Annotated in this window: 59 protein-coding genes (2 of these 59 only partly in view); 23 read left to right on the top strand and 36 right to left on the bottom strand. The window is 45.5% G+C overall.

What is annotated here, in order from left to right:
* The 6 genes from NE473_RS11770 to ispE all read right to left on the bottom strand — a co-directional run.
* Positions 1 to 292, bottom strand: partial view of an efflux RND transporter permease subunit gene (locus tag NE473_RS11770; RefSeq protein ID WP_055650423.1) — the start only. 2,747 nt of this gene lie to the left of the window's left edge; the window shows 292 of its 3,039 coding nt (coding positions 1-292); its start codon is at positions 290 to 292; its stop codon lies off the left edge, out of view.
* Positions 293 to 304: 12 nt separating this feature from the next.
* Positions 305 to 1,447, bottom strand: a complete 1,143-nt coding sequence (locus tag NE473_RS11775; protein WP_006771719.1) for an efflux RND transporter periplasmic adaptor subunit — start codon at positions 1,445 to 1,447, stop codon at positions 305 to 307.
* A gap of 36 nt (positions 1,448 to 1,483) precedes the next feature.
* Positions 1,484 to 2,107 (bottom strand): TetR/AcrR family transcriptional regulator, encoded by a 624-nt coding sequence (locus NE473_RS11780; RefSeq protein WP_055650422.1) that lies wholly within the window; start codon positions 2,105 to 2,107, stop codon positions 1,484 to 1,486.
* A gap of 146 nt (positions 2,108 to 2,253) precedes the next feature.
* Positions 2,254 to 2,448: a hypothetical protein gene (locus NE473_RS11785; RefSeq protein WP_006771717.1), complete on the bottom strand. Its 195-nt coding sequence runs from the start codon at positions 2,446 to 2,448 to the stop codon at positions 2,254 to 2,256.
* A gap of 6 nt (positions 2,449 to 2,454) precedes the next feature.
* A complete protein-coding gene (locus tag NE473_RS11790; protein ID WP_006771716.1) occupies positions 2,455 to 3,132 on the bottom strand; it encodes a GntR family transcriptional regulator in 678 nt (225 codons plus the stop codon).
* On the bottom strand, positions 3,122 to 4,027 hold the full coding sequence (ispE, locus tag NE473_RS11795) for a 4-(cytidine 5'-diphospho)-2-C-methyl-D-erythritol kinase (protein WP_039890803.1): 906 nt from the start codon (positions 4,025 to 4,027) through the stop codon (positions 3,122 to 3,124). The genes NE473_RS11790 and ispE overlap by 11 nt, the downstream gene beginning before the upstream one ends.
* A gap of 285 nt (positions 4,028 to 4,312) precedes the next feature.
* On the opposite strand from ispE, the gene NE473_RS11800 reads away from it, so the two are divergent.
* Positions 4,313 to 4,651, top strand: coding sequence for a P-II family nitrogen regulator (locus NE473_RS11800; RefSeq protein WP_006771714.1), 339 nt, complete (start codon positions 4,313 to 4,315; stop codon positions 4,649 to 4,651).
* A gap of 182 nt (positions 4,652 to 4,833) precedes the next feature.
* Complete coding sequence (locus tag NE473_RS11805; RefSeq protein WP_022033302.1) at positions 4,834 to 6,045, top strand: ammonium transporter; 1,212 nt, start codon at positions 4,834 to 4,836, stop codon at positions 6,043 to 6,045.
* A gap of 98 nt (positions 6,046 to 6,143) precedes the next feature.
* On the opposite strand, the gene NE473_RS11810 is transcribed toward NE473_RS11805, so the two are convergent.
* Both NE473_RS11810 and NE473_RS11815 read right to left on the bottom strand, forming a co-directional pair.
* On the bottom strand, positions 6,144 to 6,728 hold the full coding sequence (locus NE473_RS11810) for a GTP pyrophosphokinase (protein ID WP_022033301.1): 585 nt from the start codon (positions 6,726 to 6,728) through the stop codon (positions 6,144 to 6,146).
* A gap of 169 nt (positions 6,729 to 6,897) precedes the next feature.
* The gene (locus NE473_RS11815; RefSeq protein WP_055650421.1) at positions 6,898 to 7,641 is read right to left on the bottom strand and encodes a YesL family protein; all 744 of its coding nucleotides are present in this window, start codon (positions 7,639 to 7,641) and stop codon (positions 6,898 to 6,900) included.
* A 226-nt stretch (positions 7,642 to 7,867) separates the two neighbouring features.
* Between NE473_RS11815 and NE473_RS11820 the strand changes: the two genes are divergently transcribed.
* Complete coding sequence (locus NE473_RS11820) at positions 7,868 to 8,569, top strand: hypothetical protein (protein WP_055650420.1); 702 nt, start codon at positions 7,868 to 7,870, stop codon at positions 8,567 to 8,569.
* Here NE473_RS11820 and NE473_RS11825 read toward each other — a convergent pair.
* The 4 genes from NE473_RS11825 to NE473_RS11840 all read right to left on the bottom strand — a co-directional run bounded on the left by NE473_RS11825 (position 8,505) and on the right by NE473_RS11840 (position 12,328).
* On the bottom strand, positions 8,505 to 9,284 hold the full coding sequence (locus tag NE473_RS11825; RefSeq protein WP_055650419.1) for a GNAT family N-acetyltransferase: 780 nt from the start codon (positions 9,282 to 9,284) through the stop codon (positions 8,505 to 8,507). The two genes, NE473_RS11820 and NE473_RS11825, sit on opposite strands and share 65 nt — an antisense overlap.
* 39 nt (positions 9,285 to 9,323) lie before the next feature.
* Positions 9,324 to 9,842 carry a peptidylprolyl isomerase gene (locus NE473_RS11830; RefSeq protein WP_006771708.1) on the bottom strand — a complete coding sequence of 173 codons (519 nt, stop codon included), beginning with the start codon at positions 9,840 to 9,842 and terminating at the stop codon, positions 9,324 to 9,326.
* Between the two features lie 344 nt (positions 9,843 to 10,186).
* Positions 10,187 to 11,569, bottom strand: a complete 1,383-nt coding sequence (locus NE473_RS11835) for an alanine/glycine:cation symporter family protein (protein ID WP_055650418.1) — start codon at positions 11,567 to 11,569, stop codon at positions 10,187 to 10,189.
* A gap of 51 nt (positions 11,570 to 11,620) precedes the next feature.
* Positions 11,621 to 12,328 carry a polysaccharide deacetylase family protein gene (locus tag NE473_RS11840; RefSeq protein ID WP_055650417.1) on the bottom strand — a complete coding sequence of 236 codons (708 nt, stop codon included), beginning with the start codon at positions 12,326 to 12,328 and terminating at the stop codon, positions 11,621 to 11,623.
* Between the two features lie 385 nt (positions 12,329 to 12,713).
* On the opposite strand from NE473_RS11840, the gene NE473_RS11845 reads away from it, so the two are divergent.
* Positions 12,714 to 13,691 (top strand): zinc dependent phospholipase C family protein, encoded by a 978-nt coding sequence (locus NE473_RS11845; RefSeq protein WP_006771703.1) that lies wholly within the window; start codon positions 12,714 to 12,716, stop codon positions 13,689 to 13,691.
* A 118-nt stretch (positions 13,692 to 13,809) separates the two neighbouring features.
* Here the strand turns inward: NE473_RS11845 and NE473_RS11850 are convergent, their stop codons facing one another.
* A complete protein-coding gene (locus NE473_RS11850) occupies positions 13,810 to 14,406 on the bottom strand; it encodes a hypothetical protein (RefSeq protein WP_006771702.1) in 597 nt (198 codons plus the stop codon).
* A 186-nt stretch (positions 14,407 to 14,592) separates the two neighbouring features.
* On the opposite strand from NE473_RS11850, the gene NE473_RS11855 reads away from it, so the two are divergent.
* Entirely contained in the window at positions 14,593 to 16,170 is a 1,578-nt protein-coding gene (locus NE473_RS11855) for a BCCT family transporter (protein WP_006771701.1), read from the top strand.
* Here NE473_RS11855 and NE473_RS11860 read toward each other — a convergent pair.
* From NE473_RS11860 to NE473_RS11890, 7 genes are all read right to left on the bottom strand, one after another.
* On the bottom strand, positions 16,167 to 16,406 hold the full coding sequence (locus NE473_RS11860) for a helix-turn-helix domain-containing protein (RefSeq protein WP_006771700.1): 240 nt from the start codon (positions 16,404 to 16,406) through the stop codon (positions 16,167 to 16,169). The genes NE473_RS11855 and NE473_RS11860 overlap by 4 nt on opposite strands.
* 116 nt (positions 16,407 to 16,522) lie before the next feature.
* Entirely contained in the window at positions 16,523 to 17,362 is an 840-nt protein-coding gene (locus NE473_RS11865) for a LicD family protein (protein ID WP_055650416.1), read from the bottom strand.
* 64 nt (positions 17,363 to 17,426) lie between these two features.
* Positions 17,427 to 18,773: a lipopolysaccharide biosynthesis protein RfbH gene (gene rfbH, locus NE473_RS11870; protein WP_055650415.1), complete on the bottom strand. Its 1,347-nt coding sequence runs from the start codon at positions 18,771 to 18,773 to the stop codon at positions 17,427 to 17,429.
* 74 nt (positions 18,774 to 18,847) lie between these two features.
* On the bottom strand, positions 18,848 to 19,924 hold the full coding sequence (gene rfbG / locus NE473_RS11875; RefSeq protein ID WP_006771697.1) for a CDP-glucose 4,6-dehydratase: 1,077 nt from the start codon (positions 19,922 to 19,924) through the stop codon (positions 18,848 to 18,850).
* Between the two features lie 42 nt (positions 19,925 to 19,966).
* Positions 19,967 to 20,743 carry a glucose-1-phosphate cytidylyltransferase gene (rfbF, locus tag NE473_RS11880; RefSeq protein ID WP_006771696.1) on the bottom strand — a complete coding sequence of 259 codons (777 nt, stop codon included), beginning with the start codon at positions 20,741 to 20,743 and terminating at the stop codon, positions 19,967 to 19,969.
* An 83-nt stretch (positions 20,744 to 20,826) separates the two neighbouring features.
* Positions 20,827 to 21,612: a glycosyltransferase gene (locus NE473_RS11885; RefSeq protein ID WP_432762479.1), complete on the bottom strand. Its 786-nt coding sequence runs from the start codon at positions 21,610 to 21,612 to the stop codon at positions 20,827 to 20,829.
* A gap of 78 nt (positions 21,613 to 21,690) precedes the next feature.
* Positions 21,691 to 21,891 carry a dTDP-4-dehydrorhamnose 3,5-epimerase family protein gene (locus NE473_RS11890; protein ID WP_055650413.1) on the bottom strand — a complete coding sequence of 67 codons (201 nt, stop codon included), beginning with the start codon at positions 21,889 to 21,891 and terminating at the stop codon, positions 21,691 to 21,693.
* Between the two features lie 186 nt (positions 21,892 to 22,077).
* Here NE473_RS11890 and NE473_RS11895 point away from each other — a divergent pair, with 186 nt between their 5' ends.
* Positions 22,078 to 22,959 carry a Cof-type HAD-IIB family hydrolase gene (locus NE473_RS11895; protein ID WP_256265262.1) on the top strand — a complete coding sequence of 294 codons (882 nt, stop codon included), beginning with the start codon at positions 22,078 to 22,080 and terminating at the stop codon, positions 22,957 to 22,959.
* Positions 22,960 to 23,036: 77 nt separating this feature from the next.
* On the opposite strand, the gene NE473_RS11900 is transcribed toward NE473_RS11895, so the two are convergent.
* Together NE473_RS11900 and NE473_RS11905 are read right to left on the bottom strand one after the other, a co-directional pair.
* Positions 23,037 to 23,789: a LytR/AlgR family response regulator transcription factor gene (locus NE473_RS11900; RefSeq protein WP_055650411.1), complete on the bottom strand. Its 753-nt coding sequence runs from the start codon at positions 23,787 to 23,789 to the stop codon at positions 23,037 to 23,039.
* A 12-nt stretch (positions 23,790 to 23,801) separates the two neighbouring features.
* The gene (locus NE473_RS11905) at positions 23,802 to 25,109 is read right to left on the bottom strand and encodes a sensor histidine kinase (RefSeq protein ID WP_242866150.1); all 1,308 of its coding nucleotides are present in this window, start codon (positions 25,107 to 25,109) and stop codon (positions 23,802 to 23,804) included.
* Between the two features lie 204 nt (positions 25,110 to 25,313).
* Here NE473_RS11905 and NE473_RS11910 point away from each other — a divergent pair, with 204 nt between their 5' ends.
* The 10 genes from NE473_RS11910 (at position 25,314) to NE473_RS11955 (ending at position 34,095) form a co-directional block, all read left to right on the top strand.
* On the top strand, positions 25,314 to 25,895 hold the full coding sequence (locus NE473_RS11910; protein ID WP_055650409.1) for an accessory gene regulator B family protein: 582 nt from the start codon (positions 25,314 to 25,316) through the stop codon (positions 25,893 to 25,895).
* Complete coding sequence (locus NE473_RS11915) at positions 25,873 to 26,028, top strand: exodeoxyribonuclease V subunit alpha (protein WP_242866148.1); 156 nt, start codon at positions 25,873 to 25,875, stop codon at positions 26,026 to 26,028. Before NE473_RS11910 ends, NE473_RS11915 begins: the two co-directional genes overlap by 23 nt.
* 61 nt (positions 26,029 to 26,089) lie before the next feature.
* On the top strand, positions 26,090 to 27,133 hold the full coding sequence (locus NE473_RS11920; protein WP_070102799.1) for an S-adenosylmethionine:tRNA ribosyltransferase-isomerase: 1,044 nt from the start codon (positions 26,090 to 26,092) through the stop codon (positions 27,131 to 27,133).
* Between the two features lie 15 nt (positions 27,134 to 27,148).
* The gene (locus NE473_RS11925) at positions 27,149 to 27,415 is read left to right on the top strand and encodes a PqqD family protein (RefSeq protein ID WP_055650407.1); all 267 of its coding nucleotides are present in this window, start codon (positions 27,149 to 27,151) and stop codon (positions 27,413 to 27,415) included.
* Between the two features lie 236 nt (positions 27,416 to 27,651).
* Complete coding sequence (queA, locus tag NE473_RS11930) at positions 27,652 to 28,677, top strand: tRNA preQ1(34) S-adenosylmethionine ribosyltransferase-isomerase QueA (RefSeq protein ID WP_055650406.1); 1,026 nt, start codon at positions 27,652 to 27,654, stop codon at positions 28,675 to 28,677.
* A gap of 42 nt (positions 28,678 to 28,719) precedes the next feature.
* Complete coding sequence (locus NE473_RS11935; protein ID WP_055650405.1) at positions 28,720 to 29,142, top strand: RpiB/LacA/LacB family sugar-phosphate isomerase; 423 nt, start codon at positions 28,720 to 28,722, stop codon at positions 29,140 to 29,142.
* Positions 29,114 to 30,358: an MFS transporter gene (locus NE473_RS11940; RefSeq protein WP_055650404.1), complete on the top strand. Its 1,245-nt coding sequence runs from the start codon at positions 29,114 to 29,116 to the stop codon at positions 30,356 to 30,358. The genes NE473_RS11935 and NE473_RS11940 overlap by 29 nt, the downstream gene beginning before the upstream one ends.
* Positions 30,348 to 31,664, top strand: a complete 1,317-nt coding sequence (locus NE473_RS11945; RefSeq protein WP_055650403.1) for an aminotransferase family protein — start codon at positions 30,348 to 30,350, stop codon at positions 31,662 to 31,664. The genes NE473_RS11940 and NE473_RS11945 overlap by 11 nt, the downstream gene beginning before the upstream one ends.
* Positions 31,665 to 31,671: 7 nt before the next feature.
* Complete coding sequence (locus NE473_RS11950) at positions 31,672 to 32,895, top strand: tetratricopeptide repeat protein (protein ID WP_055650402.1); 1,224 nt, start codon at positions 31,672 to 31,674, stop codon at positions 32,893 to 32,895.
* 6 nt (positions 32,896 to 32,901) lie between these two features.
* Positions 32,902 to 34,095: a winged helix-turn-helix domain-containing protein gene (locus NE473_RS11955; protein ID WP_055650401.1), complete on the top strand. Its 1,194-nt coding sequence runs from the start codon at positions 32,902 to 32,904 to the stop codon at positions 34,093 to 34,095.
* 375 nt (positions 34,096 to 34,470) lie between these two features.
* Here the strand turns inward: NE473_RS11955 and NE473_RS11960 are convergent, their stop codons facing one another.
* From NE473_RS11960 to NE473_RS11975, 4 genes are all read right to left on the bottom strand, one after another.
* On the bottom strand, positions 34,471 to 34,761 hold the full coding sequence (locus NE473_RS11960; RefSeq protein WP_055650400.1) for a hypothetical protein: 291 nt from the start codon (positions 34,759 to 34,761) through the stop codon (positions 34,471 to 34,473).
* 347 nt (positions 34,762 to 35,108) lie between these two features.
* Entirely contained in the window at positions 35,109 to 35,372 is a 264-nt protein-coding gene (locus tag NE473_RS11965) for a DNA glycosylase AlkZ-like family protein (RefSeq protein WP_256265265.1), read from the bottom strand.
* 5 nt (positions 35,373 to 35,377) lie between these two features.
* Positions 35,378 to 36,280 (bottom strand): DNA glycosylase AlkZ-like family protein, encoded by a 903-nt coding sequence (locus tag NE473_RS11970; RefSeq protein WP_256265263.1) that lies wholly within the window; start codon positions 36,278 to 36,280, stop codon positions 35,378 to 35,380.
* A 67-nt stretch (positions 36,281 to 36,347) separates the two neighbouring features.
* Entirely contained in the window at positions 36,348 to 37,391 is a 1,044-nt protein-coding gene (locus NE473_RS11975; RefSeq protein WP_055650467.1) for a M42 family metallopeptidase, read from the bottom strand.
* A gap of 403 nt (positions 37,392 to 37,794) precedes the next feature.
* Here NE473_RS11975 and NE473_RS11980 point away from each other — a divergent pair, with 403 nt between their 5' ends.
* Complete coding sequence (locus NE473_RS11980; RefSeq protein ID WP_070102798.1) at positions 37,795 to 38,940, top strand: hypothetical protein; 1,146 nt, start codon at positions 37,795 to 37,797, stop codon at positions 38,938 to 38,940.
* Positions 38,941 to 39,032: 92 nt separating this feature from the next.
* On the opposite strand, the gene NE473_RS11985 is transcribed toward NE473_RS11980, so the two are convergent.
* The 10 genes from NE473_RS11985 to NE473_RS12030 all read right to left on the bottom strand — a co-directional run bounded on the left by NE473_RS11985 (position 39,033) and on the right by NE473_RS12030 (position 51,353).
* Complete coding sequence (locus NE473_RS11985; RefSeq protein WP_055650399.1) at positions 39,033 to 39,977, bottom strand: glycosyltransferase family 2 protein; 945 nt, start codon at positions 39,975 to 39,977, stop codon at positions 39,033 to 39,035.
* Positions 39,978 to 39,995: 18 nt separating this feature from the next.
* The gene (locus NE473_RS11990; protein ID WP_055650398.1) at positions 39,996 to 41,576 is read right to left on the bottom strand and encodes a DUF6056 family protein; all 1,581 of its coding nucleotides are present in this window, start codon (positions 41,574 to 41,576) and stop codon (positions 39,996 to 39,998) included.
* A gap of 21 nt (positions 41,577 to 41,597) precedes the next feature.
* Positions 41,598 to 43,952 carry a glycosyltransferase family protein gene (locus NE473_RS11995; protein ID WP_055650397.1) on the bottom strand — a complete coding sequence of 785 codons (2,355 nt, stop codon included), beginning with the start codon at positions 43,950 to 43,952 and terminating at the stop codon, positions 41,598 to 41,600.
* A 25-nt stretch (positions 43,953 to 43,977) separates the two neighbouring features.
* Positions 43,978 to 45,378, bottom strand: coding sequence for a hypothetical protein (locus NE473_RS12000; protein ID WP_055650396.1), 1,401 nt, complete (start codon positions 45,376 to 45,378; stop codon positions 43,978 to 43,980).
* Positions 45,379 to 45,396: 18 nt separating this feature from the next.
* Positions 45,397 to 47,277, bottom strand: coding sequence for a putative glycosyltransferase family protein (locus tag NE473_RS12005; protein ID WP_022031741.1), 1,881 nt, complete (start codon positions 47,275 to 47,277; stop codon positions 45,397 to 45,399).
* 24 nt (positions 47,278 to 47,301) lie between these two features.
* The gene (locus NE473_RS12010) at positions 47,302 to 47,937 is read right to left on the bottom strand and encodes a D-sedoheptulose-7-phosphate isomerase (RefSeq protein WP_022031742.1); all 636 of its coding nucleotides are present in this window, start codon (positions 47,935 to 47,937) and stop codon (positions 47,302 to 47,304) included.
* 14 nt (positions 47,938 to 47,951) lie between these two features.
* Complete coding sequence (gene gmhB, locus NE473_RS12015; RefSeq protein WP_055650395.1) at positions 47,952 to 48,536, bottom strand: D-glycero-beta-D-manno-heptose 1,7-bisphosphate 7-phosphatase; 585 nt, start codon at positions 48,534 to 48,536, stop codon at positions 47,952 to 47,954.
* A gap of 23 nt (positions 48,537 to 48,559) precedes the next feature.
* On the bottom strand, positions 48,560 to 49,630 hold the full coding sequence (locus NE473_RS12020) for a GHMP family kinase ATP-binding protein (RefSeq protein WP_006771679.1): 1,071 nt from the start codon (positions 49,628 to 49,630) through the stop codon (positions 48,560 to 48,562).
* A complete protein-coding gene (locus tag NE473_RS12025; protein WP_022031744.1) occupies positions 49,627 to 50,337 on the bottom strand; it encodes a nucleotidyltransferase family protein in 711 nt (236 codons plus the stop codon). Before NE473_RS12025 ends, NE473_RS12020 begins: the two co-directional genes overlap by 4 nt.
* A gap of 158 nt (positions 50,338 to 50,495) precedes the next feature.
* Positions 50,496 to 51,353: a helix-turn-helix domain-containing protein gene (locus NE473_RS12030; RefSeq protein WP_055650394.1), complete on the bottom strand. Its 858-nt coding sequence runs from the start codon at positions 51,351 to 51,353 to the stop codon at positions 50,496 to 50,498.
* A gap of 241 nt (positions 51,354 to 51,594) precedes the next feature.
* Between NE473_RS12030 and NE473_RS12035 the strand changes: the two genes are divergently transcribed.
* The 6 genes from NE473_RS12035 to NE473_RS12060 all read left to right on the top strand — a co-directional run.
* Complete coding sequence (locus NE473_RS12035; RefSeq protein ID WP_050797749.1) at positions 51,595 to 52,047, top strand: VOC family protein; 453 nt, start codon at positions 51,595 to 51,597, stop codon at positions 52,045 to 52,047.
* Positions 52,048 to 52,064: 17 nt separating this feature from the next.
* A complete protein-coding gene (locus NE473_RS12040; RefSeq protein ID WP_055650393.1) occupies positions 52,065 to 53,510 on the top strand; it encodes an extracellular solute-binding protein in 1,446 nt (481 codons plus the stop codon).
* 84 nt (positions 53,511 to 53,594) lie between these two features.
* The gene (locus NE473_RS12045; RefSeq protein WP_006771673.1) at positions 53,595 to 54,479 is read left to right on the top strand and encodes a carbohydrate ABC transporter permease; all 885 of its coding nucleotides are present in this window, start codon (positions 53,595 to 53,597) and stop codon (positions 54,477 to 54,479) included.
* Positions 54,480 to 54,489: 10 nt separating this feature from the next.
* Positions 54,490 to 55,362: a carbohydrate ABC transporter permease gene (locus NE473_RS12050; RefSeq protein WP_006771672.1), complete on the top strand. Its 873-nt coding sequence runs from the start codon at positions 54,490 to 54,492 to the stop codon at positions 55,360 to 55,362.
* Between the two features lie 13 nt (positions 55,363 to 55,375).
* Entirely contained in the window at positions 55,376 to 56,098 is a 723-nt protein-coding gene (locus NE473_RS12055; protein ID WP_055650392.1) for an SDR family NAD(P)-dependent oxidoreductase, read from the top strand.
* A gap of 18 nt (positions 56,099 to 56,116) precedes the next feature.
* A protein-coding gene (locus NE473_RS12060; protein ID WP_055650391.1) for a Gfo/Idh/MocA family protein crosses the window boundary here: on the top strand, positions 56,117 to 57,258 show its 5' portion. Its footprint extends 10 nt past the window's final position; the window shows 1,142 of its 1,152 coding nt (coding positions 1-1,142); it begins with the start codon at positions 56,117 to 56,119; its stop codon lies beyond the right edge, outside the window.

Raw genomic sequence — 57,258 nt, forward strand, 5'->3', positions numbered from 1 at the left:
CGTACTCATATTCCATCATGACAATCGAGATATTTTCCTGGGACATGGACTGGATATTCTTAACACCTGACAGGGTTCCAACCGATTCCTCGATCGGCTTCGTGACCAGTTCATTGACGTCATCCGGGCTGGCACCCGCGTACACGGCTGTGATCATCATCATCGGGAAATTCATCTCCGGCGTCAGCTCCATTTTGGAGGAAAACACGGAGGATAGACCGAATACCAGCAGGCAGAGGACTGCCAGGACGGTGGTGATGGGTCTTTTCAGAACACTTTTTGTAATTCCCATTCTTCCGCCCCCTTACTGATTCGCATCAGCCGGCTCTGTCTGACCTTCTGTTTCAGTCTGAGCGTCTGGTGTCACGTCTTCTGATGTCTGATTCTCACTTAAGGTGACTTTGGAACCGTCGTAGAATTCTGTTGTCCATGTGGTTACAACCTGGTCTCCGGCATTGATGCCCTCTTTTACTTCTATGTAGCTGTTATCCGCAATCCCGACTGTAACTGCATTCTTATGGAGAACACCGTCCCCGTACGTATAGATATAAGGAGCTCCGCCTTCGTAGTAAACCGCGTCAACCGGTACGGTGAGAACGTTATCGGCCCTCTGGGATACCACCTGCAGCTTTACTGAGGTTCCCGTCGCCAGGGCGGCTCCGTCCGGAACAGATGCCTTTACCTTAAACAGCCCGCTCTGCGGATCAACCATGGAACTGACTTCTGTAATCGATGCCGCGTGATCCACACCGTTTTTCACAACGGTAAGGGCGTCGCCCACCTTTAAGCCTTCTACAATTCGCTCTGAGGCATAGAAGGTAACTGCCTTTCCGTCTCCTGCGCCTGCGATCACGCAGATCTGGCTCTGCTGGGAAACCATGTCGTGAACCTTGACGTTATAGCTCTCCACCCGGCCGGAAATCGGAGCGGTAACCCGGCTGCTCTCCAGCTGAAGATTATATCCCAGTTTCGCGCTCTCATACTGAAGCCTTGCCAGTTCTACGTTGTCAGCCAGCTTCTGAAAATCCGCTTCCGCCATATCTCCTGCCGCGTGAAGAACTGAATACCGGTCCAGATTGCTCTTCGCATCCTCATACGATACTCGGGCGGTCTCCATCGTCAGCCTTGCGGCCTCCACCTGCTTTGTATCAATCTCGCATAAGAGCTGGCCGGCCGTCACCTGGTCACCGGTCTGGGCATTGACGCTGATAATCTCTCCGGCCCCTTTGGGGGTCACATATACAATACTGTCGGGCTCAATGGTACCGATCAGCTCTGTATTCACCACGATCGACCGGAGCTCCGGATGTTCTGCGGATACCACCGGCGGCACCTCCGCTACAGTCTCCTCTTTCTTTCCTCCGGCAACATTGGATACGATTAAAGCTGCCGCAGCAGCCACCAGAACCACGCTGACCGCAATTGTTATTACCTTCTTCTTACTCATGCTGAACTCCTCACTTCATCACACAGATTATTCTAGTTACTGTTTACAAATTCCATGTTGCAGTATTTCTAATTTTTCCCGGAAAATTTTCTTAATATTTTCCTCACTTTCCATATGCCGGTTATACCAGCCTATGCTTTCCATGACGCATGCCATGATCATGGAGACGAGAAGAGCAAATGATTTCATATCCGTTTTCTGGAAATTCGCTCTATCCGTCACCTCGTAAAGCGCTGCCAGTATCTCATTCCCCTTTTTTTCTCCCATATGATTGCCGCCGTGGACCTCAGAAAATATTTTATCGAAGTCCTGGTAGAGCACAAAGCTCTGCAGCATCTGGAATGTCTTCCCTTTTTGGGCAAATGTAATGGCCTGATCCAGAAGCTCCTCTGAAGCGGACCATAAGTCGCCTCCGTTGCTGACCACCGATGTCGTCCAGAAATCCTTCAGCTTATCCGCGGTATCACTGAATATGTACCTCACCACATCACGCTTATCTTCAAAATAAGTATAGAAGCTTCCCCTGGATATTCCCGCATTCTGGATAATCTTGTTAATGGAAACCTTTTCAAAAGGAACCCGGATACACTCTTCCATGGCCGCATCACGTATCGCTTTTTTCTTCTCTTCCGGCAATTTGTTAAATCGTTCTGTCGGCATATTTTCACCCCTTACTGTTTGTTCTCACTTTTCCTTCCGGCCAGCCTTCTCAGAAATGCAAAAAGTGACAACCTGTCACTTATTATAATGACATGTTGTCACCTTGTCAATAAAGGTTATACTTTTTTTATAAATTTTATTCCCATTTATTTTTTACTGTCGAGAAGGGCCTGAAGTGCTTCATCACTTTCCTCAATCCAGACGTCTTCCTCTTCTTCATTCAGTCCTAAAAACTGGGCCAGTGTCCTCGGATCGTCACTGCCGTTCCACTCTTCCACGTAATCGTCGATCGCCTCAAATTCGACTTCACCTGCTAAATACCGGTCCTTAAACGTCATCATGCCTCTTTAGCCCTCCTGCTCTTTGATATTTCTGGAAACGGTAATTTCCTGATTATCGATATGTTCCCTCATGGCTTCCTTTGCCTCTTCCACATGGCGCATCTTCACGGCCTTTAAGATCTTGTCATGTTCGAGAAGGAGAATCTGACGCTTGTCTTCGTCCTTGATGTATTCCAGACGGTAACGGTACATCTGCTCCCTCAAATTATTGAGAATCTGTACCAGCCGGTCATTGCCGGTGCCTTTATAGATGACATCGTGATACGTCTCATCGGTCTCCGCGATCTTCATGGCATCTCCCCTGGCCACCGCTTTCTTAAATTCCTCCTGGGTCTGTTCCAGACTGTTGATCTCTTCTTCCGTCATTCTCTGACAGGCCAGCTCAATAGCCAGTTCCTCCAGAGAACGTCTAACCTCCAGGACATCCCGCAGGCTCTTCTCGGAGATTTTCGCAACCTCGGCTCCCTTTCTCGGTATCATCAGAACCAGCCCTTCCAGCTCCAGCTTTCGGATGGCCTCGCGGATCGGTGTTCTGGAAACCCCCAGCCGTTCCGCCAGCTGTATCTCCATTAAGCGCTCACCCGGAGCCAGTTCTCCCTTTAAGATAGCCTGACGCAGCGTATTAAAGACCACGTCGCGCAGCGGCAGATATTCATTCATGTTCACCTTCAGATCATTTCCCATGGGAAACCTCCTTTGTATTATAAAAATTAGTCAGATATACAGATTTTGCCAGATTGGCGGACCTGCCGTAACGCATCTCCTCGTAAGCCTCCTCCGCCGCCTTCGGGCTGGTAAAAATTCCAAAAACAGTGGGGCCGCTTCCGCTCATCAGCGCATTGACAGCTCCCAGTGATTTTAAACGTTCCTTGATCTCCGCGATAACGGGATATTCCGGGATTGTAACCGTCTCCAGCACATTGCCCAGAAGGGAAGCCGTGCCATAGATATCGCGGTCCTTAATGGCCGCGATCATGCCGTCAATATCCGGATGATCCGCCGGGCGCAGAGATGCGGCATCCAGATGCTCATACACAAATTTAGTGGACACGCTGATCCCCGGTTTGGCAATCAGCACCTGACACTGGGGAACCGGCGGAAGGGGAGTTAAAATCTCTCCAATCCCCTCTGAGAGCGCAGTTCCGCGCATCACACAGTACGGAACATCCGCTCCGATCTTCACACCGCGCTTCATCAAATCTTCCATGGAAAGCCCTAAATTAAACATCTTATTCACTCCGAACAGCACGGCCGCGGCATCGCTGCTGCCCCCCGCCATCCCGGCGGATACCGGAATAAACTTCTTTAAATGAATGGTAACTCCGTGGTTGATATGGAACTCGTCCATGAGAAGCTTCGCCGCCTTGTACACCAGGTTATTCTCATTCACCGGAAGATAGTATAAATTCGTCTCTACGGTAATCCCCGGCGTCTCTTTTAAGTAAAGATCAATCTTATCATAAAGTCCCACCGTCTGCATAATCATGCGGACTTCATGGTATCCATCCTCTCTCTTCCCAAGAACGTCGAGCCCCAGATTAATCTTCCCGTAGGCCTTAAGTCCAAGATGTCTTATCATAGGCATAAATACCTCGCATTTTCTTAATCTCTTCAGATTGTACTTTTTCGTTATTTTGTATACAGTATTAAGTATAGTACGAAAGAGGAAAAAGCACAAGTCTTTTCTAAGTTTTGTGACCGCATAATGTTGTCAATATTTCACAAACTTTTCTAATTATTCCGTTTTAAAATGTATTTGACATTTATGTTCAGAAATGTATAATGTTTAATATCGAACGAGGGCGTTCCATTTGCGGAACTGCCCTCGTTTTTGTTGTCAACACGATAAAGGAGGATATGCTGTATGAAAAAACTGGAAATCATCATCAGGCCGGAAAAGCTGGAGAATTTAAAGGCGATTCTGGAAGGCTGCAAGGTCAACGGCATCATGATCAGCAATGTCATGGGCTACGGCAACCAGAAGGGGTATACACAGATGTACCGCGGTACCAAGTACAATGTAAACCTGCTTCCAAAGGTTAAGGTGGAAACCGTGATTCCAAAGGAACTGGCAGATCCCATCATCGATGCGGTCGTCGATGAGATCAATACGGGAAACTACGGCGACGGCAAGATCTTCGTCTACGATGTGCAGGATGCCATCCGGATCCGCACCGGAGAGCACGGACGAGGGGCACTGTAACGGCGCGTTCTGCGCAGACGGCACGATACGGCTGACCGTATCCATTCAAACTCCATACAGAATCCATTCTATCAATTATCAAAGGGGATAATTGCTTGCCGGCAGGTAAGCGGTTATCCCCTTTTCTCATCCATTCAGGATTCTGGCGGCGTTTACCAAAACAGTTCAGGAGGAGCAACATTATGGAAAACACGACCTTATTAATGAATATTATATGGACCATGCTCGGCGCATTTCTGGTTTATTTCATGCAGGCGGGATTTGCAATGGTCGAAACGGGCTTCACCCGGGCGAAAAATGCGGGAAATATCTGTATGAAGAATATGATGGATTTCGTTCTCGGTTCCCTCTTTTTCTTCATTCTGGGATTCCCTCTCATGTTTGGAAAAAATATCGCGGGCATCATCGGCGGATCCGGTTTCTTCAATCCTTATTCCCTGGCGGATGCGGATGGTATGCTGAACGGACTCCCCATCGGCGTATTCATGATCTTTCACACCGTATTCTGCGCCACCTCCGCCACCATCGTCTCCGGCGCCATGGCGGAACGGACGAAATTCTCTTCTTACCTCATCTACTCGGCAGCCATCAGCATCTTTATCTATCCCGTTACCGGCCACTGGATCTGGGGCGGCGGCTGGCTGTCCGAACTGGGCTTCCATGACTTTGCCGGTTCAACGGCCGTCCATATGGTCGGCGGCGTGTGCGCCTTCGTCGGAGCGAAGATCGTCGGACCGCGTCTCGGAAAATACAACAGCGACGGGACGCCTAACGCCATCCCCGGGCACAATATTCCGCTCGGCGCCCTCGGGGTATTCATCCTGTGGTTCTGCTGGTTTGGATTCAACTGCGGCTCCACTACGGCGGCATCGCTGAATCTCGGCGACATCGCCATAACAACGAATCTGGCGGCTGCAGCTTCCACATTTGTCACGCTTCTTTTCACCTGGGCCCGCTACGGAAAACCGGACGTATCCATGACTCTAAACGGTGCTCTGGCCGGTCTCGTCGCCATCACCGCCGGCTGCGACGTCGTAACCCCGTACGAAGCGGTCATAATCGGTGTGATCGCCGGCTTTATCGTTGTATTTGCCATCGAATTCATTGACAAGGTGGTCCGCGTTGATGACCCGGTCGGTGCGGTCGGCGTCCATGGCTGCTGCGGTCTCGTCGGCACGCTCCTTACCGGCGTATTTGGCGAGGGCTGTACGTTTATCGCACAGCTCATCGGAGTCGCATCCGTTCTTGTATACACGGCGGTACTGGCCTTTATCATCTTCACCGCAATCAAACTCACCATCGGTTTGCGGGTAACCGATCAGGAACAGCTGGATGGACTGGATATGCATGAACACGGCATGACCGCATACTCCGGCTTCCGGATTGATAAGTAAACACACGCTTTCCCTCATATTATCCTATTCATCATACCCCCGCCGGCAGAATACTGCTGACGGGGGTATGACTGTTCATCGGAAGACTGGGATACTCCTTATAAATACCCCTCCATCTCCTCTTCCATATTCTTTAAATATTCTGCATATTCCCGGAATTCCCGGGCCGCCTTCGCTTCCGTATTCCGGCTTCCCTTATAACAGATGCGGTGCTCCATACTCGCCCACAAGTCCATGGACATGGTTCGAAGCTGAATCTCCACAGGATAATACTCCATGCCGTCCGTGTGATAGACGGGGACGCCAAACACGATGTGATAGCTTCTGTAGCCGTTGGGCTTGGGATGGCTGATATAGTCACACTCCTTGATCACAACGATATCGGTCTGTTTCTTGAGCAGAGACACCACTGCATAAATATCACGTACAAAGTAGCAGATCACGCGTATTCCTGAAATATCGGTCAGACAGTCCCTGGCTGACTCTACATCGCATTCGCAGCCTCTGCGCGCCAGCTTCTGTTCAATGCTTTCCTTCTTTTTAATTCTGTCCTGCACATGGTGAATGGGATAATTCTGGTATTTGCGCCGGTAATCGTCATTTAATACTTCGACGCGGACGCGTATGTTCTTCAGCGCATCCTCATAAGGCTGGATAAACACAACATACTCCTCTTCCGTCATATGCCACCTCCCGGATTTTTTAAAACCAACCATACTGATGTTCAGTATACCTCTTTTTTGTGTCCATCCCATGTCCAAATTCTAAAAAAAGCGTTGTGGTTTCTGAACTTTTTCTGATCAGAATCACAACGCTTTCTTCTATAATAAATAAAACCGTTCCTGTCATCAATTACTGCTCTGCCGTCTCTTCCGTTTTGGCATCTTCCTCTTTTACCAGCCCTGCAGTCTTCGAATTCTCTTCCTCGTCAGCAAAAATCGGTCTCATCTCACCGTCTTCCCGTTCTTCCTTCGGCATGTACTTCTGAAGGATCGGAGATAATATATAGGAGTTAATAAACGCCAGAAGCGGAAATCCAAAGAGAACGCCGAACATCATAATCTGCGGAATCATCATCATCGCCACTACCACGGCCACATCAATTGCGATGATGGCGATCGTCTGGAATAAATGACGGATGGACATGAAAAACGCATTGAAAAAGGTTCTCTTAATGGTGTTATAAAATCTGGACTGAAGCGGGAATATATAAGTCATAATCGCCAGATATATAATGGACATCGCAAGAAAAATCGTCACCATGACAGTCTTAAACTGCTGCGACAGGTTGAAGCCGCCTCTTGTAAAGAACAGCATGTCAAACCCCAGAATAAGACCTACGGCCAGCAGGATCAGCCAGATAATGGTCGCCTGCTTAAAGTTCTCCTTAAAGGATTTGAAAAAGGACCGGATCGTATACCCGTCATCATTCCTTGCAAGCTTTAACGTTACGTAATAGACCGCGGTCGTCGACGCTCCGATTGTAAATATGGGAATACTGCATACAAACCACAGAACATTCAGTATGATCAGATCTCCAAACTTCCCGATAAAACGCCAGACGGGATTATCATAATTAAAAAAACCAGACAGCATAAGTCGTACCCCTTCTCTTTCCTTAGTAGCATTACAGAGTATTATAACGAATCCTGTCCCAAAAAGCAAATGTTCTTCTTTATTTCATGAAAATTTCACAATTATTATGCCGGTGTTGTGGTATAATGTGGTATACAATGAGCTTTGGTCCGGATCTTTTGCCGGCTGCTCAACCGGTACCGGTGGTATCCGGACTGACTAATTCACGAAAGAGGTTTGACTATCCATGACACCTTATGAAAATGTTACCTTTAAAGAACGGCTGCATGAGGAAGCCGCCAAGCTGAAAGAGATGTCTTTCAAAGACAAATTCTGGTATATCTGGGAATATTACAAATTTCCTATCATCGGGGTTATCATCGCTGTATTTCTGGTGGGTTCCATCGGAAGCGCCATGTATAACAACCGGTTTGACACCGCACTGAGCTGCGCAGTCTTAAACAGCCGCTACGACAGCGATGCGCTGACTGTTGACCAGTATTTCAATGAAGGCTTCCGCGCCTTTATCGGTCTTGATGAAAATACGAAGATTGATGTGGATTACTCCATGTCACCTGCCTTTGATGAATCAGCCATGAACGAATACTCTTATGCCGAACTGGCTAAGCTCACCGCCATGATCTCCAGCAAGGGGTTAGACGTAATGATCGGCCGACCGGATGTCATTGATCATTACGGAGAGATGGATGGATTTCTCAATCTGGAAGAAGCCCTTCCTCCGGATTTATACGAACAGGTAAAGGATTACCTCTATCCGGTCACCAATGCAGAGACCGGCCAGGAATCGTTCTGCGGCCTCCGGCTGGAAGATACCTCCTTTGGAGAAAAGACAGGCCTGATTCTGGATAATCCGGTTCTCACCGTTATGAGTAATTCGCCTCATACAGATACAGCAATCCAGCTGATCCGTTATATCTTTGAGCAGTAAGACGAAAACCAAGCGATTCGGCCAGACGGATGGACGCCGTATTCTCTTCCTCTATGACCGCACAGATACAGCTGGCCAGACGGCCGGTACCGTAATTTAATATTTCCCTGCAGGCCTCTTTGGCATAACCGGACCGCCTCCAGGGTGAAAAGATGTGATACCCCAGTTCCAGCGGGGTATCTTCTTTTTTTAGCGCCGGCAGAATTTCTGCCTGGAAACCCCCCGGTCCGAACGCCTTTGCATCATCAAATTTCCAGTCCGGCTGAAAGAGCCCGGCCTTTCCGATCACGGCTTTACTCTTTTTTTCTTCCAGTGCCCAGATTCCGTATTCAAAGAACCGGTACTGGCTGTCGATATATGCGGCCAGTTTCTCACTGCTGAAAAAAATATCATCACCGGGTCCCGCTTCCCCCGCCGCCATGTGCGCGGCGTCTTCCACCGTAAACTCCCGGATGATAAGCCGCTTTGTCTCTGCGATCAGCCATGGAAGATGAAAACGTCTTCTCACTACCCGCTCCAGGAACTCTTCATCGACGTCTTCCATACATTCCACGACATAGTCCGCCGGAGAAAGGCTCTGACCGCTTCTGTTTTTGTCCCATAAACCAAGGATGGCCCCGCCTGCCGCATACGCGGCCGACAGGACCTCCTGTTCGCTGGATATGGTGACTGGATACGGAGTACCGCCGATCAACACGGTTCGTCTCTCTGTCATACAATTATCCTCTGTCTCTTTCTATTACACACTCTGTAATCAGCACTTCTCCGGTTCCGGATACTCTGTGCCGAAAGTCTCCACCGTCATGGATTTGATTTTCTGCTCTTTCATCGGGCGGTCGTTATAATCGGTGCGCACATCGGCGATCTTATTCACGACATCCATTCCCTCAATAATCTTGCCAAAGGCCGCATAGGCGCCATCCAGATGCGGGGAAACCTTATGCATGATAAAGAACTGGGAACCTGCGGAGTTGGGGCTCATCGCTCTGGCCATGGACAATACACCCTCTGTATGCTTAAACGCGTTGGAAAATCCGTTCTGGCTGAATTCCCCCTTAATGGAGTATCCCGGGCCTCCCATTCCGTTTCCGTCCGGACAGCCACCCTGAATCATAAAGCCGTTAATGACTCTGTGGAAAATCAGTCCGTCATAAAAACCTTTTTTTACCAGACTGATAAAATTATTTACCGTGTTCGGAGCAATTTCAGGATAAAGTTCGGCTTTCATGACATCGTCGTTTTCCATGGTTATTGTTACAACCGGATTCTTCATATGATTAATTCTTCCTTTCTCTGTACCTTTCACTCTGTATTCTGTACAATCTGAAAGTATTTTACCAAATCTGTCCTGACATTTCAAGACGGAAGACAGTAAATCGGAGTTTTTCGGCTTTCGTTCATATTTTGTTTAAATTTCATTCAAAAACCTTTTACATAAATAACATGGTTTCTTCATGATTCATGGATATACTTTAATTGTAAACAAATAAATAGCTTATAAGATTTTTTTCATAATACTCGAGCTGATAATTTATTATCAGCTCTCCTCCCTTTTTCAAACAAATATATAAAAAGAGCCTCTCCGCAGCGGAGAGGTTCTTTTCGGCTTCCAGCCTGTCAGGTTTTTTCAGTCCGTATCTCTTCTCCTTTTCCCCTCGGAAAAGTCACTTCCTTCATTAAAAAGATCAGAGCCGCAATATTAGGCAGCGCCATGAGACCGTTCCAGATATCGGACAGCTCCCATACCGTTTCCAGCCTGGCCACACAGCCTAAAAATACTGCCCCCAGATAGAGGAACGTATACGCCCTGCCCCGCAGAATCCGGGACAGAAGCAGGCAGCGGTTGTGCTCCTTCAGCCGTTCGGCCAGATAGGCCGATGCCTGCCGTCCCAGATAATACCAGGCGATAATCGTTGCAAATGCGAACAGCATCATCGCCGCTGACACGAGATACTCCCCCACACCGCCAAGCCGTTTGGAAAAACAGTAGGCTGTGAGTGCCGCTCCGTCATATCCGGAGCCCGCCGCATCGCCGCCGGTCATACAGAGGATCACCAGGGCAGTCATCGTACAGATCAGAATGGTGTCGAAAAACACCTCAAACATGGCCCACATGCCCTGCTGCTCCGGCGTCGTCTCCTCAGCCGCCCCATGCAGAACCGCCATGCTGCCCAGTCCCGCCTCGTTGGAAAATACGCCTCTGGACATCCCGTACTGAAGGCTTCTTGAGATTCCGTATCCCGCAGCGCCGGAAACAGCCGCCCCCGGCTTCAGCGCATCGCGGAAAATCGCGACAAAAACGGCGGGGATCTGATCGTAGCATGACATGATAACCACCATGGAAAAAAGCATGTAAATCCCTGCAGATATGGGAACCAGCCGTTCGGATACCATGGCAATCCGCCCGATTCCGCCAAAAATAACGAGAAATACAGTTCCCGTCAGAATCACCCCCACCACCTCCGGCCGGCTATCAAACGTATAACGGAAGGTTTCCGCAATGGAATTGGACTGCACCATGCTGCCCATTCCCAGAGACACCATGACACAGAGGAAGCTGTACACCATCCCCAGCCACGGCATATGCATTCCGCGTTCCAGGTACACCATGGGACCGCAGACCCATTTTCCCTTCTTATCCCGATAGCGGTAGCGGATTCCGAGCATGGTTTCCGCATAGCCTGTCATCATTCCGATGGCGGCGGACACCCACATCCAGAAGATCGCTCCCGGACCTCCGGCAGTGAGCGCCGTCGCCACTCCTACGATGTTTCCTGTCCCGATGGTAGCGGCCAGAGCCGTACAGGCCGTCTGGAATTTTGTCACGGCGCCGTCCTCTTCCAGCTCCTCCTCCCGTATGCTTCCGATGGTCATTTTCCACCAGTACGGCAGCCTCCGGATCTGGAAGAACCCGGACTTCACCGTGTAAATAATGCCAATCCCCAGAAACAGGACCAGCAGCCATGGCCCCCAGACAAGCTCATGAATTCTATGTATCATCGATGCCGCTCCAAATTGCTTTTATTAAGACTTATTCGGAGAGACAACGTTCTATGCATGGTACAGGCTGTTGAGTACCTCATGGTTGGTCCCGTAAAAAATATCATCCCGGCCGCTCATCATCTGACAGAATTTTTCAAATTCCCCCCAGGTATCGTGGTAATCAAATTCGTAGCTGTGCCCCCAGATATAGTAAATCTGCGGTTTATCCGGCTGCAGCTTTAAAAATGCTTCTCCCATCTCAGCCATCCGGTCAAACTCGATGTGATAAACAGACGGCTGGAACCGGAGAAGGTCCTGCTGCAGATCGAAATGATAGCAGGATGTGATAGTCCTGGCATACTTCATGGCCGTGTGCTTCCGTATGACTTCTGCCACCCGCTCATCGTTGTTGATACCGCCTCCGGGATAGGCCATGCCCACAACCGGCCTGCCAGTGAGGCGCTCCAGATTGATCCGGTCCTCCTCCACCTGGCGGATAATCTCCGGTTCTTCCAGTTCCGTCAAATGAGGATGGGTCAGCGTATGCACGGCAACCTCGTGATTCCGATAGAGCTCCGCAGCCTCCTCCGGCCGGATCTTATTGTGATCCACCCACATATTCTCCCTCCACAGGGTTCCCGGCTTTCCGAGCAGTTCTGAATTGATGTTAAATGTCGCCTTTAGTCCATAACGGTCAAACAGTTCCACCAGCCGCCGGTCCTGTGTCACCCCGTCGTCGTAGCTGAAGGTCAGCGCCTTCATTTTTCCATGAAACATGGATTCTCTCCCCCTTTTCTTCTTTCAGTTCTGCAGCTTCCTGCCCTGTTCGCAAACAGAACGGCTGCGTTCAAAGGTTATATTACCACAATCCTGCAGAGCGGGCATCTGTTTTCCGTGATTTCTTCCGCTGCCCGGCATCTCCATACCTCAGGACCGTATGGATCCGCAGGCTATTCCTTAAATAAATAAGGAATAAAATTTCCATTAAAAATCACACTATATATTACACCATGAGAGGCGGGATGTGGTATAATGTGCGTATAGGGCCGTCGGCCGGCGCATCTGCATTCCGGCGGCACTGCCCGGGATTGTCAGTTTAGCCGGATTTATTCATCCATGCTCTCTGACTGTTCCCCAAAATACTCCATCAAGAGGTGATTACATGCCCGGATTTACCACCCATTATCTTCTAGGCGTCAAAGCATACAATGATCTTCCAAATAACCAGCTAAGACGGATTATCTCCAAATACCGCTGGCTCTATCAGTTAGGCCTGCAGGGCCCCGATATGTTTTTCTACAACATTCCGATCCTGCGCCACCGCGATTATCGAAACGTAGGCTCCTATATGCATGAGAACCATGTCAGCACCTTCTTTTCCGTATGTTTAAACCACATGGCCACCATCGAGTCGAAACAGCAGCGGGAGCAGGCTATCTCCTACTTAAGCGGTTATTTCTGCCATTATATTGCCGATTCCATCTGCCATCCTTACGTGTACGGCCGGATTGAGTACGACATCAAGAATTCAGGAAACTACTACCACGGTCTTCATGCCACGCTGGAGAATGACATAGACGCTCTTCTTCTTATGAAATATAAAAAGAAGAAGCCGTCCCAGTTTAACCAGGCGGCGACCATCTGCTTAAACGGGCTGGAGACGCAGTTTATCTCCGGTTTTCTCGCCTCCTGCATCAACGAAGCCTACTATCCGATCAACTACCGGAATAATTTTCGCGTGACGCCCCGGATGGTGTCCCGCTCCATTCTTGCCATGCGCATCGGCTGCCGTACCCTGGCCGATCCCAGAAGCCGCAAGAGGAACAGCATTGCGGTGGTGGAAAATCTCTTTCTCAAGAATCCCATCGCCTCTAAGAAGCTGGTCACGGACATACCGCCGGATCCGGTAAAAGCCATGAATCTGGATCATGAGACCTGGTGTAATCCATGGGATAAGCGTCTGGCTTCCCAGGCATCGTTTCCGGACCTTTTCCACCAGTCCATGCGCAAATGCAGCGATGTATTTTACTTATTTAATGAAGAGCTGATATCAGCCACTCCGCTCTCTCATCAGGACCATGGAACGCTGTTGAAGGAACTGGGCAACTACTCTTACCACAGCGGCCTGGCAGTATCCTAGGATGGGAAAAGGTGCAGACGCGAATGAAAATTTCGCTGCTGCACCTTTTTGCTGCATGATATCTACATGATAAATTGACTGATTCCCGGTTCTGATTCACACCACACGGTATCAGGAATTATTCCTGGCCTTCCTCCGCGCCGTCGTCTTCCATATCACCGTCCATGTCTTCCCCCATCTCATCTTCCGCTGATGTCGGTTCCATGACCTTCGCGCCCTCTGCCGGCACAATGGCCTCATTAGACCCTGCCGGAATCGTCATATTCACCAGCCATACAGACTTGTCTGTCATCATGCCGTCAGGCATTACGATGAGATTCAGCGTATAGTCCTGAAAGAATCCGCCATAGGAATCTTCTGTGGATGTCTCGATGGAAAAGTCCTGAACAGCCGCCTCGTCATTGATCGTTCTCACAACGGCGTTTGCAAAGTCCACCGCTTCCTCCGTGGTCGCTCCCGCGTTCATCATCAGCGTTAAATCGATCGTCTTCTTATCCGGGTCCACGCTGTAATTGATGCTAACCGCCTTCGGATAATCCTCATTATTCAGATACTGTTCATCCAGATCGTCTCCGATCTGTCCCCAGTCCAGTACAATCCCCTCCTGGGTTTCAAATACCGGCTCCGCTGGTCCTCCTGTAACAATATTGCTCTTGGTACAGCCAGCCAGCAGCATCGCCGCAATTCCGCATATAATTAACACTTTTTTCTTCATGGTCAAATTCCGTCCTCCTTTTTTCTGCACGAGGCTATTATATCGGATGGCGCTTCATTTTTGTAGTGGTTTTGGAAAAAAGTCAGAAAATCTTCACAATTAATTCTTGCATTTTCTGGATAACCATGGTATCATGTTCAATATCATTTTTATTTTTACTTTTTTGAACATTTAGGAGGTACTATCATGGACCAGGACGAGAAAAAATACCTGATTAAGAAATTAGACTGGGTTACGACCATAATCCCATTTGTCTGTATTATCATACTATGCCTTTTATTTATGGTGTTCCCTCAGAAATCAACCGACATGCTGTCACAGGTCCGTTTCTTCCTTGGCAATGAGTTCGGAAGCTACTATCTGCTGATTGGCCTCGGCGTCTTTCTCTGTTCCCTCTATATGGCATTTTCCAGATACGGAAAGATCCGGCTGGGAAATTTAGAAAAACCGCAGTATTCCAATTTTAAATGGGGAACCATGATGTTTACAGCGGGACTTGCGGCTGACATTCTCTTCTACTCCCTCTGCGAGTGGGTGCTTTATGCCAACGAACCTCACATCGCGGACATGGGGGCCTTTCAGGATTGGGCTTCCACCTATCCCCTCTTCCACTGGGGACCGATTCCCTGGAGTTTTTACATGGTGCTGGCCGTGGCCTTCGGTTTTATGCTCCATGTAAAGAAGCGCACGAAACAGAAGTATTCCGAAGCCTGCCGCCCGGTTCTTGGTAAACACGTGGACGGAATCGGAGGAAAAATCATCGATCTGATCGCCGTATTTGCACTTCTGGCAGGAACGGCTACTACATTTTCCCTGGCTACTCCGCTGCTCTCCATGGCGATCAGCCGTGTGACCGGTATCCCGGAGTCCAATATGCTGACAATCGCCATTCTTGTCATCATCTGCGTCATCTACACCATCACCGTGTATTTCGGTATGAAGGGTATTGCCAAGCTGGCCGCCTCCTGTACCTGGCTCTTCTTCGGCCTGCTGCTCTACGTGCTGATCGGCGGCGGAGAGGCCCGTTATACCATCGAGACCGGAATCACGGCTGTCGGCAATATGGTGCAGAATTTTATCGGCATGTCCACATGGACCGATGCGCTGCGCACCTCCTCGTTCCCGCAGAACTGGACCATCTTCTACTGGGCCTACTGGATGGTGTGGTGTGTGGCCACGCCATTCTTCATCGGAACCATCAGCAAGGGACGCACCATCCGGCAGACCGTTCTCGGAGGCTACTTCTTTGGACTGTCCGGAACCTTTACTTCCTTTATCATCCTCGGCAATTACAGCCTGGCGCTGCAGACCAAGGGACATCTGGACGTCATGGGGATCTATGCCTCAACCGGAGATTTGTATCAGACCATTATGGCTGTCTTCGAGACACTTCCACTGGCAAAACTTGGCCTTATCCTTCTGGCTGTAACCATGATCGCCTTTTACGCGACGTCCTTCGATGCACTGACCATGGTGGCTTCTTCCTATTCCTATAAGGAACTGCCGCCCGACGCCCAGCCTGACAAGCACGTGAAGCTGTTCTGGGCCATCCTGCTGATGCTCTTTCCCATCGCGCTCATTTTCTCGGAGAACTCGATGGCGAATCTGCAGACCGTATCCATCATTGCGGCATTCCCCATCGGGATCATCATACTGCTGATACTCTTCAGTTTCTTTAAAGATGCAAAAGAATATCTGGACCACAGCGAAGGCGGTGAACCTGACGAAAATAAAAAGAAACCTGAAAAGACCAGGGCGAATTAATCGTCCTGGTCCAGATCGTTGAACAAATCGGAATCAAAGAACTCGCGGATGGTCATTCCAAAGCCATCGGCGATTTTTTTGATATTGCAGATTCCGGGGTTCTTGCTCTTTCCATTCATAATACTCTTAAAGGTTGATGGCGGCATCCCTGCCTGAAAGGTCAGAGAATATCCCGTCAGACGCTTCTGTCTGCATAACTGTTCAATCCTTTTACTGGTTGCTTCGCATATCGTCATGACCGAATCCCTCCTTTTTTCTTTAGTGTATCTAAAAAAATTGTAGAATTCGGTCGATATAATGTCCGATTGGAAATATTTTCCAGCGCAGTATACGCTCAGTAGACATTAAGTAATCAGTCCATGATTTTTATTTTCATACTGGAGTGAGAGGGCACCTGCTTCTCTTCCGGCGGCAGGGTCATGTAATCGCCGTAAATCCAGGTCAGAACCTCATGCCAGCCCTTTGGCGCCATGAGCTTTGTATCCTCAAACGGCAGATCTACCGTTTCCTCACACCACACCTTCTGAAGCGTCACATATAAGTAATCCGGCTGGTAATTGCTGTAGTAGCGCAGAGGGCTCTTACCTTTTCTGTCCTTCACCGCCGCCATATGCTGAAGCTTTCGAATAACGCTCATGGGAATCAGCCTGCCAACAGTGGAAAGGAGCCACACGCAGATTCTTCCCATCGCACCATACTTTCCAAAGTCCAGCTTATAGCGGTGACCCATAGCCAGTCCGTAAAGCACTGTGTGCAGAAACAGCGTCCAGGTGGAAGCAATCTTGTTGTCCGGAAGCTCGTCAATCGTAAATAAATCCACCCAAAGGTGATTCAGCCTGCCTCCGTAATACTGCATCTCTTCCGTATCCTCATGCATCTGGCTCTTCTCATAGATAATCCTGGCCGTGAAATCGAAAAATGCCTTCCCGCCCCGTAGGTCCTTTGGCTCCACCAGCGTCATGCCTTCAGGCAGTTCTCTTTTTACCACCTTTAAAAATGCATCGTAGTTCGGCCTCGTGAATGCCACATCCGCATCGTCATCCCACGGGATAAAGCCCTTGTGGCGCACGGCCCCCAGAAGGGTTCCCGCATCCAGAACATACTTTATCCTGTATTTCCGGCAAATCCGGTCAATTTCCTTTAAAATAGCCAGGTTCGCCTCATGGACCTTTGTAAGATCGTAATTCTCCATTTGGTTTCCTTCTCCCCATGCCAGGAACGTCTTAAGCGAATCCCCACGTCCGGGCTTCTTTCGTCTAGCTGTTTTTCTTTACTGCTTCTATAATCGCTGCGGCCATATAATCAGTCATTTCATCTGTCATGCCCGGGTATACTCCGATCCAGAACGTATCCGCCATGATCCGGTCGGTGTTCTTTAACTCTCCTACAATCCGGTATCCGGACTTTGCCGCACGCATTTCATCAAAACACGGATGCTTAGTTAAATTGCCTGCAAACAGCATTCTGGTCTGCACGCCCCGTGATTCCACGTACTGCACAATTCCGTTCCTGTCTACGCCCTCCCGGCAGGTAATCAGGAAACCGAACCAGCTTGGTTTTGAATTCGGACACGGCTCCGGCAGGATCAGCTGTCCCTCCACCTCTGAAAGCGCGTCGCGAAGCCTGTCAAAGTTATGGCGGCGGCGTTCCACGAAGGACGGGAACTTCTTAAGCTGTGCACAGCCGATGGCCGCCTGCATGTCGGTTGCCTTTAAGTTATATCCAAAATGGGAATACACGTATTTGTGATCGTATCCCAGCGGAAGCTCACCAAACTGTCTGTCAAAGCGGTGACCGCACATGTTGTCCCTTCCCGATGGGCAGACGCAGTCCCTGCCCCAGTCGCGGAAGGACCGGATAATCTTGTTCAGCATCGGATTATTCGTATAAACAGCCCCGCCCTCTCCCATCGTCATATGGTGAGGCGGATAGAAGCTGGAGGTACCGATATCGCCGATGGTACCGGACAGCCGCTCCTCGCCGTCAATGGTATATCTGGTTCCCAAAGCGTCGCAGTTGTCCTCCACCAGCCACAGATTATGGCGGTCACAGAATGCTTTTACGGCCGCCAGATCGAAGGGGTTGCCCAGCGTATGAGCGATCATCACGGCTTTTGTCTTCTCCGAATACGCCTCCTCCAGCATCGTCACATCGATATTGTACTGCGGTATCGTCACGTCCACGAATACCGGCACCGCGCCGTACTGGATAAGCGGTGTCACTGTGGTAGGAAAACCGGCAGCTACGGTGATCACCTCATCGCCACGTTTCACCCGCCGTTCGCCGAGAAGCGGGGACGTCAGCGTCATAAAGGCAACGAGATTCGCGGAGGAACCCGAATTTACCAGGGAACAGTATTTCACGCCCAGATATCCGGCCAGTTCCTTTTCAAATTCATCCGTATACCGGCCGGAAGTCAGCCAGAATTCCAGGGAACTGTCTACCAGATTCACCATCTCACTGCTGTCATATACACGGGACGCATAGGGGATCCTGTCTCCCTCTTTGAACGGCTTCTTTTGATTGTGATAGGTATCGCAGTAAGCTTCTACCATATCCAGGATCTGCTTTTTCGCTTCCTGCTCTGTCTTATTTTCAAACATTGTATCATTCCTCTCTGTCTAGAATCAAGAGTCCGTTAAGCCGGACTCCCGCGCCGGAGCGCGTCTCTTTCCTGTTATGAAAAAAATTCTTTTATCTGTCTGTCCATCACAGCCAGCATGTCTTCGCCGGCCAGATAAGCCTTTGTCCATTCCACCGTTTTTTCCACGGCCTCCTTCACGCTATAGCGAGGTCTCCAGCCAAAGGTTTTCTTAATTTTGGAACAGTCCAGCTTCAGGAAATTTGCCTCATGAGGGCCTCCGTCATACCGGTTCACCCAGGTGATGCCGCCGCCCCAGAAATCGGTGAAGAGATCCGCCAGTTCACCTGTCGTCACACAGTCCCTGTCGTCCGGGCCCACATTATAGTATCCCTGATAGTTCAAATCTTCATACTGTTTCATGGCGATGGCCATATAAATCGCCAGCGGTTCCAGCACCAGCTGGTATGGCCGTGTAGAATAAGGATTTCTGACTACGATCTCTCTGCCGGCCGTCGCCGCCCGGATGCAGTCGGGAATAATCCTGTCATTGGCAAAATCACCGCCGCCGATTACATTGCCCGCTCTGGATGTGGATACAGCCGTATGGCCGTCCGCAAAAAAGGACTTCGCATAGCTGTGCGTCACCAGTTCGGAACACGATTTGCTGTTGGAGTAAGGATCAAATCCGTCTAAGGGATCGCACTCCCGGTAGCCGTATTCCCACTCCCTGTTTTCATATACCTTGTCTGTAGTCACATTTAAAAATGACTTCACACACGGATTCCTCCGGATACACTCCAGCACGTGGACCGTACCCATCACGTTCGTCTCATACGTATAGACCGGGTCTTTATAGGAATCCCGCACGATGGGCTGTGCCGCCAAATGAAATACCAGTTCCGGCTGTGTACGTTCAAACACCTCCATCAGATGAGGCAGGTCCCGGATATCTCCGATCACCGATTCCATCGTATCCTCAATTCCGGCGACGCAAAACAGGCTGGGGTCTGTCGGCGGCTCTAAAGAGTATCCCGTTACAACAGCACCGGCGTTCGTAAGCATACGCGTGAGCCAGGCTCCTTTAAATCCGGTATGGCCCGTTACCAGTACTTTTTTTCCTTTATAAAATGCGCAGAATTCCTGCTGCATTTCCTTTGTCCATTCTTTCATATCAATTCTCCTGCCTCAGTATTCCTTCTTCCTTTTCCGGCATCAGTTTTCCCAGATCTTCCACGGTGCCGCTCCTGTCTGCCATAAGGCCTCCAGTTTCTGCATCTCGCGCTGCGTATCCATACACTGCCAGAATCCGGTGTGATGGAAGCTCATCAGCTGCCCCTCTGCGGCCAGCCGCTGCAGCGGTTCTTTCTCAAATACGGTGGTATCATCCTCCAGATACGAGAAGATCTCCGGATTCAGAACCATAAAACCGCCGTTGATGAGGCTGGCATCCTTCTCATCCTTCTCACGGAAGGAACGGACCGCGTTGTCGTCGCTGATGTCCAGAACCCCCTTCATCTGTGCGATGTTCACCGTCGTCATGGTGGCTGTCTTTCCATGCTCCTTGTGGAACTTCACAAGAGCATTCAAATCCACGGTACACACGCCGTCGCCGTACGTCATCATAAACGGCTCATCGCCGATATACGGCTGAATCCGTTTGATTCTTCCGCCAGTCATCGTATTCAGGCCTGTATCTACCAGTGTCACCTTCCATGGCTCAGAATAGTTATTATGAACTTCCATCTTATTATTGGCAAGATCAAAGGTCACATCCGATGTGTGAAGGAAATAGTCCGCAAAAAATTCCTTCACCACATACTGTTTATATCCGAGGCATATCACAAAATCATGAAAACCGAATTCGGAATAATATTTCATAATATGCCATAAAATCGGCCTGCCTCCGATCTCGATCATGGGCTTCGGCTTTAAATGACTCTCTTCACTGATTCTGGTTCCTAATCCACCGGCCAGCAGTACAACTTTCATCTGTCTATCCTCCAATTTCTTTTTATCATGACTGTTTCGAACCTTTTCTGCAGCTGACAGCCGTACGGCTGTGCAGCTGCAATTTATTCATATTCCTCATATGCTTTTCGGTAAAAATGCATGAGAAACTTCACAACGGGCTTCGGCCATATCTTCGCAAACATCTCCGCTTCCTCCCGCGCCCGGCTGTTGTCTCTGATGCAGGCCTTTGTCGTGGCCTCCTCGTGGACCCGGTAATACATGACCGGCCGTTCGATGCAGATGAAGCGGCCGTCTCTTCCTGCCAGTTTCCACAGCGTGTCCCAGTCCAGTGCAAAGTGATACGGCGAGTCAAAAAGCGGCTCCCCCAAAAGTTCCTTGTTGTACGTACACGCCGGACAGCAGATGGAATTTCCGAACAGCAGCGCGCTTCTCTTGACGGCCCGCAAGTGGCTGAGTGAGCGCGGCCGCAGCGGCAGCCGCAGGAATCGTTTGACAAATTCTACTTTCTCAAATTTAACAAGCGTATCCCCCTTCACCACCGTATACCCGCCTGTAAACAGCGTCATATCGGGATATCGTTTCCAGGACTCCAGAAGCAGCTTCCCATAATCCTTCTGGTACAGATCGTCCTGATGCGCAATCGTCACGAGACTGGAATCTGCCATATGGTAGGCAAAGTTCCAGTCATCCATAATACTGCTCTTTCCTTCGCGCACATGAACGGGAATGCCGTACTTGTCCGCCATATCCATAATATAGGGGCTGGGTGTGGAAGTACAGAGAATAATATCCGACGGCACGCTCTGCCCCTTCAGGGAACGGATGCACGCCTCTAAATATGGAGAATCGCGGTATGCGCAGACTGCAAATGTATGTGGCTTCATGATATTTTACTCTTTCTATGCGTGGTTTCTTACCTCACTAAGTGTTCCTAGTATACCATAAACCGCCTCAAACAATCTACCCTATTCATTATTTTGAAAGAATTTCTGGTGTTCCATCCGGCCGGAGCCTGTTTCGTCCATCACATTCTCATGGGCCGCCTCCCGGAAGCTGCCGGCATGGTATGCCTCAAAGTTATATCCTCTCTCATCTGCAAACACCTGCGGCTCAACGAGATAAAGTCCTTCTATATTCCCGCACTGCTCAAACCTAAAACCACCCATTCCTTTTCCTCCTGATTTTTTACTTAGCCGGGCTTATACTCAGCTAACCATTTACTCTGCTAACCGGAGTATACAGGGTGACGTCGGGTCACAGTCAAGTTTATTCATTGACGAATATCTCTTTTTAGTATAAGCTATGAAAAGGAATCTTATTATCAGAATTTACCAATAAAGGAGCATGTACCAATGAGCATTCGACTGATTGCCTCCGACATGGATGGCACCCTTCTTGACCCATATACAAATATTTCTCAGGCCAATATCGACGCGATTCACCGCCTGTCCGACTATGGCGTGGAATTTTTAATCTGCAGCGGACGCGACCTTCACGATGCTAAGGGAATGATAGAGAGCTGCGGCATTTCCTGCGGTTATATCTGTTTGAGCGGAGCCGTCATTTATGACCAGAATGGGACGCAGATGGCTAATCTTCCTTTGAACAGCCAGAATTTAAAGGATATCAGCCACGTTTTCGGAGAGTTTGGCGCCCCCATGGATATTTTGACTTCCCGGGGCCGCTACTCCACTGCCGATCCTGAAAAAAAGCTTATGGAGTTTTACGGTTTTTTAAATGACCGCGCCCCATTTCAGGGAGAAATCCCCGATGAGATCCAGGCTGCTGCCAGGGAGCGTATGGACAGCATGACCTTCATCCGGGATTTGAGCGAAATTCCTGCCGCCACAGACATCTACAAAATCTGTGGAAATGACCTGGACTGTGATCTGGTAATTCACATGAAACAAGCGTTTGGGGACTATCCGGACTTAGCGGCGGCTTCCTCATTTCCCAATAATATCGAACTGACCAACACTGCTGCTCAGAAAGGCTGCGCATTGAAGACCTACGCTGCCGCGAAAGGCATTTCCCTGGAGGACGTCATGGTACTCGGTGACAGCGACAACGACATCTCCATGTTTACACCGGAATTCGGCTGGACCGTGGCCATGGCTAATTCCATGGACTGTATCCGTGAACGGGCAAAATACATTACGAAGTCCAATGCGGAGGACGGCGTGGCATGGGCGATCCGAAAGTATGTGTTTGGGGAAAAGGATATAAATTTGTGACAGATAAACTTTTTTAATTCTAAAAGTAACTATGACACCAATGCCAAAACTAACCGTTTTGGCAATTTTTATGGTTTTTATACGTTTTTGTCCTGTTCTTCTAAAATTCGTAAAATACTTTTTACCATTCGATATGAAACTTGAATGTTTTCACCGTTCTTCATAGTAACTGTCCTGTTCAATGCACAATACTCTTTCATATTTCTTATATTTATCAGTGTAGAGCGGTTACAAAAGCAGAAGCTTTCGTTTAAATGAGAAGCTACCGTTTTCAGTGTACCTGACATTCTCCTGACACCATACCATGTATATATTTCAATCGAATGAGAATTTTCTCCGCTCGTTATATAAAGGATATCATCCTGGTCCATTTGAACAGAACTATGATCCGCCTTTATAATCAGCCTTCTGTTTTTCGTCACTAAATATCTATGATAATTGTTACTGGCTGCCTCCATACAAGACGTCATTCTTTCTTCCAGATTTCCTGGTTCATCTTTTAATATAAAATCCATGGCTTCCACATTCAACTTGAATGTCATAGAGGCCATTTCATCATGAGTAGTAATAAATACAAGATAACCACGGGGATCATAGACGCGTATCTTTCGAGCAAGCTTCAGTCCGTCCATCTCTGCTTTCAAATCAATATCAAGGAAATAAAGGCCCACAGAATCAGCCATTTCTAAATGTCTCAGAAGCTCTTCAGGTTGTGTTGTCCAACAATACAATTCCATATCCATATCATGCATCATCAAATACTTTTTAATAATATCCTTCCAACGCTTCAGTTGTACATCATCATCCTCACACAAGTAAATATTTATCATAGTTTTCCCTCATCAACCAGGATTCTCTATTGTCAGGCACTGTGTAAAAAATGGTTCTTTAAAATTGGTATCCCAGATAACATTTGAATACTTTTCCAAAAGCTCTGTAGCATTAGCTAACCCGATTCCCCGGTTTTCGCCCTTACCAGAAATCCCCGGCTGATTAATTTCCGAAATGCTTACAGGCAAAGGGATAGATGTATTTTGAACCAGAATCACTAAACTATTTTTCTTATAGGTCATACAAAATTTCAAGAGTTTCTCATCGGTTTCTAACGCAGCTTCAATAGCATTATCCAAAAAAATTCCAAGAACCCTTGCCAGATCCAGGGAATCCATAAAAAGTTCTATAATTTGCTCTTTTACCTCGATTTCCGTGTAGACTCCAAGCCCAATGCTATAAATCAGTTTTGAAGAAACCAGACTCTTTAATTCCATATTTTCGATTCTGCTCAAAGAATCAAGTTTAGTATCCTTCCCCTCCAGTCCATGTCCCGTCGGCATGATTTTATTGTAAAAATATGTGCTCAGAGCAGGCATATCGTTGTCACTGATAAAACATTCCAACGTGATCAGAATATTCAAATAGTCATGTTTAAATCTACGCATATCGCTATAGGATTCTTCCAGTTTTTTTGTATAACGCTGCGAATTCTCATACTGAGCCTCTCTGCTCTTCATTTGCTGGTAAGATAATGTCTTCCTGTATATAGTAAAAATCAATAAACCTGTCATCATAAATAGCATAAGAAATATGATCCCTGATAAAGCAATCATTCCGTAACTATATCCCAGATAATCACCGTATGAAATATTAAAAATAAATAAAAATGTAATTAATACCATATAAAGAAATACTTCAACCATCAGCTCCCTGTCAGACCGGAATACGCTTTTAATTTCTTTCAGCTTTGGGCGTATAAAATTTCCTAAACGTTTTATTGTTACACCACAATATATACAGTAAGAAACAGCGAAACTTATAGCAAGAACTTCATCGTTAAACATTGTTTCTATATTCAAATTAAAAATAACACTTATTAACCATTGAAACAAATAATTAAAAGTAACTGAATACAAATACCCCCATAAAGAACAAATAGTGCTAAGTATCTCTCCTTTAGTAAATGCCAGAATCAACAGCACGGCACCTCCAACAGCCAGAAAAGTGACCGTCTGCCCGATTATCCGATAAAAAAAAGTGTTAATTAAACAAATATATGTAAAAACTATTAATCGTTGTTTCATCTGCAACTGGTATGGCAGCAAAAATACGCAAGAAAAATAACTGCACATGCTGCCGCTGATTAAATATATCATATATTCCACTATGTAACTCACCCCTTTTCCTTTTTTATTCTATTCTTTTCCTCTTAAAATGTAAACGAATAACTTTTTATTTTTCTTGCAAAATTATCTTTTTCATTGACACAATTTACGCTCAGGCAGAAAAATTTAACATTTGCTGAGAAAATATTATCATATATTTTTTTCTGCTATAGTGATAATAAAGAGGTGATACAGATGAATATTTCAACCATATCTTCCAAACTCATTCTGTGGCTGAATCATATAAGTCCAAAATCAGCGGAAGAAACGGCCGTATTAAAATATGGTATGGAACTTTTCTTAGAAAACTCAATCAAGCTCCTTATCATTTCTTTTGCGGGCCTATTGATCGGGAAAGGAAAAGAAACTCTTATAATCTTGTTTACATTTTGTATGTTCCGTTTACAGGCTGGAGGCCGACATGTTAAGAGTAATATCGGCTGTACTCTGTGTATGACCGGAATATGGGGCATTTCTCTGGCTGCCAATGATTACTTTACTTTTTCTCTTCCAATAATTGAATTCATTTTTGCTATTTGTACTGTAGAGATCTTATTATGGGTACCTCAAAGCATTAATATTGAATATTTTTCATGCAAAGAAATAATCCAGAAAAAACTATATTCAATCACATTCTTGTTTTGTATTTTACTGATTTCTGCTCTTTTCCCTGATCTAAGAGGACTAATCGTATCACCAGTTATTCTTGAAGCGATAACATTGCTTCCTAAATATAAAGAAAAAGAGGTGCTAAATGATGAAAGAAAAAATTGTTAAACGTATCCAAAAAATGTTGCTGCAAATTTCCACGGATTCTGTTGGAAGGAGTTTTCCAGTAAATATGCATGAAAGGAAAGTTCCAGATGAGGTAATTAAATTTATATTGAATTACCATAAAGATGGAGAATAATATATTGTGGTATTTTAAAAATTCACTTCATCTAAAAAATAAGGAGGCTGAAATTTCTAAAATGAATATTAAAGATTTTACATACAATCTGCCCACAAATCTCGTTCCCAAACAGATTTGCGAGCCGCGAGATGCCGCAAAAATGATAGTGTATCATCGCAATTCACAAGAAATAGAGCATAGAATTTTTAGTGATATAATAGAATATCTTTCGCCAGGAGATTGTATTGTTCTAAATAATACAAAGGTATTTCCCTGTGTACTGCGCGGCGTCAATTGTGATACAGGAGCACAGTTAGAGATAAAATTGACATCAAGAAAGTCCAGGCTTCTTTGGGATTGCAGTATCGAGAGTATCCGCTCACTAAAACCCGGAACTCAATTTTTGTTTGGAAAAAACGAAAAATTGAAAGCTACTGTAATAGAAAAGAACTCATTTGGAACAGGTTATTTGTTTCAATTCGATGAATCAGAAGAATTTGAGGACTGGACCAACAGGAATGGAGAATTTTATCTTCCATTATATTTACCACAAAAATTAAATCATGAACAAGATTATCAAACAATTTATGCAACACAATGGGGATCCATGCAACCGCCTGTAGCTGGAATGCATTTTACAGATAAATTGCTTGAGCGGATACGTAAAATGGGGGTCAATATTGTTTTTGTGACCCTGCATGTGGGCAGGCTAGACAAAATGGATGTTATACATGAGCGGATTAGCGTGGCTGAACATAAAATGTATGAAGAATGGTACTGCATTAATGATGAAACAGCAAAAATACTAAATGAAACTAAAGCAAACGGTAAAAAGGTTTTTGCAATTGGCACAACTGCTATGCGAACAATCGAAAGTGTTGCGAAAAAGCATAACGGAAAGATAATTGCAGAAACAGATTGGACAGATTTATATATTTACCCTGGTTATTCACCATTCTTTTCAGATGCTATGATCAGTAATCTTCAGCCCCCTTTAACAACCAACCTAATATTGGCCTGTACATTTGGAAAAAGTGTAGAAGGCGTTTTAAATATGTATAAAGAGGCCGTAAAAAAAGAATATGGATTTTTGGAATTTGGTGATTGTGCTTTATATATATGACAGGAGGAGTATTTCATGCTATATACAAAAAGAGAAAGTCTTAGCTGGGCATTTAATGAAAACAAAGTAACAATAAAAGATGAAGCTTCAGGCTTTTTTTTCCCTCTTAATGATGTCGGGAGTCTTATATGGGATATGATTGATGGTGTTAATGAAAAAGAGGATATTGTACAGGAAATAACACGATGCTTTGCTGTTACAAAAGACATCGCCGAAAAGGATGTAGAAGAAATGATCAATAGTATGTTGGACTATGATTTAATTGAAAGCGTAAATCCATAGACATGTGCAGAACAACAGGAGGTATTCACATGAAGAAAGTTTATACAAAACCCGTATTGGCAGCACGTCCACTTTGGACAGAGTTATTATATCAGCGTGCTATTTCCATTTAATAGTTTGTTTATTTAAATAACTATTATAGTTCTGTAAATGTTAATTTATTATAATTTTATAAAGTAACTTGATATATGCCTAATTACTGCACATGGCTATGGATTTTTTAAAGGAGACCAGTTATGAAATTAGATGAATTCCGTTATAATCTGCCAGCAAACCTTATTGCACAACAACCGATTAAACCCCGTCACTGTAGCAGATTGATGATAACCAGACGTAATGATAAATCCATTTCAAATTATCATTTCTACGATTTACCAGATTTTTTGGATTCAGGTGATGTATTAGTAATTAACAATACCCGAGTAATCCATGCCGTCCTTAATGGAAAGAAAAAAGATGGCGGAAATATACAAATAAAAATGGTATCACGAAAAGATTTTCATACATGGGATTGCATAGTAGAAACTTTGCGAGAAATCAAACCTAATGACGAGATTATTTTTGGTAATAATGAAATGGTTGGCAAGGTTATTAAAAGAAATTGGTGTGATACCGGTTGGATTATAGAATTTTCTTCTAAAGACGCTAGTATAGATGAAATAATGGATAAATATGGCAAACTGTTTATTCCATTGCATCTCCCACAATCTATGACAGATGAGGAAGATTATCAAACTATTTATGCCGCGGAAAAAGGGTCGTTGCAACCACCCACGGGAGGAATGCATTTTACATATGAACTGTTTGAAACGCTTAAGCAGAAAGGGGTTGTAATAGTAGAAATAACCCAGCACGTAGGCCGCCTGGATAATCGCTTACCCATAGACAACATTGAGTTGCATGAAATGTATGAAGAACATTATAATGTTACTCCGGAAGCTGCTAAAATAATTAACTCTTCCCGTAAAAATGGCCATAGAATTATTGGTGTAGGAACGACCGTAACGAGAACATTAGAGACTGTTGTCGACGATAATGGCATAATTCACCCGGGTACGGGTTGGACTAAGACATATATATATCCAGGATTTAAATTTAAAGCAATCGATGTCTTAATTACTAATTTCCAAAGTCCAGGAATCACCACACTAATTCTGGCGTGTGCTTTTGGGGGGACTGAACTGATAATGCAAGCCTATAACGAAGCTGTAGTACGAAAATATCACTTTTTAGAATATGGCGATAGTCTATGCATAATATAATTTAGTCACAATGGACAATGTATTTATGAGGAAGGATTAACTATGAAATATATTATTGGTGTTGATCAGGAAAGCAGCTTAGTAAGAAAGTTATGCGACTATTTAGAAAATCGCAGTATATCTACCGAAATAATGAAAGAAAATAATTGGGCATCGGTAGCATTAAAAGTTGCATATAAAGTTACTGCACAAGAATATCATGAAGCAGTTTTAATGTGTTCATCAGGAACAGGGATGTCAATAGCAGCTAATAAGGTGAAAGGATGCAGAGCGGCCCTTTGTACCTCGCCATTAATGTCACAATATGCAAAGTTCTATAATCATGCTAATATACTGATAATTCCTATCGAAGAAATGAATGAAGAAAAAATGATTAAAATCGTAGAAAGTTGGCTGGAAACCCCTTACGGGAATGGAGAGGTAGGAATCGCTATTGATGTACTGCGAATGTTCGAAGGAAAGTAAAATAATTTATACTTTAGCGATATCACGTGGCTTTTATATGCTGGGATATTGTGTATTTGCAACTGTTGCTAATATCCTTGTTTTCCAATTTACACAATCTGGCGCAGGAATCGCAGTATTATTGGCACTTAAGAATATTCCGGTTATTGTTATTGGAATCTTTGCTGGTACAATAGTAGACAATACAAAAAAAAGCGTTTTAATAGGCTTTAGCCTGATTGTACAAGCTGTTTTGGCCTTTTCTTTACTTTTTGCCAAACGCGCGGTTGACTTATACATAATTGTTTTTCTGTATATGGTGGTTCATTCATTTTATAAACCAGCCCAAAGTGTAGTAAAACCAATAATGTTGAACGAAAAAACATTACTAAAAGTAAACTCTGTTATTATGGTTATAGAGGAAATCACAACAATAACTGCGAGTGTTTTAATAGGAAGTATTTTTGCTAATGCATATATATTATTGAATATATTTGGAACTATATGTTTATTGTTTGCTGGCATTTCCGTTTTACTAATTATTCTACCTATTGAGCGTAAAAAGTATAATCTAATATATAAAGGTCCAGAATTCCCCAAAATACAGACAGGTTTTTTGAAAGAAACTTTTGATGGTTGGAAGTATTTAATTACCAATAAATATTTATTAGTATTAGCATTTGTTGTAGCTTTAATTTGGTTAGGACTTGGTAGTTTTTCTTCAATACAAATACTATTCGTAGCAGAAGCTTTGCATTTACCAGAACATTATGTAGGATATAGTGAAGCAATTATATCTATTGGTAACATTTTGGGATATCTTTTAGCCCCTTATGCCGTGCATTTACTGATAACTAAAAGAAAAGAAATACTATTAATGGGATTAGGCTATCTTTTGGGAGGAATTGCTTTATGTATCATGGGTAATATTAGTAACATAGTTCTAATAATAGTAGCTTTATGTATATATGCGACTGGTTATGGGTTTTCCAATACAATTGAAGAAACATTAGAACAGACATTACCGGAAGAAAAGTATCTGGGAAAATGTATTAGTATAATTAGCTCTATTGGCACTATAGGCTATTTGCTGGGATCAATAGGCGGCCCACTGCTAACAGATTTTTTGTATGTTGGTTATGTAGTCGAGATAAGTGCATTTATTACTATAGTGACAGGAATAATTATATTGAAAAATACTAACAGACTTGTAAAGGACGATAGCTATGAAGGATAACGCACTTTGGAGTGCAGGCATAAGTGGTGATTTACTAAGCAGAATAGGCCCTCTTAATATTGCTTATGGAGATGGGATATTTCTGTACGATACAAACGGCAAGCAATATTTTGATGCAATGTCAGGAGCATGGGTAGTTAATACCGGGCATGGTCGTAAAGAAATCGCTAATGCCATGCAAGAACAAGCAATACGATTGGGATATATTTTACAAGAGGGATATGTGAATGAACCCGCTCAGAAATTAGCAGAAAAAATCATTCAAATGTTACCAGAGAAAATTACAAATTGTCTTTTTGCATGTGGTGGATCAGAAAGTATTGAAAGTGCCGTGAAAGCTGTAAAACAATTCTATTTTATGGAAGGAAATTATAAAAAAAACAAAATATTAAGCCGCCAGCATTCTTACCATGGAGCGACCTTTGGAGCAATGACCTTTACTGGTATAACTGGTTGGAGGTATCCATTTGGAAAAGGTGTGCCGGGAGCTCGATATACACCTCATCCGTATTGCTATAAATGTGTTCATAAAAATAACGTAACAGGAACGTGTGATCTTTATTGCATTAATGAGATGAAAAAAATTATTCAAGAAGAAGGAGCTGACACAATTGCTGCTTTTATAGCTGAACCGATTTCCATGTCAGCAGGTACCGCGATCCCCCCTCGAAAATATTGGGAAGAGGTCACAAAGCTTTGTCACAAAAATAATATTTTTATTATACTAGATGAAATAATTACTGGTTTTGGAAGAACTGGCAGATGGTTTGGCTACGAACAGTGGGATATTGATGCAGATATTATTGTATTAGGCAAAGGGCTTACTGGTGGATATGCCCCATTATCTGCCCTAACTGTATCCAACACAATTTATGAACGCCTTTTCACACCTGGTTTCATTCATGGATATACCTATTCCGCACATCCTGTTAGCTGTGCAGCCGCACTAAAAAATCTTACGATACTGGAAGATGAAAAATTAGTTGAATCAGTTTTTGAAAAAGGTATATATTTAAAACAGCTACTTGAAGAAACAATATCTAAATATAGTTTTGTAGGTGAAATAAGAACATTTGGCCTTCTGGGCACAATAGAATTAGTAAGAAACAAAGAGACTAAAGAAAGAATGCCATCATTGTTTGCAGATGATATAAAATTAAGTTTGCTTAATCATGGTGTTGCAACTCGTGTCGGAAATCAAATTAATTTAGGTCCTCCGTTTATTATCACCCATCGTGAAATTGAAGACCTTTGTTGGCGAATAGATTGTGCACTCTCTCAAATAAGAAAGGAAGATTATTATTAATCTTTATTTGTTTGAACGTCATTGTGAAATACTTCAAATTTTAATTGATAAAGGGCTGAAAAATAAAACTCTACTATTATATGATGCACATCCAGATGCAGATATAACCTACTGTAATAATTATAATCCTCTCATAGAAACTGATACTATTTGTTATTTAAGTGAAGGAAATTATAGTTTAAGTGATTTTGTAAATGTAATGGGGAAATTAAATATAATTAATCACATTATTTGGTGTCGAAAAGATTTTAATAATCCAGTTGTCCGTGATAAAATTTCGTATGCTTTTTTTTCACAGAGGGGAGGTATAAATAATAGTGATTCTGTTTATTCACGTTATCAAAAAAATAATTTGACTTTTTCATCATACGGATTAAGATGGGAATTACCCGGAGAGGAATTTAACTTTAATTCCATTATTGATCCTAATGAATATATTTTAACAGTAGATTTGGATTACTTTTATAATAACCTGCCTATTAATCCGCAAATTGATTATATTCTAAATGCTGCTGAAAAAAGTGGAATCTCAGATATCTATATTTCTTTATCGTATCAGGGCGGTTATATTAATAAAAAAACGAAAAATGATTTTTGGAAATATATATCTAAGTACCAAAACAACATACAATATGTACAACAATCCAATTTAAAATATCCTTCATCGTTAAATAATTTTTTCGACATCCAATACAAAATAAATACCATGCCGAATAACTCCCGCGAATGTATCGACGAACTAATTATTCTAGAAAAAAAGGGACTGACCTTTCCAAGTCTATATTTTATATTGGCTAAATTATTACGCCAAAACAATGATTTTAAACGTGCATTCTACAATTACGATAAATCCTATATGCTAGTAAAAAATCATCTTAACGTAGCAAATGATTATGCTACCTTACTTATAGAGTTAGGTCAATTCGATTGCGCTAAATCATTACTTAAAGAACAATTGAATATGCATCCTAATAATGTGAATGTAAATTGTAATTTAGGATTAATATATTTTTATACAAATAATTATGATAAGGCTATATATTATTTGCTAAAAGCAGTAAAAAAGAATGTAATATCTTATCAGGCTCTACTGGGTTTAGCTTGTATATATTCTAGTATCAATAATCCTAAAGTCCTAAAAGCAGTTAATAACGGACTAAACAGAACATGGGATAAAGATAAAAAAGCAAATATTTTAAAACCATTAAGACTTAATATGAAAGGGTCGTAAGTTGTTATGATCAAGCTTACCAATCGGCAGGCCAGAGAGTTTTTATTATCAAGGCAGGGACTTATTGGAGACTATATATTTACCGGAAAACAAGGAGTACTTGATTTTATTCATCAAGCCGGCTGTATCCAATATGATCCTATTGATATCTGTGGAAAAAATGCGGACTTAGTTTGTCAGTCAAGAATAAAAGATTTTAACAAAGATATACTTTATGAACTGTTATATTCAGATCGGATTTTGATTGATTATCCTGACAAAAACTTATCTATTATACTTACTGAAGATTGGCCCTATTTTGCACGCTACCGGATAGCTGCTCAATTTAATGCTGCACGCTATCCAGAAATGGAACCATTAATGAAAACAACGGTTTCTTTTATAGAAAAAAACGGTGCAATTTGTTCAAAGGATTTGAAATTTGAAGGGAATATCTCTTGGGAATCCTCTATTCACTGGAGCAATAGTAATAATATGTCCAGAGCAGTATTGGAACAATTATATTCAATGGGTACTTTAATTATTCATCATAAAGATGGGAATCGAAAATATTATGATTTAGCCTCAAAATATATTAATCATGAGTTTTTGAATATAAAAGATCCTTTTGACGATGAATTTAAACATCAGAAATGGCGTATGTTAAGAAGAATTCGTTCTATTGGTCTTTTATGGAATCGTTCTTCAGACGCATGGCTTAATATAGGGGGACTTAACTCACATATAAGAAACAACATTTTTAGACAATTGTTGGAGGAGAACGTCATTGCCGAGGTCCTGGTAGATGGCATAAAAGATATATTATATTGCTGTGTCGATGAATTAAATCTGCTTAATAGTATATCGCATGGTAAAGAACTAAATAGACGTTGTGAATTCATTGCCCCTCTTGATAATCTTCTTTGGGATAGAAAACTTATACAAGCCATATTTAATTTTGATTATAAATGGGAAATATATATCCCTGCAGCCATCAGAAAATTTGGTTACTACGTTTTACCAATCATTTATGGTAATAATTTTATAGGTCGCATTGAACTTATCGTTGATAAAAAAAGAAAAATACTCAACTTTAATAATATCTGGTATGAAGCAGGTATTTCTCACTCCTCCTCCATTTTGAAAGAGTATTTTAACGAAGCTTTATTAAAATTTGCCTTTTTTAATGAATGTAAGAGTATTAGAACTTTCCCAATATAACGGACTGAAAAATGGTTCTAATCCATCATTTGTTACAATAACGTTAGTTCAAAAACAGACCTGTTGTTAACCTGGTACTTTTGAATCAACATTACATAGAAATCTCTGGAGACCCGTCAGGTGCCTTCAGAGATTTTTTGCTTAAAAATTTTATCTATGATATACTTTTATCAGATAAATTGATATCATAATTTTAAAGAAGGAGAACCGCATCATGAAGCATCTGATCGAACAACAGATCGCAGCCACAGCGCCGAACGCGAGTGCTGGTTCCCCAGCTTTTGGAACGAGCTTTAAAGGGACAGGATCTTAACGTATTTCAGAAAGACCTGGAGCGGGCCGGCAAATAGCCGGCCCCGCATTTTGGGGCACACGCTAAAGCTCTTTTATGATCTTCACATCTGACTTTATTGTATTAAGGGCAGCTTCCATGTTAATGAAATTGTCCATCTTTTTTGATATGTCCGCGATATTCGATACCATAGCCGCAATGCTGTCCGCAATATTGTCATCCTGAATAATCTCTACCCTTCTGAGCTGCTTTCCTATGTATTCCAAATCCCCCATCATCTGGTCCTGCCTCTTTGCCAATCCTCTCATCTCATCATAAAGATAATTTAACTTTTCATCTGTTTCCAGAGTGGTAAAACATACTTTTTCGGTCATTTTGAGAAGCTCCTTTCACACGAAACGTTTAATAAAAACACCATTATTGAATATTTTTCCTATAATGGCACTTATGTTTATCAACGTACGGAAAATTAACCGGATTTTATGGTAAATTTCAAAAAATTGTAGACCTGATGGAACCAGATGTGACCAAAAAAGCACCTATGAGAAAAAACGCTTCTCATAAGTGCCATTATAGGAACCATCGATATTTATTTACGAATCTAATTATACTATAGGTGATTCTGAATCGCAAATATATTTACGGCGGCAGAAAGGTAAAGACTCTTAAAAATTCTTCCATGGTCTGCTTATGATTCGTATAACCGGAAGCGGACTACTTTTCAGGCAATCACTTCCGCCCCCCGGTTAAATTCAGCCAGCCGGTTCACTGCAGCGCTCAATGCCTGCTGCATTCCCTCCGTCCTTCTGACTCCCGGCTCATACCAGATGTTTTTCACATTCAGCTGCTGCTCCTTCCGATCGTACGACGCTTCGATTCTGCCGATCAGACGGTCGCCATATAATACAGGCAGTACATAATGGCCGTATTTCCGTTTCTCCGCCGGGGTATAAATCTCCCATTTGTAATCGAAATCAAAGATCATACGAATCAAATTTTATCCCACAGCAGATTATCAAGCGGGGCCAGAAACTCACACCTTTTTTTCCAGTTTTTCCCCGATCCGCACTCATCTGCCAGCTCCCGGTCTTCACTTGCCATATAGAAAGGTTCCGTAATCCCTTCTATCAAAACAGGAACGATGGCATTTTCTTTCAATAGGCTTTCAAAAGCAGACCGGCGTCCTGCAGCATTTAAGTTTAAAATGTTCAGCCAGGCATCCGACGGTCGATTCCATAAAAGGCCGACGGAACGGATTCTCCGCAGAACACGCCATTTCTGGTGTTCCCGTTCATCCGGCAGCGGATCTTTTTGCATTAAAAGCTCCTCCGGGACACAGCGGCTGATCAGATCGTAATATTTTACCGTCCCCTTCTTGTGATGAACCGCCAGGTCACCGGTAAAATATAAATGCTCCAGCGCCGCCCTGGACAGCTTTGTATCACTCCAGTACCAGTGTACCTTTCCCGGCATGTCTAAGTCAGCGGAACAGACCGCTCCCTGCTCTGCGATAATCCCTTTCACCTGTTCACTTACCGTCTCGATATCGGCATGGCTCCGCTCCCACTGCCGGTGCTGTTCCCGATAACACTCAAAATAAGGCCAGTCTTCCGTTGCAAAAATGGAAAGGTTCTTATCGAAGTAATCAATCAGCTGCCTGTCCTGATACAGAAGCTCATGAAGCATCTGCTTCGTAAAGCCCCTTACCCGGGACAACAGCACCAGCTCCGGGCTCCTCCCGCATACGTTAACCGGATCGAATTGGATGCAGCCCACCTGTTTTACAAACTCCAGGATTCCCCGTTTTCCTTCAAACTGGTATCCGCCCAAAAGGCCATGTCTCCGCAGCAAGAAACGTCTTGCCTGCTCTCTGGTTAATTTAACTGTCTCCATTCTGCCTCCCTGTCTGTCATCCTGGTACAGCACTGCATGAATAACGCAGCAATTGAACAAGACTGTACTACTTCAGTCCAAGATATCCCTCAATCAACCGAAGCGTCTGCTCCAGCCCTTCCACATGCGTCCGCTCCGTTCCATGTGACGCATGTACCCCCTGTCCAATCAGTGCGCCCCGGATATTGTGACCGCCGCGCAGAGCCGCTCCCACGTCAGAGCCATAATGCGGGAAAATATCCACGGCATACCCGATCTCCCGCTCCTTTGCAATCTCAATCAGACGGCTTGTCATCTTGTAATCATATGGTCCGGAAGAATCCAGCGCGCAGATGGATACCCGGTATTCATCCCCGGCCAGATCATCCCCCAGCGCTCCCATGTCTACGGCGATAAATTCCTCGATATCTTCCGGAATCCAGCTTGCGCCGAAGCCAACTTCCTCATAATTGCTGATTACAATCTTAAGTGTGCGCTCCGGCTTCACACCGGATTCCTCCAACTCCTTTAAAACTCCCATCAGCACAGCCACGGAAGCCTTATCATCGAGATGGCGTGACTTGATAAATCCGTTTTCTGTATAGACAAACATCGGATCAAAGCTGATATAATCACCGGCGGAGATATCCAGCGCTTTGACATCGTCTTCACTACTTACTCTCTCATCCAGGCGAACTTCCATGTTCTTCGGTTTTCTCTCCAGGGTTTTTGCATCATCATACGTATGAACAGACGGTTCCTTCGTCAGAATCGTACCGGTATACACTTTGCCTGTTCTGGTATGCACTTTACAGTACATTCCCTCAATGCTCTCCATCATAAATCCGCCCACCGGAACGATGCGCAGCATCCCCTCAGAGCTGATGGAACGAACCATAGCCCCCAGCGTATCCACATGGGCGGAAAGCCCCAGAACCACCTCCGTATTTCCCGGCACCTCGATGATGAGACCGCCTTTCCTGCTGTAATGGGACCGGAAACCAAAACCGGCCGCTTCCTTTTCCACCAGAGCCATCACTTCATCCGTAAAGCCGCTGGGGCTCGGAGTATTTACCAGTTTTTCCAAAAAAGAGACCACATAATTCATTGTATCTGTTTTATCACATGTCATCTTAACTATCCTCGCTCTTCTCACATTTTTATTCACACAGCCAGCTGCTACAGCTTTACCCCAGACTGAAGTCTCGATCCCCTGTACGGCAGGGCTGGCGTCCTGATACTGCATGATCCTGCATTACTTCTCACATTGTAGCAAATTCAAATGGCGGTTGCAACCGTTAAAGAAGTATGTTAGAATGAAAAAACAGATTCGGTCTGCACGGTATCGTCGTAATTTACGGATCTTGAACCGGTCAAACTTCTTTAATCATCTAAGGCATTTCTGCCAAAAGTTCCATTGAAAAGTTATGATACGTCTTATTTACAGAAAAGGGATGATCTGCCTTCAGTCATGTCAGTTTTTTGTGTAGCTATTGAATTTTACCACGATTTTATGTATAATGGAGGTATGATACTTGATAAAAATCAACAAAAAGTACAAAGACAGATTATTCCGCATGGTATTCAGTGAAAAAAAGGACTTACTGGAACTTTACAACGCCATGAATGGATCTTCGTACAGTGATCCGGAGGAGCTGGAGATCGTAACGCTGGACGATGTCATTTATATGGGGCTCAAGAATGACGCTGCGTTCATCGTTGATGAGGTCTTAAGCCTTTGGGAACACCAGAGTACATGGAGCCCTAATATGCCGCTGCGGGGTCTCTTCTATTTTTCAGATGAATACCGCAAGTATATCGCAAAAAAGCATTTTAACATCTATGGCAGCCGCCGTCTCATGCTTCCGCTCCCACAGTACGTCGTGTTCTACAACGGCCCCGAGAACAGACCCGAGCGGTCAATCCTTTCTCTGTCTCAGTCCTTTTACCGGACAAACCCGAAGCTTTCGGCGTGCATCGAACTGAACGCCACCGTGATTAACATTAATCGCGGACACAGTAAGGAACTGATGAGGCAGTGCAAAAAGCTGAGAGATTACGCCAAATTTACAGGCCGGGTGCGGGACGAACTGAAAAATGCGTTTTCTTTGGAAGTGGCAGTAGAACGCGCGGTAAATTACTGTATCAAACATGATATTCTTGCGGAATTTCTGTCGGTCCACAGATCGGAGGTGTGTGAAGTGATACTTACAGAATACGATGAAGAACTGCATATCGCCAGCGAGAAAGAATACAGCAGGGAAGAAGGACTGGCAGAAGGACTGGCACAGGGTATCCGGGCCATCATTACAGATAGTTTCAGACAAGGCAGTCCGGAGAACCAGATTATCCTGAAACTGCAGACATATTTTTCACTGAGTTATGAAGAAGCCCTGGAACATCTTAAAGCCTGCAAAGCACATCAGTTATGTATGCCAGATGAACTGGAAAAATTACTTGCAGAAAACGACAAGGAACTGCATATCGCCAGCGAGAAAGAATACAGCAGGGAAGAAGGACTGGCAGAAGGACTGGCACAGGGTATCCGGGCCATCATTATGGAAAACTTAGAAGAACATGTTCCAGAAGAACGAATTATCCAGAAACTGCAGAAATATTTTTCTCTGGATCATGGAAAGGCGGCCGCTTACCTGGAAAAAGAAAAATCAATAACGCGATAGCCTTATCTTCCCCCAATGATCAAAAAGGCTGACAGAGAAATTCCATTTCCCGTCAGCCTTTCTACACTACGATTTGTCAGCACTATGCCCTGTTATTCTTCGTCATCTGTAAAGTTCTTCGTCTCTCCCACAATATAAATCGGCCTGTCCTTTAATTCCGCAAACAGAATCGCAATATAATTCCCGATAATACCGACTATAAGGAAGAGAATCGCAAACATGAAGCAGATCAGCACAATCGTGGTCGCATAACCACTGGGCGTTCCAACCTCTGCCCAGCTCCAGATTGTATATATCATCATAATAATTCCCAGAACACCCGCGAAACCTCCGGCATAGATTCCCAGCTTCAGAGGCAGATTAGAAAAGCACATGATCGTATTCATGGAGAATGTAATCAGCTTCTTAATACTGTACTTGCTTTCCCCTGCCACCCGGTTTCTGGCCTCGTATTCGATGGTTGTCCGCTTAAATCCGATATTCTGCACATAGCCCCGGAGAAACCGGACTTTTTCACGGTAATTCGTCTTGAGCACCTTTGCCGCCTTCTTCGAGACCGCAAAGAAATCAGATGCATTGGGTTCAAATTTCACATCTGAGAGAATATTTATCAGACGGTAAAACGCGGCTCCGGCAAAGTTCTTAAACCAGCCCGCGGACTCATTTTTCGTGCGGACCATGTTGATGACATCATACCCCTCATCCAGTTTTGCAATAATTCCAGGCAGGCATTCCGGCGGATGCTGAAGATCTGCGTCCATGCAGACGATACCGTCACCGCTGCTGTAGTCCATCCCCGCAATCATGGCGGCTTCGTGGCCGAAATTACGGGAAAAATCCACCACCTTCACCTTCTCATCCCCAGCTGCCAGTTCCTTTAAGATCCCGATGCTGCCGTCCTGGCTTCCGTCATTGACGAAAATAAGTTCGTAATCCCAGCTTAAGCTTTTCAGCACCTTCGCCGTCTCCGCATAAAACTGGCGCAGTGCCAGCTCCTCATTATAGCAGGATACGACGACCGATAATTTTCTCTCCACAGTTTATACTCCTTTAAATCAGTGTGTTTGCCGCCATGCACCCAGATCAGTGATTGGCTCATATTCAAGTTCCACTTCGGACGGAAGATCGTAATACTCATCCATCCAGTATATCATATACTTAAAATTTTCATCGTAAACCATCTCGCAGCTGCACAAACGATCCGGATTCTGATAAAGCGTTAATTTCTTTATCTCCTCCCCGCCATCACGGATTCGTGCCGCCGCATCCCTGATCACTCCATCGTTGTACATAAGCACTTCATAGTTGATGCTGTAGCCCCGGTAAATATTCTTAAGGTTTGGAATACTGACAGCCGCCACTATAATAAGTCCGGCAATCCCCCATACGGCACTTTTCCGTTCCAGCAGAATCAGACAGAATAAGTACCCGAACAGCGTGTAAGACAGATAGATAAACGGAAGCAGCACCCGCTGGGGAAGCTCCGGCACCACCACGAGGCAGGCCAGCGTCAGAATCGCTGATAAGAATATCATTCCCATCAAAATCTGGTTTCTGTCATACAGAATACGGATTACCTGCACCGCCGTCACAAGGAGATAGAGAAACAGGACCCATATCATCACCTGGGAATGACCGCCCGACCCCAGGACATGGCGGTTCAGCTTTAGAAACAGGTACACGGTGACCGCCGCTGAGAAGGCCAGATACCCGATATTCAAGACAGTATATTTCATACGCTTCCATATCATATAGGCTCCCAGGCACATCAGAGCCATCAACAGCACTGCCAGATAATTCTGGTTATCAGAAGAAAAAAACAGATTCATTAAATTTCTTAAGTTGGTCAGTACCTTCTGAATAAACGGCAGATTGGAAAACTCGCTGTTGTTGTCCATACGCATCTTAACCGCCGGTGATGTCAGGATCGGGAGCGCTCCGGCCACAGCCGCCGCCAGCGTTCCGAAATCGTAAGCGCGGACACGGTACTTCTTCAAAGTCTTCCAGGCAATCACCATACAGATATAACCGATCACAGCCACCAGCCACTCTTCCTGAGAAAACGCGGCAAAGAACGCCAGCACGATGCAGGCCGCCTTTTTCCAGGTCTTTGGTTCTTCCCCGATTGTCTCATAATAAAGAACTGCCAGGACCAGAAATGTGACTGCAGGTACTACATACAGAAAGCTGGCCGCATACCAGTACGTTCCCAGACGCTGAATCAGAATTCCAATGGTCCCGTAGAGCAGACAGATAAAAGCCGCCAGAAACACCGGGCGCCAGCCCGCAGGCTTACTATGGCGCATGACCACGTAATGGACCAGAAGCAGAATCGCCAGAACGCTGGTTGCCATAAAGGCCTGGACCGCAGCCAGTCCGCCAGTCATATTTAAAAAGCTGAACAGGAATAAGTAAAACAGCCTTCCATTCGAATAGAAGTAATGTTTCCCCATAAATGAAAGCAGCTGGGATAACGTATAGTTGGAACCAATCACATCCGGCACCGTATTCCCATAGCTGAGCGATAAGTATCCGAAGTCATCATAATACACGAATACTTTGCCGAACTGCATGATCAGAAACACGTAAAACGCCAGAAATACCAGTCCGATTCCTATTTTAACTTCTTTCTTCATTTCCAACTCCAACCTTTCCGCCTAATCCACATTCTTCTTTATATAACATTTGTCAAATTCTGTCAATGCCGCCCGACTGGTTTCCGTATATTCTCCGTCGATATCCACCCGCGCCAGCATATTCCCTTCCTCATAACAGATGGGAATCAGCTTGCCATATTCAATGAGCGTGCGAACAAGGCTGTAACACCGCTGCTCCTCCTCCATGTATCCGGCTTCTGTGTAAACATAATCCGTCTTCGCATAGTCCATAAACTCCACGAAATTATCCATGGTTTTCACCAGAACCACATTTCCCCAGGAACCGGTAATATCATCGTACGACTGGGCATTGCAGGGGAATCCCAGTACTCCGGGATGATCTCCCACCGCGATCAGACGGTTTTCAGGGTCTTCCGCCAGAATATCCCAGATCTGTCCGTTTCCTTTTTCAACCATTTCCTGGTGCTTCGCCTCCTGATGGTCGTAATACCCGTGATGCTTCCAGGATACCGGTGAAAATCCCACAACCCAGCTCCAGTTTGTCAGGGAGGACACCACAGCGCAGAAACACATCACAGGAACCAGGATACCGCATAGCCCGTTTCTAACCGCCTTGTCCGAGATCCGGACTACGAGCCGCATCACATAAAGCGCAGCCAGGACGTAAAGCAGCATAAAGTAATTCCCATCCACCTGAACCAGCATATAGAGACTGACTACGCAGACAATCAGAAAGGGAATAAATACCACGTTCAGCCAGGACGAAAGCAGCCTCTCCCTGTCATTTTCCACATTTTTTCTGTAAAACAAACTGAATATCCACAAAAGCAGCACAATAAAGAGCAGAAATCCACCCCAGGCAAGAATCACATGGTCCATATCCACGCCCAGAGGCCGGAGCAGGAAGCCGAATGCCCGCCTGATAAAATTCACAAGCTGTTCGCCAAAAGGCAGCTCCGCTCCGCTGTTAGGAATTTTATTGACATTGAAGGGATATTTCATCTCCAGCCCCAGCTTCGTAAGAATGGAGGAGAATACCGAGGTCACCGGCAGTCCTGTGATCATTACAGTTCTGGCCCAGATTCCTGCAAGTGCCAGAAGTGATAACAGAAAAAGCCCCAGCGCGCCCGTCTGTCCCGCATTCCCTTTTCCACCTGCCTGTCCCGCTTTTCCTTTCCCGCCTCCCGACGGAAGCAGGCGTTTCCACACCAGAAACAGCAGGCTCATACCAAGGATGGCTGTGGAAAATACGAGAGCCGTCGGCTTCAGTGTCCATGTCAGAAAGAAAGAGGCGAACCCGTATGCCAGATATCTCCACTCCCTTCTGCCCTCCTTCAAATACTTAAGAAGATAAAAAATCATGATTTCCTGGAAGAGAAGCGTAGCAATATCTGTCTTGGTGGTAATGGCCATATTCATGATTCCCGGCACACCGGCTAAAAGAGCAGCAAACATGATCGAGTGGCCTTTTCCCATATAGAAACGGGCAGCCTGGTAAGCCATAAAGATGACGCCCGCCGTCAGCCACAGATTAAAAGCAAGCAGGAAGCTGTATGAGGGCAGATTGGCAAGGGGAAGCGTCATCACTTCCCAGCCCTTTGAATACGTATAGACGATTCCGATCGTCCCCATATTTTCATAAATCCCATTCCCGTTATCAAGCACATACCGGGATCGGACGCCATACCAGAGACTGTCAAAATCGAGAGCAATATTCATACGCCCGGCCTGAATGCAGAACATGGTCACGATAAACGCAATACAGAGCGCCGTCAGCCAGGGACTGTTTTCCCTCTTTTGCCCGGCCTTCCGGCTGCTCCATGCCGACAAACCTCTATTTTCTTTCCCACGCCGCATACACAGCCGGAGAATCAGAAGGATACCGCTGGCTATGACAAAAATCTGTAAATCTCCGATAGCGCCGATTCCCACAGCCGACATCAGACAGAAGATCAGAATTACAAGAAGAGAGCCGCCCAGAAAATAAACAGCAGTTCCATCGGACTCCTTCAGCTTTAAAATATCTCTGCAAAAAAATTCTCCCAACAGAATCAGGTAGATCAGGTAGATGCCTGCCGTCACCACCGGAAGAAACACCATATGCCCCCAGAAAAAGACGGACAGAACTAAAATGGTCCCGGCCGCCTTTAAAATCCGGCTTCTTATGAGTCCATACAGGACAGTAAAAACACAGAAGAGAGCAATCACTTCTGCCATCATATTGTAATATTCTTTCTGCTGCCTGTGCCAGGACAGGATTCCTTTTACGAACACCTGGTCCGCGGAATATGCAATCGCGCCCAAAGCACATACCCACAGAAGCAAAACCAGCCCTCTGCTCTGCAAAGAGCCGCCTGACTTCCTTCCGCGGGGAGATTTATGAGTCCGTTCCATCCGTTTCACCACCTCAGTAACATGTTTATTTCCGGTCCCGAAAGACACCCCAGCCGTTGTCTTTTAATATGGTCAGCGCGTCCCGGATCTGGCCGCCGCTTTCCGGACGGGTTGTCCGGTATTCAAACTCCGCTCTCAATTCGTCATCCGTCATCTCTTCATAGTCCAGTGCCATCTGTGCCCGTTTTTCGAAGGTTTCTTTCCGATCCGGCGCCTTCTTCAGTTCATGGTACGTCGTATACACATTACCGGCCAGAAACAGCAGGCAGAAGACGACGGCCACAGCAGAGAACCGACGGTATTTTTCCCGCGCTTTTTTGTTCGTCACCATTTCATTGCGGCACAGTGCAAAGGTCAGGATAATGCCAAATATGCCTGCCTGAAACTGCAGGGCGTATCTGGAGCTGGCGCCATAGTCATCAACCAGAAAAATCCACCGTGACAGGAGTATCAGCACATGGTTCAGTCCCCCCGATACAATCAGTATAAGCGGCACCATTGACTTTTCATACAGACGGTACCGGAAATTCAAATACAGTGCATATAAGTAAGCCGCTATCACAAGAAGTCCCAGAACTGCAAACGGGACGATATTTCCCTTAAATGCGGCAATGGCCTCCTCGATTCCAACGACCATGGATGAAAAAGAAATCAGAATAAAACGGACAAAAAATCCCGGGGTCTGAGTAAGCTGAGTGAACAGCCCCACCTCGGCTGCAGCCGCATGGTCCTCCACCGTAAGCGAATTGCTCCATATGTAAAGCAGAAGCGCCGCTAATGTACACAGCGCATAGAGAAGGTAAGTCCTCTCAAACCGTTTCGTTTTTCTGTAATCCAGAATCGTCATAAATCCATAGGCCATCATGACTGCCACAGAATAGATGGCACAGTACGGACCGGCCGTCAGGATTGTGATGGCAAATGGAAGGATTGCCAGAAGCTTTCTGTCTCCCGGCCTTTCATCCCCCGTCCACAGCCTGTCCATGACGAGATAGTGGTAATAGAATCCGGCGAAGGCCAGAAAATGCGCCCAGCCGCTTCCATTGATCAGCATCTCCCATTTATTCAGACTGAACATCAGCACCATCAGGATGGCGAACCAGACGGTCCTTACCTTCCTTAACTGACAGTATTTCCCCAGAATAAAGCCTGACAGGCCCAGCGCCAGAACACCGAGCACCCGGTCAAACATGGTATTAAATCCGAAAAATTCCACATTGATGATGCGGGCCAGGTAATTTACCGGAATCCTTGTAAGTACGTCCGGCACAAAGAACTTTGCCGGATTCCACACATCCGGAAGATAACTGTTTACCAGCCTGATATAGTCTGAATAGATCACATCGGAAGCCGCAATGTGGATATACCACATACAGAACAGGATACCGGCCAGCGGAAGAATGGATAAATAGTATCTGCGTTTCATAGAGTTCCTTTCCAGTTATTAGTCTGCCGTAAAGTTCACAATCATGGAGAATCGCTTCTCCCCTCTTTGCTCTCCCGCATCCTTTAAATAGAAATTATTATCAAACCGGAGACTGGCGATCTGATTGGGTTCCGCCTCAAGCTCCAGCTTCATGGTATTCTGATTGATGACCAGATCCCTGACCGGCTCTCCATTCAGGGAAATCGTGGAGATCTCTGACCCCGTCAACGCTCCCGGGTAATAAATCTCTAATTTGATCACACCACTGGATCCCGTCATAATCCGAACCTCTGCACTCTCGTCCATCCAGCCGTCCCGGTAATATCCGTAGACCGCCTCACACTTTAAATTACGGACAAAATCAGTGACATCCTGAAATGCGTTATGAGCCGGATCTTCTTTAAGAACCAGCATATTATTGGTGATCAGGCCGATATCATGGATCGAATCGATGAAATAAACTTCCGTTCCCTCCGCCTTCCTGTCACGGTCAAACTCCTTGAAGAAGGTTCTGGCCGTAAAATCACTCATCTGATATGAATTCCCTATAATATAGATCTTTCTGCCGAAGATATCATCTCCATATTTCTCATACGTCTCTTCCGCCAGCGAATTATACCGCTGCTGGTCAGCCCAGAAATAAAGGTTGTGATACTGTCCCCGGTAATAATTCTCCACCGGAGCCATGATTATGATGTAGACCAGAAAGAGCCCGCCGCAGAGAACTGCACTCTGGCGTCCCGCCTTTTTGTCGGCTGCCTTTCGCACTTCCCGTTTGATATCAACGACTTTGCCGTGTTCCGGCTTTGCCGTAATCATCCCGTATAAACAGGCGGCCAGCAGATACGCGGCCGTCATGGATACATAGATCCATCTGGTCTCCACACGGATGGTAACGCTGGAAGCACCGATACAGAGGGCGATAAATACGAGAAACAGGCTGATATCGCGCAGAGCCTTCCGTCTGCCTTCCTTATCCCGGATCAACCGGATGACAGCCAGTATCACAAGCACCAGAAGTGCCAGATCTGCCGCTATGATCTGGACATGAATCCACGAAGGAGACTCTGCCCAGCTTGCGCCGCTTAAATGACCGGGTCCGGCATTCACGCCGAAGATATACAGAACCTGGTCAACCGCATAGCGCAGGGAAGTCATGATATTGAAGGTATCAGCGACATTCGTCCCCCCCGTGCCCGCCGGAGCCACACCACCGGTCGTCAGCACACGAATCGCCATAACCACTGCAAATACTCCGGCAGGAAGAAACCAGCCTGCCTTCTTTTTCCCTTTTTTATACAGAAGCGCCAGATATATAAGGGGAAGCAGTGCCAGATAACGCTCATGGATAAAACACACAGCAAAATAAAGCACACACGACCGGATCAGATACTTCCTGCCGTCCCCCTTCTCATCGACGTAACGAAGCAGACAGTAGAGTATCCCAAGCGCAGCCCACAGGGCCAGACTCTCCATCAGCCCGTACACCTGTCCGATCTGGTAGTAGGACATTCTGGATAAGAGATATAGGAAGCCGCATCCAAGCCCCATCAGATAACTTCTCGACAACCGTTTTCCAAACCGGTATACTGAATAGGCGATACAGCCGTTTAAGATAATATTAACGGGTACAAACCAGCCGATGTGATTTCCAATTACAGCCAGCTCCAGCCATGCGGCCAGATAATACAGGAATCGGAACCGCGTGCTCCCCAAGGGGAAAATAAACTGCCCGAAGGTCTGCTCCCCGTAACAGGACCAGAGATAGAGGTCATCCATATAAAGCCCCTTTATTTCAATTCCTCTGTTTATGAAGAAGGCAAATGCCATAAGCAGTCCTGCGGCAATGATCTCGTCCTTCCATTTACCGATTCCATCCATAAAGTGCTTTTCTGTCATAGCTGTCTCCAATCTGTCCCGTATTTAGAAAAAGCGTTCTTCCAGCATCAGGCACAGGGCGTGATAAACAGGAAGATGCAGCTCCTGAATCTTAAATGTCTCCGTCTCAGGCACGACAATCGCGGTATCTGCTTCTCTTTTAAGCGCTCCGCCGTCTTTTCCGGTCAGTCCAATGGTCTTCATGCCAAGAGCCTTCGCAACAGTCAGTGCATACATTACATTTTTTGCATTGCCTGAAGTAGAAATTCCCATCAGCACATCGCCCGGCTTTCCATATCCGTATGTCTGCTGGGCAAAGATCAGATCACCGTCCACGTCATTTAAATAAGCGGTGGAGAGGCCCGCATGACCGGTTAATGCGATGGCAGGAAGGCCGCCCTGCAATTTACCAGCCAGCTCTGTTCCCCGTACCGCATCGACGCTTTTTAAGCTTTCAGCAAAGGAATCCGGTACCGCTCTCCGCTTGACAAAGCCCTTCATCAGTTCACCGACAATGTGTTCCGAGTCGGCACAGCTTCCGCCGTTTCCGGCAATCAGCAGCTTTCCGCCCTGTGCATAGCAGCCCTCCAACAGTTTGTAGGCACTTAGCACATCGTCTTTTACCACATCAAGTACCGGATACCGCTCCACCAGTTCCTCTAAATACTTCATAGGTTCCATCTTATCGTTCCTCCTCATAATGAGCCGCTCTGTTCTCCGATGATCCATTCCGCTGCAGACAGCAGATCCGGAGAGTAATGTTCGAACGCCTTCTTCTGCTCTTCCTCAGTCATCTCCGCCGCAGTCTCCGCGCCATATCCGGTTCCCACGAGCACGGATTTTATCCCGTAATTATGGCCGGCTTCTACATCTAACAGCTTATCGCCGACCATATAAGAGTGTGTCTTATCCACCTGATAATACTGCTCCGCCATGAGAAACATTCCGGTCTCCGGCTTGCGGCAGTGACATGCAGTCTTATATTTTCCAATTCCGTGAACCGGGTGATGAGGGCAGTAGAAGAAGTGGTCGATGAAGGCGCCCTGCTCTTTTAGCCGTTCATTCATATACTCATGAAGCAGGATTACATCCTCTTCCTTATAATAGCCTCTTGCAACTCCGGCCTGATTCGTCACCACGACGACAGCGAATCCATTCTCCCGCAGGCGTCTGATCGCGTCTCCGACTCCGGGAAGAAACCTTAGATCTTCCGGCCTGTGCAAATACTCCACTTCTTCGTTAATGGTTCCATCCCGGTCTAAAAATATCACTCTGTCCATGCATCATCTTCCTGTAATCTGTATTATAATTTAAATGTGTAATCTCCGTTGGGCATATGGACTTTGACACTGTCGTAATTCCACCGTTCTTCATCCGTGACCCACGCCTGGGCACCCCGGAGTTCGAAATTCCAGTCCGTCAGCTGACCGCCCGCCGCCTCCAGCCTGGCTGCCACTTTATGGCGCACATTATAAGGACAGTATACCAGAAGATATCCACCGCCTCCGGCACCCAACAGCTTTCCTCCGAGAGCGCCGGCCCTCAGCGCCTCATCATAAAGCTCGTTAATCTGTGGTGTAGTAATCTTACTGCTCATACGCTTCTTGCTCTGCCAGCCATAATCCAGGAGTTTGCCAAAGCTGTATAAATTTCCCTTTAAGAGCTCGTCCTTTAAAGCATAAGCCAGGGCCTTTACCTCGCACATGGCATCAAACGCGTCCTTCTTTTCGTAGTTCTTTACCTGATCCTTGATAATATTGGCAGACACGTGAATATTCCCCGTATAACACAGCAGTAAATTATACTGCAGTTCATGGATAATTTCTTTCTTAATGCGCAGCGGATTAACCACCACGTTATTGCGTCCATGGAACTCGATGAAATTAAACCCGCCAAAAGTAGCCGCATACTGATCCTGATAGCCGCCGTCAATCTTTAGATCTTCCCGTTCCACCTGGTAGGCCAGATCAGCCAGGGCATACCCATCTAAGTAAACGCCTTTCCATTTTGCCATGGCGATTAAGAGCGCTACCATAACCGTGGAAGACGTTCCAAGCCCCGATCCCGGGGGCGCGTCACACTGCAGATAGACTTCGCACCCCTGTTTGATATCCATGGCCTTCAATGCGGCCGTTACGAGATCCAGGCGGCCATCATACACGTAGTTTTCCTTTGTATTGTATTTCACCGTCATATCAAAATCCAGGGAATGGACGATGATCTGGTCGTCATTTCTGGGAACGATGGAACAATACGCGTACTTATTGATCGTGCTTCCAATGATTGCACCGCCCTGTTCTACGCAGAACGGCGCCACATCTGTGCCTCCGCCCCCAAAACTGACCCGAAGCGGTGCTCTTCCTCTGATTATCATACAGTTACTGCCCCTTTCTCTACATCGTCAATGAAACGGTAATAGTCCTCCGGAACACCGATATCAATGAAATACCCGTCGTTCACGATTCCTCCCAGAGCTTTATCCCCGCTGGAAAGCCACTTCGGAATCATATCATGCTCCAGGGAAACCTTTCCCTCCGGGATCTCGTCCAGAAGGGCCCGTTTCATGTAATAAACCCCGCCGTTAATCGTCCCCGGACAGGCCTCTTCTGTCTTCTCATCAAACGCGGTCAGACGCTCTCCCTCCAGAACAGCCCGGCCATACCGCGACACATCAGGCACCTCCCGCAGCACAAGCGCCATATCCAGATTCTTTTCCCGGCTCATCTTCACCAGACGGCCGTATGGAATCTGGTAGAAGGTATCCGCATTCAATACAAAAAAGCGGTCGTCCGTCACCAGGCGTCCTGCATTCTTAATGGCGCCCGCGGTACCTAACAGAGTTTCCTCGTAAGCATAGGAAACTCTGATTCCCAGACGCGCCCCGTCACCAAAATATTCTTCCACCATAGAGCCTTTATATCCAACAGCAAATATAATCTCCGTGATTCCATGGTTTTTTAACTCCCGCACCACATACTCCATAAATGGCTTATCCCCGATTAACGCCATGGGCTTTGGACGGTCAGCCACCACGGAACGAAGTCTGGTTCCCAGCCCGCCTGCCAGTAATACTGCCTGCATCGTCTGTTTTCCTCCTGTTATTTAAAAATATGCATAATAATCCATTTTGCATCACATTATACCATAGATTGCGGGGAACAATCCACCATCTTAAGGATTTTGAAATAAAAATGTTGAAAAAACAGATGCGTGAGATCGGCCAGTCCCCGGAAGATTCCTCAGTCGAGCCGATGAACCTTATTTCTGAATTCCCTTGGCGTACAGCCCTTGTTGATCTTGAAAGTCCGGTTAAAAGTAGAGAGATTCGTATACCCCGTACGCATGGCAATTTCGGTTATTGATATGTTCGGGTCGGCAAGCAGTATCTCTGCTTTTTTGATTCTCTCAGTCGTGAGAAATTCTAAAAAAGTCATATTCACATACTTTTTAAACGTGTGCGCAAAGTGATATTTGGAGAACCCTACATGCTTTGCCACAGTCTCCAGTTCGAGAGGCTCAGTACAGTTTCTGGCGATAAAAAAACAGGCTTCCGCTATCAGCTCCGTCGTTTTTGCATTGCAGGGATCCGCAGCAGCCTCCTTCATCTCACTGAAACAGCGATTTCCCAAATGTATAAATATTGATAATAAATCCGTATATAAAATCACTTCTTTAAATGGAAGATCAGAATAAAATACATCTCTCATATGGATAAAAATATCCTTCATCAAAAGTATCTGTTCTTCTGATTCGCAGGCGCGCATGATCTGCATCTGCGTAAGTCTGTAAGACATGCAGCTGAATTCCTTCATATTCGTTATCAGTTCAAACGGAAACTGAACAATCAGCAGCTCTTTTTCACACCCCTTTGATTTGATGGAATGGAGAACCCCGGGATAGCAGACTGCCACATCAAGCTTTTCCATCTGGTAGGTATCATATCCGAGTCCCAGCTCAAAACTCCCGTCAAAGCTTATCATAATTTCGACAAACGTATGCCAATGCAGCGGAAAATCCGTTGGAATGCCGGCATAAGAAATATTAACCATAAGTCCGTGATTAAAGCTCAAATTCTCATAATATTCACTAAGAAGCATCTTCTTCTCCTTTGCATTATCATGTAATATTCACCACACCATACTCAAGCACAGCAATATATGACAGCACTTTGCGCAACATTTCAGTGGTTTCGCCCTGCAAAATACCGCATAATAAATAAAAAGAACAAGGGAACCGCACAATATTTACACTGTTTCAATGTTTCTATCCTTAATAGTAACATATCGCAGGGTATATTGTACACGAAAATGTTTACAGACAAAAAGGAGGACTATGATTATGGGGATTGTTGACGGAAAGACCATCTGTCAGGTGGCACTGGTAGTAAAAAACATTGAGGAAACTGCAAAGGCATATGCCGAACTCTTCGGCGTAGATGTTCCGGATGTATTTACGGTTCCGCCTGAGAGTGAGGCACACACAAAATTTAAAGGGCAGCCCACAAATACGAGAGCAAAACTGGCGGTATTTGATTTAGGACAGGTTGTACTGGAAATTACGGAACCAGACAGCGAGCCCAGCTCCTGGCGGGAATTCCTGGATAAAAATGGCGACGGCATCCATCACATCGCATTTATGACCAGAGACAGAGAACCGGTTGTCCAGTATTTTGAAGAGAACGGGATGCCGGTCCGCCACTATGGCGAATATACAGGCGGCAACTATACGGTATTTGACAGTAAAGAAAAATTCGGTACCTTTATCCAGGTGAAAGAAGACAAAAACTTATAAATCAGGGAGGAAAAATTATGAAGTTACGCAAAATCGCAGCCTTAGCACTCGCAGGAATAACAGCTGCAAACTTAGCGGCATGCAGTTCGGGTACAACACCGTCAGGCACAGAAGCAGCGAAAGCCACAGAAGCCGCAAAGACAGAAGCTGCCGCTGAAACAACGGCCAGCGAAAATTCGGCAGCCGGTACTTTTGCCGGAATCGAAAAAGAGGAGACGGACCTTACCGGTGAACTCGTCTACTGGTCAGCATTTACAGGCGGTTCCGGTGAATGGGATCAGAGCCGGGTTGACTTATTCAATGAAATGTACGCGGATAACGGTATCCATGTCACCCGCCAGCAGATTGAAGGCGCCGGTATCAAAAATGGGGCTCTCATGTCGGCAGTGGCCTCCGGGACCAACGCTCCTGACTTAATTATTTCCGACTCGCCGATCGATGTATACTCTTTTGCGGTTGAAGGCGCCTTTATGGCAGTAGATGACCTTCTCCCAAAAGTAGGCATTGATCCCGACAGTTTCTTTGATGGTCTTGATGACCTCATTAAGGTAGACGGAAAGACGTACCTGGTACCGCAGGATGCAAACGTGCATCTTCTGTATTATAACAAAAAACTGGCAAGAGAGGCTGGTCTTGATCCGGAAGCACCTCCGACAACGCTGGAAGAACTTGACGCCTGGGCTGATGCTCTCTCCATACCGGATGATAAAGGCGGATTCAAACAACTTGGTCTGATTCCATGGATTGGCGACGGCGGTGATACCAGTGGCGATGCTTTCCACATTCCGTTCGTATTCGGCACAAACGTATACGATCCTGCAACCAATAAGCTTAACCTTACAGAAGATAAGATGATTCAATACTTTGAATGGATAAAAGGATATTCCGAGAAATATGCACCCACGATTCAGGAATGGGGCACCTCGGCCGGAGGCGTATTCGATCCTTCGTGTCCTTTCTATACGGAAAAAGTAGCCATGTATTTCTGCGGCAACTGGATGGCCAATGCCATCAAACTGACAGTCGGTGATGCTATTGAGTGGGGCGTAACAGCGGTTCCTGCACCTGATTACGGTCGTGCAAAAGCAACCACCTTAGGCGCTAACCCGTTTGCAATCATCGAAGGTTCTGAGAATGCAGAACTTGCGGCATTCTTTATCAAATTCTGTATCAGCCCTGCGATTCAGGAAGACAACTTTGCACAGTGGAGATCCATTCCCTGTTCAGATGCTGCTTTTGACGGCGTCAGCCTCACAAAGAACGGCGATGCAATGTATGCTCTGGAGCGTGAGATCGCCAACAATCCGGAAAACGGAGTTCCTGCCATGTGTTCCGTTTCAACAGAACTTGCCGACCAGTTCCAGAAAGCGCGCCAGGAAATAGTATTTAACGGTGCTGACATTACTTCTACCCTGCAGGCACTTCAGGAGAGAATGCAAGCCACACTTGACAGTGCAAATTAACAGACGCGCAGATTGAACAGCTGCGCAGATGATAAGCGGCAGGCGGTGAATAACCGCCCTGCCGCAGAAGTAAGGAGTGTAAAAATGGAAAAAAAAACAGGTATTTCCGTTAAAACAAGAAAATACGACAGCATTGAATACTCTCCCGGCGTAATCGTAAGAAAAATTGTAATGTACGCGATACTGATCCTCATCTCAGTTGCTTTTATCGCTCCAATTGCCTTTATGTTCTTCGGCGCGTTCAAAACGACCATGGAACTGGCCAGAGTACCGTTTAAATGGCTTCCGGACAGTTTCAGCTTAGCCAATTTTAAAGCAGTTTTCGAAAAAATACCGTTTTTTTTGTATTTAAACAATACTTTAATCATTGTATTTTTTAATATGATCGGCTCTCTTATTTCTAACAGTCTGGTGGCCTACGGATTTTCCCGCATTAAGTGGCCCGGACGGGATAAGGTATTTATACTGGTCATTATCACCATGATTCTGCCTTTTCAGATCACCATGGTTCCCCTGTACCTCATGTTTAACAAGTGGGGCTGGATCGGTACGTTCTTACCGCTTACCGTCACCTGCTTTTTCGGCTCCCCATTCTATATTTTCCTGATCAGGCAGTTTTTAATCGGGATACCGAATGAACTGTCCGCATCCGCAAAAATAGACGGCGCCGGAGAATTCAGGATATTCTGGCAGCTTACCCTTCCACTTGCCAAGCCCGTACTCGCAACAGTTGCCGTTTTTGCATTTATGAAGAGCTGGAATGACTACATTGGTCCTCTGATCTTTCTCTCGGATCAAAAACTTTACACGCTGTCGCTTGCTGCTTCCATGTTAAAATCTAATCTTGATCCGCAGTGGACGGTACTTCTGGCGTTGGGATCCATGCTCGTTATGCCTGTGCTGATACTATTTTTTGTACTGCAGAAGTATTTTATTCAGGGCGTGACCATGTCCGGCATAAAAGGTTAAGGAGGGGCACATGGACTATAGAAAAAAAGACATTCGCAATGCATTACTTTTCATATCGCCATGGATTATCGGCTTTTTAGTATTTACACTTTATCCTATTTTGAGTTCGCTTTATTATTCATTTTGTGAATATAAAGTAATTAAAGCACCTGTTTTTATCGGTTTTAAGAATTATATTGATCTCTTTAAGGATAAGAGTTACTTAGCAGCACTTGGCAATACCGTTTATATGTTGATTTTCGGTGTTCCAGTTACCACAATTGTCGCAGTAGCGGTATCCATTCTTTTAAACAATAAACACCTGCATCACGCAGGAATTTTCAGAGTTGTATTCTTTATACCTACACTTGTCCCGACAATCGTAGCCTGTTTTTTATGGATATGGATGTTTCAGTCAGGTGGTATTGTTAACACAGTACTTGGATATTTCGGCATATCGGGACCGGCGTGGCTGTCAAACAGTACATGGGCGAAGCCGGCTTTTATCTTTTACATGATATGGACGATAGGAAATGCCGTCATCATTTATCTTGCGGGCTTACAGGATATTGATCCGAGTCTTTATGAAGCCGCTGAAATTGATGGGGCGGGTTTTATAAGCCAGACAATATCTGTCACCATACCGCTTTTGCGTTCCACGATTCTTTATAATACGGTGACATTGATCATAGGCGTGTTCCAGTGGTTTGCCGAACCACTCATCATCACAGAAGGCGGCCCCGGCAATGCAACGCTGTTCTACTCACTATATTTATATCAGAACGCCTTCCGCTTCTTTAAGATGGGCTATGCCTGTGCGATGGGCTGGATACTGCTTTTGATATCACTCGCAATTATTCTTGTACTGTTTAAAGTATTCAAATTTGGAGAATCAGATAACTGAAAGGCGGTGTAATATGGCAACAGGACTTATAACAGGAGCGGATATGGGATTAGGGTTTGAGCTTACAAAGCTGGGACTTTTAAGAGGCAATACCATGATCGCCATCGTGCTCCATGCATCCGGAGAAAACATAACCGGTCTAAAATCCCAATACGGCGAAAAGCTGACAATCATAGCTGCGGATATCACAGACGAGGCCGCGATCCGTGATGCTGCGGACAGAATTTCAGATAAATTCAAGCAGATTGATTTTATCGTAAATAATGCAGGTGTGCTGTTCGGTTCAAAATACGACAAAATTGATGAGATTGTTGACCTTGATGTTGCAAAATTCAGGAAAACTTTAGACGTCAATGTAACGGGCATGGCGATTGTTCTTAAGTATTTTATGCCTTACCTCTACAAGTCTTCCTGCCCGGTCATCATTAATATAACTTCCGAGGCTGCTTATCTTGGTTCCGGCGGTTATAACTATCTGTCGTATTCAGTCTCAAAATACGCGGCGAACATGTATACACAGAAAATCCGCAACTATCTGCATGATGAACGCCCCGAACTCGGTGTGAGAATCTTTATGATGCATCCGGGCAGAATGCAGACGGTTATGGGAGCGGAGAACGCACAGATCCCTTCATCAGAATCCGCAGAAGGCATCTATAAGGTGATAGAGGGGGAGACAGACCCGAAACTGGAAATACCGTTTATCAACTATAAAGGGGAAGCCATGCCGCACTGACCGCGGAAAAGGAAGATTATGAGAACTTATAAAATAGGCATCATCGGGTGCGGCAGCATAAGCAATACCTACATTCCCGATATACAGAACATTTATCACGATCTCGAAATACACGCAGTCGCGGACGCAGATCTTAATCGCGCCGGGGAAACTGCAAAGAGATTCGGTATTAAACATGCATACCGGACAGAAGAGCTGCTGGCCGATGACGAAATTGAGATAGCAGTCAATTTAACACCGCCGCGATTTCATCAGCAGATCAATCTCTCCGTACTTTCGGCAGGCAAACACTTATTTACGGAAAAGCCATTTGCCATGAACCTGCCCGAAGCCGATGAACTGATTACGCTTGCCGGCGAAAAGGGAGTGATGATAGGCAGCGCTCCGGATACGTTTCTGTCATCCGGTCTGCAGAGCATGAACAAATATATTCGCGACGGCATCATCGGAAAACCGCTTTATGTCACAGCCAATATGATGTCACACGGCGTGGAGATGTGGCATCCCTGCCCAGCCCCTTTCTATGAGGCAGGAGGAGGTCCGCTTTACGATATGGCGGGCTATTACCTTTCGGCCATCGTCTCTATGCTGGGCCCGGTTGACTCTGTATCGGGCTTCTGCGGCAAAGGGTTTGACAAACGTTTAATTCTCAATAAAGCACAGTTTGGAACGTATCTTGACGTCGAAATTCCAACGCACTACAGTGCGGTGCTGAATCTTAAATCAGGTGTTATAGTGAGTATGAACATGAGTTTCGATATCTGGCAGTCTGGTCTTCCGAAATTTGAAATCTATGGAACCGACGGCACAATAAGCTACCCAGATCCGAACTTCGGCGGAGGAGTCCCCTCCGTTTACCGCAAAGAACAGGTGCTCGACACGGTTTTTCAGGAAAACGAAGAATACCGGCAGCGTGAAGCAAAGATGTATGAGCTGCCTGAACTCTATCACAGAGTCAGCAATTATTCCCGTGGGCTCGGCGTACTCGACCTAGCATATGCGATTGAACATAAACGGCCAAACAGAGCCAGCGCGGAGCTGGCAAGACATATTACAGAAGTCATAGACGGAATCATAACTGCTGCAAGAGAGCACTGCGTCTGTAAGATGACTACCAGCTGTGAGATACCAAAACCGATAGAGCCCGGTCTTTTCGTGGG

Source organism: Hungatella sp. SL.1.14 (assembly GCF_024460495.1).
Classification (GTDB): domain Bacteria; phylum Bacillota; class Clostridia; order Lachnospirales; family Lachnospiraceae; genus Hungatella; species Hungatella hathewayi.

Excerpts from the sequence above, each read along its gene's own strand:
- NE473_RS12035 (WP_050797749.1), top strand. The coding sequence starts at position 51,595 with ATGGGGATTGTTGACGGAAAGACCATCTGTCAGGTGGCACTGGTAGTA.
- NE473_RS12030 (WP_055650394.1), bottom strand. The coding sequence starts at position 51,353 with ATGCTTCTTAGTGAATATTATGAGAATTTGAGCTTTAATCACGGACTT.
- NE473_RS11790 (WP_006771716.1), bottom strand. The coding sequence starts at position 3,132 with ATGGGAAATGATCTGAAGGTGAACATGAATGAATATCTGCCGCTGCGC.
- rfbF (WP_006771696.1), bottom strand. The coding sequence starts at position 20,743 with ATGAAAGTTGTACTGCTGGCCGGTGGATTAGGAACCAGAATCAGTGAA.
- NE473_RS11890 (WP_055650413.1), bottom strand. The coding sequence starts at position 21,891 with ATGGGTGGTTTTAGGTTTGAGCAGTGCGGGAATATAGAAGGACTTTAT.
- NE473_RS11895 (WP_256265262.1), top strand. The coding sequence starts at position 22,078 with ATGAGCATTCGACTGATTGCCTCCGACATGGATGGCACCCTTCTTGAC.
- NE473_RS12045 (WP_006771673.1), top strand. The coding sequence starts at position 53,595 with ATGGAAAAAAAAACAGGTATTTCCGTTAAAACAAGAAAATACGACAGC.
- NE473_RS12040 (WP_055650393.1), top strand. The coding sequence starts at position 52,065 with ATGAAGTTACGCAAAATCGCAGCCTTAGCACTCGCAGGAATAACAGCT.
- NE473_RS11945 (WP_055650403.1), top strand. The coding sequence starts at position 30,348 with ATGAAGGATAACGCACTTTGGAGTGCAGGCATAAGTGGTGATTTACTA.
- NE473_RS12055 (WP_055650392.1), top strand. The coding sequence starts at position 55,376 with ATGGCAACAGGACTTATAACAGGAGCGGATATGGGATTAGGGTTTGAG.
- NE473_RS12000 (WP_055650396.1), bottom strand. The coding sequence starts at position 45,378 with ATGAAACGCAGATACTATTTATCCATTCTTCCGCTGGCCGGTATCCTG.
- NE473_RS11860 (WP_006771700.1), bottom strand. The coding sequence starts at position 16,406 with ATGACGATATGCGAAGCAACCAGTAAAAGGATTGAACAGTTATGCAGA.
- NE473_RS11800 (WP_006771714.1), top strand. The coding sequence starts at position 4,313 with ATGAAAAAACTGGAAATCATCATCAGGCCGGAAAAGCTGGAGAATTTA.
- NE473_RS11935 (WP_055650405.1), top strand. The coding sequence starts at position 28,720 with ATGAAATATATTATTGGTGTTGATCAGGAAAGCAGCTTAGTAAGAAAG.
- NE473_RS11975 (WP_055650467.1), bottom strand. The coding sequence starts at position 37,391 with ATGACATGTGATAAAACAGATACAATGAATTATGTGGTCTCTTTTTTG.
- NE473_RS11810 (WP_022033301.1), bottom strand. The coding sequence starts at position 6,728 with ATGACGGAAGAGGAGTATGTTGTGTTTATCCAGCCTTATGAGGATGCG.
- NE473_RS11845 (WP_006771703.1), top strand. The coding sequence starts at position 12,714 with ATGCCCGGATTTACCACCCATTATCTTCTAGGCGTCAAAGCATACAAT.
- NE473_RS12020 (WP_006771679.1), bottom strand. The coding sequence starts at position 49,630 with ATGATAATCAGAGGAAGAGCACCGCTTCGGGTCAGTTTTGGGGGCGGA.
- NE473_RS11970 (WP_256265263.1), bottom strand. The coding sequence starts at position 36,280 with ATGGAGACAGTTAAATTAACCAGAGAGCAGGCAAGACGTTTCTTGCTG.
- NE473_RS11780 (WP_055650422.1), bottom strand. The coding sequence starts at position 2,107 with ATGCCGACAGAACGATTTAACAAATTGCCGGAAGAGAAGAAAAAAGCG.
- NE473_RS11900 (WP_055650411.1), bottom strand. The coding sequence starts at position 23,789 with ATGATAAATATTTACTTGTGTGAGGATGATGATGTACAACTGAAGCGT.
- NE473_RS11960 (WP_055650400.1), bottom strand. The coding sequence starts at position 34,761 with ATGACCGAAAAAGTATGTTTTACCACTCTGGAAACAGATGAAAAGTTA.
- NE473_RS11925 (WP_055650407.1), top strand. The coding sequence starts at position 27,149 with ATGCTATATACAAAAAGAGAAAGTCTTAGCTGGGCATTTAATGAAAAC.
- NE473_RS11940 (WP_055650404.1), top strand. The coding sequence starts at position 29,114 with ATGTACTGCGAATGTTCGAAGGAAAGTAAAATAATTTATACTTTAGCG.
- NE473_RS11830 (WP_006771708.1), bottom strand. The coding sequence starts at position 9,842 with ATGAAGAATCCGGTTGTAACAATAACCATGGAAAACGACGATGTCATG.
- NE473_RS11920 (WP_070102799.1), top strand. The coding sequence starts at position 26,090 with ATGAATATTAAAGATTTTACATACAATCTGCCCACAAATCTCGTTCCC.
- NE473_RS11910 (WP_055650409.1), top strand. The coding sequence starts at position 25,314 with ATGAATATTTCAACCATATCTTCCAAACTCATTCTGTGGCTGAATCAT.
- NE473_RS12010 (WP_022031742.1), bottom strand. The coding sequence starts at position 47,937 with ATGGAACCTATGAAGTATTTAGAGGAACTGGTGGAGCGGTATCCGGTA.
- NE473_RS12050 (WP_006771672.1), top strand. The coding sequence starts at position 54,490 with ATGGACTATAGAAAAAAAGACATTCGCAATGCATTACTTTTCATATCG.
- NE473_RS11785 (WP_006771717.1), bottom strand. The coding sequence starts at position 2,448 with ATGATGACGTTTAAGGACCGGTATTTAGCAGGTGAAGTCGAATTTGAG.
- NE473_RS11775 (WP_006771719.1), bottom strand. The coding sequence starts at position 1,447 with ATGAGTAAGAAGAAGGTAATAACAATTGCGGTCAGCGTGGTTCTGGTG.
- NE473_RS11855 (WP_006771701.1), top strand. The coding sequence starts at position 14,593 with ATGGACCAGGACGAGAAAAAATACCTGATTAAGAAATTAGACTGGGTT.
- NE473_RS11955 (WP_055650401.1), top strand. The coding sequence starts at position 32,902 with ATGATCAAGCTTACCAATCGGCAGGCCAGAGAGTTTTTATTATCAAGG.
- NE473_RS11905 (WP_242866150.1), bottom strand. The coding sequence starts at position 25,109 with ATGATATATTTAATCAGCGGCAGCATGTGCAGTTATTTTTCTTGCGTA.
- NE473_RS11915 (WP_242866148.1), top strand. The coding sequence starts at position 25,873 with ATGATGAAAGAAAAAATTGTTAAACGTATCCAAAAAATGTTGCTGCAA.
- NE473_RS12025 (WP_022031744.1), bottom strand. The coding sequence starts at position 50,337 with ATGCAGGCAGTATTACTGGCAGGCGGGCTGGGAACCAGACTTCGTTCC.
- NE473_RS11995 (WP_055650397.1), bottom strand. The coding sequence starts at position 43,952 with ATGGAACGGACTCATAAATCTCCCCGCGGAAGGAAGTCAGGCGGCTCT.
- queA (WP_055650406.1), top strand. The coding sequence starts at position 27,652 with ATGAAATTAGATGAATTCCGTTATAATCTGCCAGCAAACCTTATTGCA.
- NE473_RS11865 (WP_055650416.1), bottom strand. The coding sequence starts at position 17,362 with ATGGAGAATTACGATCTTACAAAGGTCCATGAGGCGAACCTGGCTATT.
- NE473_RS12005 (WP_022031741.1), bottom strand. The coding sequence starts at position 47,277 with ATGACAGAAAAGCACTTTATGGATGGAATCGGTAAATGGAAGGACGAG.
- NE473_RS11990 (WP_055650398.1), bottom strand. The coding sequence starts at position 41,576 with ATGAAGAAAGAAGTTAAAATAGGAATCGGACTGGTATTTCTGGCGTTT.
- NE473_RS11850 (WP_006771702.1), bottom strand. The coding sequence starts at position 14,406 with ATGAAGAAAAAAGTGTTAATTATATGCGGAATTGCGGCGATGCTGCTG.
- NE473_RS11825 (WP_055650419.1), bottom strand. The coding sequence starts at position 9,284 with ATGACAGAGAGACGAACCGTGTTGATCGGCGGTACTCCGTATCCAGTC.
- NE473_RS11835 (WP_055650418.1), bottom strand. The coding sequence starts at position 11,569 with ATGATACATAGAATTCATGAGCTTGTCTGGGGGCCATGGCTGCTGGTC.
- NE473_RS11820 (WP_055650420.1), top strand. The coding sequence starts at position 7,868 with ATGACACCTTATGAAAATGTTACCTTTAAAGAACGGCTGCATGAGGAA.
- gmhB (WP_055650395.1), bottom strand. The coding sequence starts at position 48,536 with ATGGACAGAGTGATATTTTTAGACCGGGATGGAACCATTAACGAAGAA.
- NE473_RS11840 (WP_055650417.1), bottom strand. The coding sequence starts at position 12,328 with ATGTTTCATGGAAAAATGAAGGCGCTGACCTTCAGCTACGACGACGGG.
- NE473_RS11805 (WP_022033302.1), top strand. The coding sequence starts at position 4,834 with ATGGAAAACACGACCTTATTAATGAATATTATATGGACCATGCTCGGC.
- NE473_RS11965 (WP_256265265.1), bottom strand. The coding sequence starts at position 35,372 with ATGATCTTTGATTTCGATTACAAATGGGAGATTTATACCCCGGCGGAG.
- NE473_RS11815 (WP_055650421.1), bottom strand. The coding sequence starts at position 7,641 with ATGCTGTCTGGTTTTTTTAATTATGATAATCCCGTCTGGCGTTTTATC.
- ispE (WP_039890803.1), bottom strand. The coding sequence starts at position 4,027 with ATGATAAGACATCTTGGACTTAAGGCCTACGGGAAGATTAATCTGGGG.
- rfbG (WP_006771697.1), bottom strand. The coding sequence starts at position 19,924 with ATGAAAGAATGGACAAAGGAAATGCAGCAGGAATTCTGCGCATTTTAT.
- rfbH (WP_055650415.1), bottom strand. The coding sequence starts at position 18,773 with ATGTTTGAAAATAAGACAGAGCAGGAAGCGAAAAAGCAGATCCTGGAT.